Here is a 51,582-nt window from a genome sequence, read left to right on the forward strand (position 1 = left end):
GTTATCGCCGCCACCGACGGCCCGATGGCCCAGACCCGCGAGCACATCCTGCTCGCCCGCCAGGTCGGCGTTCCCTACATCGTTGTCTTCCTCAACAAGTGCGACATGGTTGATGACGAGGAGCTCATCGACCTCGTCGAGATGGAGACCCGCGACCTGCTCACCGAGTACGAGTTCCCCGGAGACGACATCCCCATCATCCGTGGTTCTGCTCTCAAGGCTCTCGAGGGCGACAAGGGTTACCAGGACGCTATCTGGGAGCTCATGGATGCTGTCGACGAGTACATCCCGACTCCTGCTCGCGAGACCGACAAGCCGTTCCTCATGGCTATCGAGGACGTCTTCACCATCACCGGTCGTGGCACCGTCGCCACGGGCCGCGTCGAGCGTGGCGTCTGCCATGTCAATGACGAGGTCGAGATTGTCGGCATCCGCCCGACGCAGAAGACGGTCGTCACCGGCGTCGAGATGTTCCGCAAGCTGCTCGACGAGGCTGAGGCTGGCGATAACGTCGGTCTGCTGCTCCGCGGCATCAAGCGCGAGGAGATCGAGCGTGGCCAGGTTGTCTGCCAGCCCGGTTCCGTTCAGCCGCACACCAAGTTCAAGGGTCAGGTTTACGTTCTGACCAAGGACGAAGGTGGCCGCCACACGCCGTTCTTCACCAACTATCGTCCGCAGTTCTACTTCCGCACCACCGACATCACGGGCACGGTTATCCTCCCGGACGGCGTCGAGATGGTCATGCCGGGCGACAACGTTGAGATCACGGGCGAGCTCATTCACCCGATCGCCATGGAAGAGGGCCTGAAGTTCGCTATCCGCGAGGGTGGTCGTACGGTCGGCTCCGGTCGCGTTACCGAGATCATCGAGTAACACGAGCCCATTAGGTTATGAGCAGACAGGCCCGACGGTTTTGCGACCGTCGGGCCGTGTTCTGCGATTGAGGAGGATGTAATGCGCACGTTGGTCACCTTGGCCTGTACTGATTGCAAGCGCCGCAATTATACGACCAAGAAGAACAAGCAGAACAACCCTGAGCGCATCGAGCTGAAGAAGTACTGCCGTTGGTGCGGTCATCATACGCTGCACCGCGAGACTCGCTAGTTGTACTCGCTAAGTGTTCAGGAGTGGTCTACAATGGCTAGACCAGATGAACAGGCCAGTAGCTCCAATTGGTAGAGCGTCGGTCTCCAAAACCGAATGTTGGGGGTTCGAGTCCCTCCTGGCCTGCCAGATTATTCCGGCCAACTTTTTAGTTGGCCTCTTTTAAGGTATGAACCACCTTATACGAACGGATCAAGATGGCTACGAAGAAACACAAGAAGCGTAAGCGCGACACACGCTCCGAGGAGCAAAAGGCTCAGTCGGCGCGTGATCTCGCGCAGCAAACAACCGCGCAACCGCAGAAGAAAGCTGCGGTGCTCTCGCGTTCCAAGGACAAAGCTCCCGAGAAGGCGAAGAGCACCAAGGCAGTTGCCAAGAACGATTCCAAGTCAGGAAAGAAGCCGAGCATCTGGCGTCGTTTCGTCAACTATTGCAAAGAGGTCAAGGGCGAAATGCAGCGCGTGGTTTGGCCGACGCGCCCCGAGCTCGTCAATGCGAGCCTCATCGTCATTGCGGCCCTCGTGTTCTTCGGCGTCGGTATCGCCATCATCGACAATATCATCATTATCCCGCTTGATGCCATCGCGACCTTGGGAGTGAACGTCAATGGCTAGAAGATGGTACGTTGTTCACACCTATTCGGGCTACGAGAACAAGGTCAAGACGAACATCGAGCATCTCATCGAGACCCAGGGTCTCGAGAACAATATCTTCGAGATTCTCATCCCCACCGAGGAAGTCACCGAGCTCAAGGAGGGCGGCCGTCGCGTCACCACCGAGCGCAAGGTGTTTCCCGGCTATGTGCTGATCAAGATGAACCTCGATGCCCGTACCCAGGTTGCCGTGCGCAACACGCCGGGCGTGACGGGGTTTGTCGGCAGCGAGGGGCAGCCCGTGCCGCTGACGCGCGAGGAGTTCAACAAGATCACCAAGCGCGTGAGCCCCGAGGCCCCCAAGAAGACCTCCACGGATCTGGAAGAGGGTCAGTCCATCAAGGTTGTGAGCGGTCCGCTTGCAGACTTCGACGGCACGGTCTCCGAGGTGAACGCCGAGGCCGGCAAGGTCAAGGTTCTCGTCTCGATCTTCGGCCGCGAGACACCGGTCGAGCTCAGCTTCGATCAGGTGGCAAAGATTTAAGTTTGGCAGAAACGCGCGCGTCGTGCCTCGATGTGGAAGAGGGCTTCTCGCGACAGGCGCTTTCGATAGATAGAGCATAAGCGCCCGTAAGGGCAGGTACTAGTAAGGATAGGCATCATGGCTAAGGACAAGGAAGTAACGGGCTTCATTAAGCTTCAGATTCCTGCTGGTCAGGCTAACCCGGCACCCCCGGTTGGCCCGGCACTCGGCGCCCAGGGCGTCAACATCATGCAGTTCTGCACGGCATTCAATGCCGAGACGCAGGACAAGGGCAATACGATTATCCCCGTCGAGATCACGGTCTATGAGGATAAGTCCTTCGACTTCATCTGCAAGACTCCGCCGGCGGCTGTTCTCATCCGTCAGGCTCTTGGCATCGAGAAGGGCAGCGGTGTTCCGCAGCGCGACAAGGTGGGCACGCTCACGCAGGCTCAGCTTACCGAGATTGCCGAGACCAAGCTTCCCGATCTCAACGCCAACGACATCGAGGCGGCAAAGAAGATCGTGGCGGGTACCGCTCGCTCCATGGGAGTATTAGTCGAAGAGGCCTAGTTCTCATCGGGCGCGAATTGCTCGCCTGTGATTCGCACCCAAAGTTCCAAAATCGCTCAGCTGCTGTGGAACTCGCGCGCACAGACCGCGCGCTCAGACAGTCCTCGCAAGATCGCTTCACGATTTTGAAACTTCTGCTCATCGGGCTTCGCAATTCGCGTCCGGCGAGCACCGTGGATGAATTTCGATTAAAAGCATCCACATGTATCGAGCAGCACGCTGTTTGATAGGTTAGGTATTAAGCACGTGGCATAGGGCTGCGTGCATGTAGTGGGAGGGCCGGCCAGGCTCGTTGACCACGAGGAGGAAAGAACATGGCAAAGCACGGAAAGAAGTACGAGGCCGCACTGGCCAAGGTTGACGAGGACAAGCAGTACACGCCGCTCGAGGCTTGCACGCTTGCCAAGGAGATTGCGCCTGCATCCTTTGACGAGAGCGTCGAGGTTGCATTCCGCCTCAACATCGACACCCGTCAGGCAGACCAGCAGGTTCGCGGTTCCATCTCGCTGCCTAACGGCACGGGCAAGGAAGTCCGCGTTGCCGTCTTCGCCGAGGGCGATAAGGCAAAGGAGGCTCTCGAGGCCGGTGCCGACGTTGTCGGTTCCGACGATCTGGTTGCCGACGTGCAGGCTGGCAACATTAACTTCGACGCCGCCGTCGCAACTCCCGACATGATGAGCAAGGTTGGCCGTCTGGGTAAGGTCCTTGGCCCTCGTGGCATGATGCCGAACCCCAAACTTGGTACCGTTACGCCGGATGTCGCCAAGGCCGTGAGCGAGCTCAAGGGTGGCAAGGTCGAGTACCGTGCCGATCGCTATGGCATCTGCCATGTCAACATTGGCAAGGTTTCCTTCGAGCCCAAGGCTCTTGCCGAGAACTACGGTGCGCTTTATGACGAGATTCTGCGTGTGAAGCCGGCCGCAACCAAGGGCCGCTACGTCAAGTCCGTCGTGCTGTCTTCGACGATGGGCCCTGGCATCAAGGTTGCCGCTGACATCGTCCGCAACTACACCGAGGCGTAACAGAACACGCAATCTAGACGTTCAACGGGGAGCTTACGTACGTTTTGTACGCTACGCTCCCCGTTTCACGTCTATCTCACGCATTCTGTTGCGCTTGCATGCTACGCACCTCGCTTTATTGCAATCTCACGCATTCTATTGCGTTTTCGTTACTGAAAAGCCCGGGTTTTGTACCCGGGTTTTTTAATGAGCTGCGAATACGTGCCGGTAACTATCTGTGCGAGCAAGCTACGCTGTTTATTGCTGATATATGCGCCTTGCCGTTCGGTAGAGCTTCATGACTTGTGCGCCCGGCCGTTTGGGAAAGACCAGCCCGTAGGGCATGCAATGCGGCTCGGTCAAGGAGATGCAAACGAGATTTGGGTGGATATCCTCCCAGATCTCGGTCGTGACGATGGCACGATTGTTCAATTCGCAATCTGCGAACAGCTCCATCGTGTAGAAGGGGACATCCGTGATTCGATTGGCTCCGAGACCAACAAGATAGGAGCGTGCGGCGTCGTAGTCAGCCGATACGCCTGGCCTCATCATGACGAGGTCAAGGTCATGGAGCAGCTCCGCATCCACCACTTCGGGAGTATTCGTTCCTGGTAATTTTGGTACCGCGACGCATAGCTGAGTTCGCGTTAGCTCGAGGAACAGGCACTGATCTCGGTAGAGCTCGGACATGTAGAGCCCCTCCATCACGTCATACGATACGCCGAGTCCACGCAGGTAATTGCCCGGCTCGATTCCCGCGCTTTCAAGCGAGGTGATATCGATGCGGGTGCCTGGCGCGCTTTCGATCATATGCGACCAAATTCCCGGAAGCAGGCGGCACTTCATGAGTAATGAAGTTGCCACGCGTATAGGTCCCTCGCCCTTCTGAATCGTCCGTGCGCGAGCAACTGCCTCATCGCAGTGACGCACGATCTCTATGGCATCCCGATAAAGCGATTCGCCCGCTTCGGTCAGTTTGACGCCGCAGGGTCCACGCTCGAACAAAGTGACGCCAAGACGCTGCTCGAGAAGATCAATCTGCTGAATGAGAGAAGACGGCGCGATATAGAGTGCGCGGGCAGCTTTGCTGAAACTTCCCGCATTCGCCGTTTCGATGAAGGACTCGATGTGGCGCGAGTACACAGTCACTCCTTTGTATCAGGTTTGAACCTTATACAGCTATAGAGAAAAGCGCGATTAAAAGGAGATTATAGCAACTACTATAAGGTCGTGTACGAAAGTGGAGGGGGACATAATGGATGTGAACGCGCTCAAGCGTAAGAGGTACGTGTATCTATTTGCATCGGCAGCTTCGTTTCTGGTGTTAGGCCTGGTCTACGCCTGGTCGCTTTTCGCGACTCCTCTTGCCACTATCTACGGATGGGAGATGAGCGCGGTAAAGGTGACCTTCACCATCTGCATGATGGCGTTTTGCGTGGGTGGCCTCATTGGCGTGCGAGTGCTCAGGCGTCTCGGCGTGCGCGGCGCCATACTGATGGCAGCCACGCTTCTCGTCTGCGGTTTTGCGGGAACGGCGATTCTGGCCCAATACGGCATATGGGCCTTGTACGTATGCTATGGCGTATGCATTGGGTGCGGCACGGGTCTGGGCTACAACGTCACCATCGCCACGGTAACATTGTGGTTTCCCGATAGGACCGGCTTTGCCTCCGGTGTCATGTTCATGGGCTTTGGCCTGGGCTCTCTTACCCTGGGAACGCTTACGCGCGCCATCATCGGGACGGCGGGCATACCCGTCGCGCTCGGCGTCGTCGCGGCCACGGCCTGCATCGTCTTCGTGTTCCTGGCTTGCTTCTTGAAGCGCGCTCCCGAAAACATCAGCGAACTCTTGGGCGTCGGCACGCAAAAGGAAGACCTGGCCAAGGAGGAGCTCTCATCCGATGCCGAATTCGTGACGGATGCCAAGTCCGCCTCAGATGCCGAGGCAGATCAGCGCAGAATCTTCCGTGACCCCGCGTTTTACGGCTACTACCTATGGGCGATCATCATCCTTGGCGCAGGGCTCGTCGTCATCGGCACGTCCATGCAGGGAGCCTTGGAGTTGAACGTGGACGCGACCTTCGCTGCGACGCTTGTGGGCATCATTCCCATCGTGAACGGATTATCAGGTCTTTCCATGGGCGTCGTTTACGACAAGAAGGGCTTGCAGTTTTCCATGATATTGGTCGCAACGATTGCCTTCGCAGCCTGCACGGTTCTCGCCTGCGCCTTCTTCTTCGGCCTGGGATGGCTCTATGTCATCGGCTGCCTGATGATGGTTGTGGGCTATGGTAGCGTAGCGCCCCAGGCCACTGCGTTTGCCCGCGAGCGTTATGGTCAGAAGCGCTTTCCGCACCACCTTGCCATCGTGAATACCGACATCGCCGGTGGCTCGGCCTTTCAACAGGCCGTGATGAGCGCATGCGGCGGTGTGAGCCTGTTCGTCTACACGACCATGGCCGTCTTTGGCGCCGTGGCCTTCGTGACGAGCCTTGCCTTCGCCCGTATCACGAGGCCGAACAAGGGATAGGGAAGGGTGCGACAGCGCCCTCGCATCCAGAGCACGACCCTATTTTCGAAAGCGCTCTTCGCAAAAGATGCATGACAATTCCTTGCGTCCTTCCGCCCATTGCTCTATCATTCCATCTCGCATTTGTAGTTTTACCCGCTACCAAAGACAGCCGGTGTCCCATCCGGGACTTAAGGGAAGGCAAGCCTTCCGCCCGCCGAGGTGGTCGAACATGAATGATGCTTCAGGCATGCACTCTCGTCGGCCTCCGCTGTCACGCAGCGGGGGTCGATTTGTATGAAGGGAGGTGCGCATGCCTACACAGCAAAAAGTCGAGCAAGTTGAGAAGCTTACCGAGCTTTTCAAGAACAGCGAGGGTTGCTGGTTCGTCGATGCTCGTGGTCTTACCGTCAAGGAGTCCCAGGAGCTTCGTCGCAACATTCGCGAGGGTGCCGGACAGATGCACGTCTTCAAGAACAACCTCGCCGCCATCGCACTCAAGAACCTCGACCTTCCCGAAATCCCCGAGATTTTGGCTGGCCCCACGGCCTTCGTGTTCTGCGATGGTGACGTGGCCGCTCCGGCCAAGGCTCTCAAGGACTTCGCCAAGGATCATGAGGCTCTGGAGATCAAGGGTGGCATTGTCGACGGCAAGGTCTACTCCGTCGAGGAGGCACTCAAGGTCGCCGATCTGCCCAGCAAGGAGCAGCTCGTTGCCATGCTTCTGTCCACCATGCTCGCACCGGTCACGGGTCTCGCCCGTGTCTGCGCGGCGCCGGCGGAAGGCTTGGCTCGCACGATTCAGGCTATCGCAGACCAGAAGGCTGCATAGCGCCACGTTTGTTATGTATATGCAAGGTGGCGTGATTGCCGCCGCAACTGAAAGGTTTTAGTTATGACTAAGGAAGAAATTCTCGAAGGTATCAAGGGCCTGACCGCTCTCGAGCTCTCTGAGCTCGTCCATGATCTGGAGGAGGCCTTTGGTGTCTCCGCCGCCGCTCCCGTTGCTGTTGCCGCTGTTGGTGGCGCTGCTGCCGGTGGTGACGCTGGTGCTGCTGAGGAGAAGAGCGACTTCGACGTCGTGCTCGAGTCCTTCGGCGACAACAAGATCGCTGTCATCAAGGTTGTCCGCGAGGTCACCGATCAGGGTCTCAAGGAGGCCAAGGCTCTCGTCGAGAGCGCTCCTGCCACCATCAAGGAGGGCGTGAAGAAGGACGAGGCCGAGGAGATGAAGGAGAAGTTTGAGGCTGCTGGCGCTGTCGTCACGCTGAAATAGCCCATCTCGCGCAATCTTAATGCTCAGCGGGGAGCTCGCGTACCAATCGTACGCGTCGCTCCCCGCTTTACATTAATCTCACGCAAGCTGAACTATTTCAGCAGTTACGAGAATGTGCAGGGTAGAAAGCTTAGAAACCCGGGTTCCGAATGGAATCCGGGTTTTTTCTTGTGGCTGCGCTGTGACGGGGGTAACCTATATAAAGTTGTGGCCAAAACGGAGGGGGAGAACATGCTCGAGAAGGCCGATCTCAAGAAACGCATCGACAAGGAAGAGTACGAGCAGCGCAAAAACGAGCTCACCGAGAAGCTCGTGCGTTTGCAGCAGCAGTGCATCCGCGAGAAGTTTCCCGTTGTCGTATGCGTGGATGGCTGGAGCGCATCGGGCAAGGGCACGAGCATCTCCAAGCTGGTAAAGGACCTCGACGCTCGTGCGTTCACCGTGTATTCGATGAACGACCCCACGGAAGACGAGTGCCGCTATCCGCTCATGAAGCGCTTCTGGGAGCGCATCGGCCAGTACGGCACCATGACCTTCTTCGATAAGAGCTGGTATTCCGAGATCATCAAGAACCTCTCGGGCATGATCAGCGGTGACAAGGGCTCCGCCCATCTGCCGCAGCCCAAGATTCGCGACCATGTCGATTACATCGTAAAGTCGCGCAATGGCCAGACGGGCCTGTTTGCCGAGTCCACCCAGATTCTCGAGGGGCAGCTTGTCGCCGATGGCTACCTCATTATCAAGCTGTTCTTCCATATCAGCAAAAAGGAGCAGACCAAGCGCATCGAGGCACTCGAGGCGGATAAGAACACTGCCTGGCGCGTCAACGACGAGGATCTCTACCAGAACAAGAACTACGACAAGATCTATCCCATCATCGACAAACTGCTCGAGCTCACCGATTCTGCCGATGCCCCGTGGCACATCATCGCCGCCGAGAATCGTCGCGTGCGTCGCATCGAGTTTCTCGAGACGCTTGTCACCGAGATTGAGGAGGGCCTCGCGCGTCACGTCAAGATGAAGGAAAACCCCGTCATCATTCCCGATGACTTTCCGCTTCCGCGCACGCGCCATGACCTCGTGAAGGTGCAGTCAGTCGAGGAGATTCGTCATGATCTCACGATTGATCCCGAGGAGTACCGTAGCGAGCTCAAGAAGGAACAGGAGCGTCTTGCCACCTTGCAGCTCGAGATGTACCGCAGGCAAATCCCTATGATGCTCGTGTTCGAGGGTTGGGACGCGGCCGGCAAAGGTGGTGCCATCAAGCGCATCGCCTCCGCCCTTGATGCCCGCGATTATCGCGTCGTTCCCTCCGGCGCGCCCACCAAGCCCGAAAAGGAGCATCCCTTCCTGTGGCGTTACTGGATCAACTTGCCCAAGAGCGGGCATACCGCAATCTACGACCGCTCCTGGTATGGCCGTGTCATGGTCGAGCGTGTGGAGGGCTTCTGCACCGATTCCGATTGGCGTCGTGCCTTCGAGGAAATCAACGATTTCGAATGGGAGATGTTCCGCACGGGCACGCTGCTTATGAAGTTCTGGGTTGACGTGAGCCAAGACGAGCAGCTCGCGCGCTTCGAGGCGCGCAAGAACGACCCGGACAAAGCCTGGAAGCTCACCGACGAGGACTGGCGCAATCGCGAGAAGTATCCGCAGTACTGCGTGGCCATCAACGACATGCTGCGCATGACCTCGACGTACTTCGCCCCTTGGAACATCATCGAGTCCGATGACAAGAAGTACGCGCGCATCAAGACGATCAAGGCCATCAACGCCGCAATTGAGGAGCGCCTGAAGCAGGACAAGAAGGACTAGGCAATGTCTCTGGTGGGAATCATCTCGGATACGCATGGGCGCATAAGCAATGAGGCGCTCGAAGCGCTCGCCGGGGTTGATTTCATCATCCATGCAGGCGATATCGGCTCTTTGGATGTCCTCATGGAACTCGAGGCGATAGCGCCTACCATCGCCGTGTTGGGTAACAACGACTATAACGTCGACTATGGTCCTGGCGTACACGAAAGCGCGACGCAGGTTATCGATGGTGTGAGGCTGTTCGTATCGCATTACCCTAGGGATGCCGAACGTGCAGCCGAGAGCGGGGAGTATGACCTGGCGATTCACGGCCATACGCACGTGCCGCGTGATGAGGTTCGTGGCAGCTGCCGCATCATCAATCCAGGCGGCGCCTTCCGACCGCGCTGTGGCTCCAAACGCAGTCTCGCACTCGTTGAGCTCGAGGACGGCAGGGTCGGCTCTGTGCAGAGTGTGACGGTGTAGCGCCTGCCGCGAAACGAGCTCCTGTGGTCGCAAGCTCGCCCAAGAAGCCACAATACATCATGTGTCAGAGGGTCTGACCCCTTGGCACATTCCTATTGCCAAGAAAGATGAAATGCGCATTGGGCCTGACTGACGTCTAAATAAACTCAGTTTTAAATAATAAATCACCTAAAACATACCGTTTACCGATAAATCGAGCGCGTTTGCGATTGTATTTGTCTTTAAACGACCACTCATCCAAAAACTTCTTGACCCCTTATACGCGCGCGCATATCCTCTCGCTCGTGTATCACCCGTTTTATAGCCTTATCGGACAACTATAAGGAGGATATAGTGCCGACTACCGTAACGTCCCAGGCCAACGTGTATCGCGATCGCCTCAGCTTCGCGAAGCTCCCGGAGGTCATGGACATCCCCAACCTGATCTCCATTCAGGTCGATTCGTTCAACAATCTGATGACCGAGGGCCTCGACGAGACCTTTGCGAGCATGTCTCCCATCGAGAACAGCGCGAAGACCCTCTGCGTCGAGTTCGGCGCTCACGAGTTTGGCGACCCCAAGCATTCTGTCGAGGAGTGCAAGAAGCGCGATATCTCGTATCAGGCCCCGCTCTTCGTCGACATCCGCTTCATCAACAAGGAGACCGGCGAGATGCAGGAGTCCAACGTCTTCATGGGTGATTTTCCGCTCATGACGAACCGCGGCACCTTCATCATCAACGGCACCGAGCGCGTCGTCGTCTCCCAGCTCGTCCGTTCCCCCGGCGTGTACTTCTCCGCCGAGCGTGACAAGACGAGCGACCGCACTATATACAATGCGAAGGTCATCCCCACGCGCGGCGCATGGCTCGAGTTCGAGACGGACAAGCGCGATGTGCTTTCCATCCGCATCGATCGCAAGCGCAAGCAACCCGCCACGCTTCTTCTGCGCGCACTCGGCATTGCCGAGACCCGCGACGAGATCATCGACCTGCTTGGCGATAGCGAGATGGTCGAGCGTACGCTCGAGAAGGACCCGTCATCCTCGCGCGAGGAAGCTCTCATCGAGCTCTACCGTCGCCTGCGTCCGGGCGAGCCGCCCACGGTCGACTCCGCACGCAGCCTGCTCGAGGGTCTGTTCTTCAACCCGCAGCGCTATGACCTCGCCAAGGTCGGCCGCTACAAGATCGACAAGAAACTCGGCATCGAGAGCGACTCCTCCACGCTCACGGTCGAGGACATTGTCACCGCGATGCGCTATATCATCAACCTCGCTCAGGGTAAGCCCGGCTACCAGATCGATGACATCGACCACTTCGGCAACCGTCGTATCCGCACGGTCGGCGAGCTCATCAAGAACCAGTTCCGCATCGGCATCAGCCGTATGGAGCGCGTCGTGCGCGAGCGCATGTCCACCTTCGACCCCGAGGACATCTCGCCGCAGTCGCTCATCAACATCCGTCCGATCGTCGCCGCGATCAAGGAGTTCTTCGGCTCCTCGCAGCTCTCGCAGTTCTTCGACCAGACCAACCCCGCCGCGGGCATCACGCACAAGCGTCGTCTGTCCGCACTCGGCCCGGGCGGTCTGTCCCGTGAGCGCGCCGGTTTCGAGGTTCGCGACGTCCACACCTCTCACTACGGTCGCATGTGCCCCATCGAGACGCCTGAAGGCCCGAACATCGGCCTCATCGGCTCGCTGGCAACCTATGCCCGCGTCAACGACTTCGGCTTCATCGAGACGCCGTACCGTCGCGTTGTTGATGGCAAGATCACCGATGACGTCGACTACCTGACCGCCGACGAGGAGGAGAACTACTCCATCGCCCAGGCAAACGAGCCCTTCGACCCCAAGACGCGCGTGTTCGGTTCCGTCGACGAGAAGACCGGCAAGTTCGTTGCCGCCAAGCGCGTCGTTTGCCGTACCAAGAACGCCGACGGCGTCTTCGGCGACCCCGAGGAAGTGCCCGTCGAGGACGTGCAGTACATGGACGTCTCCCCGCGCCAGATGAACTCGGTCGCAACCGCGCTCATTCCCTTCCTCGAGCACGATGACGCAAACCGCGCCCTCATGGGCTCGAACATGCAGCGTCAGGCCGTGCCGCTGCTTCGTCCGCAGGCTCCGCTCGTCGGCACCGGTATGGAGCACCGCATCGCCTCTGACTCCGGCGAGTTGCCCCTGGCCAAGCACGCCGGCACGGTCACCTACGTTGATGGCGCGCGCGTCGAGGTCACCAACGAGGACGGCGATGTCGACACCTATACGCTGCCCAAGTTCCAGCGCTCCAACCAGAGTGGCTGCATCAACTACAAGCCGCTCGTGAAGTACGGTGACGAGGTTCACGTGGGCGATGCCCTGGCCGATGGTCCCTCCACCGACCACGCCGAGCTCGCCCTGGGTCAGAACCTCATGATCGCCTACATGCCGTGGGAAGGCTACAACTACGAGGACGCCATCATCGTCTCCGAGCGCGTTGTCGCCGAGGACCTGCTCACGTCCATCCACATCTCCGAGCACGAGATCGACGCACGCGACACCAAGCTCGGTCCCGAGGAGATCACTCGCGAAATCCCGAACCTCTCCGAGGACATGCTCGGTAACCTGGATGCCGACGGTGTCATTCGCATCGGCGCCGAGGTGCATCCGGGCGACGTGCTCGTCGGCAAGGTCACGCCCAAGGGCGAGACCGAGCTTACCGCCGAGGAGCGCCTGCTGCGCGCCATCTTCGGCGAGAAGGCCCGCGAGGTTCGCGACACGTCCCTGAAGATGCCGCACGGTGCTTCCGGTCGTGTCATTGGCATCTCGCAGTTCTCGCGCGCTGCCGGTGACGAGCTTCCCCCGGGAATCAACGAGCTCGTGCGTGTCTACGTCGCGCAGAAGCGCAAGGTCCAGCAGGGCGACAAGCTCTCCGGCCGCCATGGTAACAAGGGCGTTATCTCCCTCGTTCTGCCGGTCGAGGATATGCCCTACATGGCAGACGGCACGCCCGTCGATGTCATCCTCAATCCTCTGGGTGTTCCCTCCCGTATGAACGTCGGTCAGCTGCTCGAGAACCACCTTGGCTGGGCCGCGCTCAACGGCTGGAGCGATGACCCCAAGAGCGACGAGCCGGTTGACGGTCCCTTCTTTGTGTCCACCCCGATTTTCGATGGTGCGACCGAGGAAGAGATCTCGGATGCCATCATCAAGAGCAACAAGAACCGCGTGAACAAGGCAAAAGCCCGCTACGGCGACATGTTCTACGAGCCGTTCGTCGCGCAGCTTTCCGCCACGGGCAAGGCCGACCTCTACGACGGCCGCACGGGCGAGAAGTTCCGCGAGCAGATCACCGTGGGCCAGACCTACATGCTCAAACTCTCGCATATGGTCGACGATAAGATCCACGCCCGCTCGACCGGTCCCTACAGCCTCATCACGCAGCAGCCGCTCGGCGGCAAGGCCCAGTTCGGTGGCCAGCGCTTCGGCGAGATGGAGGTTTGGGCCCTGTACGCATATGGTGCGGGCAACGTCCTGCAGGAGATCCTCACGGTCAAGTCCGACGACACGGCCGGTCGTGTCAAGGCATACGAGTCCATCGTCAAGGGCGAGAACATCCCCGCTCCCGAGCTGCCCGAGTCCTTCAAGGTGCTCGTCAAGGAGATGAAGTCCCTCGCACTCGACGTCGAGCTCATCGGTCGCGATGGCAAGGACGAGACCGCTGCTCTCACCGAAACCGTCGAGATTCTCGATGCAAGCAACGAGGTCGCCGAGGCTGGCGATTCCGGCATCGATCTGGATCTCGATGCGCTCGACATGCTCACCGACGGCATCGCCCAGATGAACGCGGGCGCCGATGACCTGCTCGGCATTCCCGAAGGCGGTGAGGAGCTTCTCGGTTCCTCCGTCTCCAACGGTGGCGACGAGGTCATGATTGGCGCTGCCACGCCCGTTGACGACGACGCTTCGGTCGATGTTGACGAGGGTCTGATCGGCGGCATCATCACCGAGGACAATCCGCTTCATGACGAAATCGAGGAGGCCCTCGAGGAGAAGATGGGCGAGACCGCGCTCGAGGAGGATCAAGACGAGTATATCGACGAAGCCGAGGAGCTCCTCGGCGATGCGTCGGCTGATCCCGGCATCGCGATTGACGTGAACGTGGATGAACAACCCGAGATGGACGACGACCCTGAAGGAGAGGAGTAGGCCATGACAATATTTGACGTCAATAACTTTGATGAGTTCCACATTGGCCTGGCAAGCGCCGAGAAGATCCGCTCCTGGTCGCATGGTGAGGTCAAGAAGCCCGAGACCATTAACTACCGTACCCTCAAGCCCGAGAAGGACGGTCTGTTCTGCGAGAAGATCTTTGGCCCGACCAAGGACTGGGAGTGCGCCTGCGGCAAGTACAAGCGCATCCGCTTCAAGGGCATCGTCTGCGAGCGTTGCGGCGTCGAGGTGACGCGCGCGAAGGTTCGCCGCGAGCGCATGGGCCATATCGAGCTCGCCGCGCCCGTGAGCCACATCTGGTATTTCAAGGGCAGCCCGAGCCGTCTCGGCTATCTGCTCGACATCTCGCCGAAGGACCTCGAGAAGGTTCTGTACTTCGCGAGCAACATCATCACCTGGGTCGACAAGGAGGCTCTGGCCGAGGACGCCGCCGAGCTCGAGGAAGAGCTCGCAGCCGGTCTCGAGGAGCTCGATTCCGAGCGTGACCGCCTCATCCAGATGACGCGTCACCAGTCGACCGAGTACTTTGACGAGAACGGCGAGCGCGAGTACGACGAGGAAGACCTCATGACCCCGGAAGAGGTCGAGGAGGAAATCGCCGACCTGCGCGAGGAGTTCGAGGAGCGCAAGGACCTGCGCACCGAGGCCTACGAGACCCTCATGCGCATCGAGCCCAAGATGCTCATCTCCGACGAGACGCTCTATCGCGAGCTGCGCCTCAACTATCGTGACTACTTCCGCGGTGGCATGGGTGCCGAGGCCGTACGCGACCTGCTCGGCGATGTCGATCTCGAGGCCACGGCCGAGGAGCTGCGCGAGATCATCGCGACCGGCAAGGGCCAGAAGCGCGCTAAGGCCGTCAAGCGCCTCAAGGTCGTCGAGGCCTTTATCCGCAGCAACAACGATCCGACGGATATGATTCTCGATGTCATTCCGGTCATCCCGCCCGACCTGCGCCCGATGGTGCAGCTCGACGGTGGCCGCTTTGCCACGAGCGACCTCAACGACCTGTATCGTCGCGTCATCAACCGCAACAACCGTCTCAAGAAGCTGCTCGACCTCTCGGCTCCCGACATCATCGTGAACAACGAGAAGCGCATGCTCCAGGAGGCCGTCGACGCCCTCTTCGACAACGGCCGTCGTGGCCGTCCCGTCGTGGGTCCGGGCAACCGTCCGCTCAAGTCGCTTGCCGACATGCTCAAGGGCAAGCAGGGCCGCTTCCGCCAGAACCTTCTGGGCAAGCGCGTCGACTACTCCGGTCGTTCGGTCATCGTCGTCGGCCCGCAGCTCAAGATTCACCAGTGCGGCCTTCCCAAGCAGATGGCTCTCGAGCTGTTCAAGCCCTTCGTCATGAAGCGCCTGGTCGAGCTCGAGCAAGCTGCCAACATCAAGGCCGCCAAGCGCATGGTCGATCGCGGCGCGTCACTCGTCTGGGACGTCCTCGAAGAGGTCATCACCGATCATCCCGTGCTGCTCAACCGCGCACCAACCCTGCACCGCCTCGGCATCCAGGCCTTCGAGCCCGTGCTCGTCGAAGGTAAGGCCATCCGTCTGCATCCGCTTGTCTGCACCGCGTTCAACGCAGACTTCGACGGTGACCAGATGGCCGTGCATGTGCCGCTGTCGAGCGAGGCGCAGGCCGAGGCCCGCGTGCTCATGCTGAGCTCCAACAACATCAAGTCGCCGGCACACGGCAAGCCGCTCACCATCCCGACGCAGGACATGATCATCGGTATCTACTACCTCACCGCCGCACGTGACGGCTTCGAGGGCGAGGGTCGCTGCTTCATGGACTTCAAGGACGCGCAGAACGCCTACGACGCCCGTGCCGATGTCGATCTGCAGGCCAAGATCTTCGTGCGCCTCAAGTACGACACCAAGGTCGAGACTTCCTATGGCGTCTACGAGGAGAAGAAGGCCGGCGAGCGCATCGAGACGACGATCGGCCGCATCATCTTCAACAGCGTGCTTTCCAAGGAGCATGCCTTCATCAACCATGGCATGGACAAGAAGGAAGTTGGTCGCCTCATCGAGGATTGCGCCAACACCTACAAGACGCCCGAGATGATGCAGATCCTCGATGGCCTCAAGGCCCTTGGCTTCCACTACGCGACGCGCGCTGGCGTTACCGTGTCCGTCTACGACGCGACGATTCCGCCGAACAAGGCAGACATCCTCGCCGAGGCCGACAAGAAGGTCGCCGCAGTCGAGGAAGACTACGAGATGGGCTTCATGAGCGCCGACGAGCGCCATCGTCAGATCGTCGAGATCTGGACCGTTGCCAACGAGGACGTCGGCAACGCCATGGCCGACAACTTCGACCACTTCAACCCGATCTACATGATGGCCTTCTCCGGTGCTCGCGGTAACATCAAGCAGATTCGCCAGCTCGCCGGTATGCGTGGCCTCATGGCTGACCCGAAGGGCGAGATCATCGACCGCCCGATCAAGGCGAACTTCCGTGAGGGCCTGACCGTTCTCGAATACTTCGTCTCGACGCACGGTTCTCGAAAGGGCATGGCCGACACCGCGCTTCGTACCGCCGACTCGGGTTACCTGACCCGTCGTCTGGTTGATGTCGCGCAGGACGTCATCATCCACGAGGAGGACTGCGGCACGAGCGATGGCATCGAGCAGTCCGTCATCAACCGCAAGGACGAGCCCGATACCAATCTCATCGGCCGCTGTCTGGCTGCCGATGCCGTCGATCCCGCCACGGGCGAGGTGCTGATTGGCGCAGGCGATTACATCGAGACCGCCGAGGAGCTCGATAAGCTCGCCAATGCCGGTGTCAAGACCGTGAAGATTCGCAGCCTCATGACCTGCCATGCGCATTCGGGCGTGTGCCAGAAGTGCTACGGCTTCGATCTGGCCGCCGGCCGTCCGGTCAACCTGGGCACCGCTGCCGGCATCATCGCCGCACAGTCCATCGGCGAGCCGGGCACCCAGCTCACGATGCGCACCTTCCACTCCGGCGGTGTCGCGGGCGAGGACATCACGCAGGGTCTTCCGCGTGTTACCGAGCTTTTCGAGGCACGCAAGCCCAAGGGTCTCGCCATCCTGGCCGAGATTTCCGGCACGCTGCAGATCTCCGCGACCAAGGACAGCCGTACGCTCACCATCCACAACGAGGATGGCGAGGTGCGCGAATACCAGACGGGCGCACGCGCACAGCTCATGCCGGGCGTCTCCGACATGTGCACCGTCGAGGTCGGCCAGCAGCTCACCAAGGGTTCCATCGATCCGCACGAGCTTCTGCGTCTCACCGATGTCAATACGACGCTGCGCTACATCGTTGACCAGGTCCAGGACGTGTACACGTCTCAGGGCGTCGACATCAACGACAAGCACGTTGAGGTCATTGCGCGCCAGATGCTGCGCAAGGTGACGGTCACCGACCCGGGCAGCTCCAAGTTCTTGCCGGGTGCCCAGGTCAACCGTTACGAGTTCGAGGAGGAGGTCGACCGCATCATGCTCGAGGGCGGCGATGTGCCCACCGCACGTCCGCTCATCCTCGGTATCACGAAGGCCTCGCTGGCCACGGATTCGTTCCTGTCGGCTGCTTCGTTCCAGGAGACCACCAAGGTGCTGACCGATGCCGCGATCGAGGGCAAGGTCGACAAGCTCCAGGGCCTCAAGGAGAACGTCATCATCGGCAAGCCCATTCCCGCGGGCACCGGCCTCAAGCGCTATCGCGACTTGCAGCTCACCTACAAGGGCGAGCGCATCGACCGCAGTGGTTCGAGTGCCGATCGTCTGCCCGACTGGGCCCCCGAAGAGCTCCGCGAGACCGAGAGCCTGCTGCCGCAGCCGCAGGAGTGGGCCATCAACGGCGAGGAGTACCTGGGCGGCGCTCCGGGCGATATGTCGATGTTCCTCAATGGCGGCTACCTCGGCGGCCGTGGACCGCAGCTTGCACCCGAGCTTGCCAAGCTGTATCTCTTCGACGACCTGGGTGTCAGCCAGCGCTGGGCCAACAAGTTCAGCGAGGCCGGCATCGAGATGGTCGGCGACCTTGTCGGCAAGACCGAGGACGAGCTGTTCCGCATCGAGGGCATTGGCGTCAAGGCGATCGAGGAGCTCAGGGCTGGTCTCGAGGCACGCGACTTGCTCTACATCCTCGACGATCCCAAGAAGAACGACGAGCCGGACGCCTCGCAGCTGCTCGAGATGCTGTTCTCGCCGGAAGACGCGATGTACATGGGCGCCGATGTGCCCCAGTCTTACAGCGCCGATCCCGACGACTTCATCGGCACGACCTCGCAGCGCCACTCGTCTTCCGATGAGGATGTGCTCAACGAGCTGCTTGGTGCCATGAGCGATTCCGGCTTCGGCATCACCGACGAGGAGACCGAGAGGCTCGAGAACACGCAAGACGATGACGGTCTGATTGGCTAGAATTGTCAAGCGTTTTCGGCTGTGATATCTAGACGGGAATCCCCTGGTCATTGTGACCAGGGGATTCGTGCGTGATAGAGTATGAAAAAGTTTGGATACACCCGGGTGCGTGGCGTTTGACAGCCTTGGATTAGACGGGTAGTCTACCGCCTTGCGCTTTTGAAACCTGCAAAAGCACCACAACGGTAAACCGGTAGCAAAACGAAAGGAACTACATTGCCTACCATTAATCAGTTGGTCCGCAAGGGCCGCGCGAAGGCAGTCGACAAATCCAAGTCGCCCGCCCTCAAGGGCAATCCCCAGAAGCGTGGGGTTTGCACGCGCGTCTACACCGCAACCCCCAAGAAGCCGAACTCGGCTCTTCGCAAGGTTGCCCGTGTCCGTCTTGTCAACGGCATGGAAGTCACCGCTTACATCCCCGGCATTGGTCACAACCTGCAGGAGCACTCGATGGTGCTCATCCGCGGCGGCCGTGTTAAGGACCTTCCCGGTGTCCGCTACAAGATCATCCGCGGTACGCTCGATACCGCTTCCGTGTCCGACCGTGCTCAGGCCCGTAGCCGCTACGGCGCCAAGAAGCCCAAGAACTAAAGAAAGGGGAGATTGAGAAATGCCACGTCGTTCAGCTGCAGTACGCCGCGAGATTACTCCGGATGCCGTATACAACAACCGCCTTGTCACGCAGCTCATCAACAAGATCCTGCTCGACGGCAAGCGTTCGACCGCCGAGAGCATCGTCTACGGCGCCTTTGACATCGTCGAGGCAAAGACCGGCGAAGATCCCCTGAGCGTCTTCAAGAAGGCCATGGACAACGTCCGTCCCACGGTTGAGGTCAAGCCTCGCCGCGTCGGTGGCGCCACGTACCAGGTCCCGACCGAGGTCAACTCCCGTCGTGCCACGACGCTCGCCATCCGCTGGATCGTCGGCTACTCGCGCGACCGCAAGGAGTGCAGCATGGCCGAGCGCCTCGCGAACGAGATCATGGACGCTTCCAATGGTCTGGGCGCATCCGTCAAGAAGCGCGAGGACGTCTACAAGATGGCCGAGTCCAATCGCGCCTTCTCTCACTATCGCTGGTAGGAGGTATACACAATGGCAACGAAGAAAACTCCGCTTGAGGATACCCGCAATATCGGCATCATGGCTCACATTGATGCCGGCAAGACCACCACGACCGAGCGCATCCTCTACTACACGGGCAAGACCCACAAGATCGGCGAGGTCCACGACGGCGCTGCGACCATGGACTGGATGGTCCAGGAGCAGGAGCGTGGCGTAACCATCACCTCTGCTGCCACCACGTGCTTCTGGGAGAAGGACGGCACGCCCTATCGCATCCAGATCATCGACACCCCGGGCCACGTCGACTTCACCTCCGAGGTCGAGCGTTCCCTGCGCGTCCTCGATGGCGCTGTCGCCGTGTTCGACGCCGTCGCCGGTGTTCAGCCGCAGTCCGAGACGGTCTGGCGTCAGGCTTCGCGCTACGAGGTCCCTCGCATCGCCTTCATCAACAAGTACGACCGCATCGGTGCCAACTACTTCCACGCGATCGACACCATGAGGGATCGCCTGGGTGCGCATGCCATCGCCGCTCAGGTTCCCATGGGCGAGGAAGACCACTTCTGGGGCGTCATCGACCTCGTCACCATGACTGCATGGGACTTCAAAGCCGATGACAAGGGCATGACCTACCCTGAGCCCATGGACGCCATCCCCGACGAGTTCGTTGACATCGTCGAGGAGCGTCGCGCCGAGCTGCTCGAGGCTGCCGCCGATTACGACGACGAGCTTATGGAGCTCGTCCTCATGGACGAGGAGATTCCCGTCGACCTACTCAAGAAGGCCCTGCGCGCTGGCGTTCTCGCCAACGACCTCAACCTCGTGTTCGTGGGCTCCGCCTACAAGAACAAGGGCGTCCAGGAGCTGCTCGACGCAGTCGTCGACTACCTGCCCAGCCCGCTCGACGTGCCGCCTGTCGTCGGCATCAATCCCGACACGGACCAGGAGGAGGAGCGCAAGCCTTCCAACAAGGAGCCGTTCTCGTCTCTGGCGTTCAAGATCATGACCGACCCCTATGTCGGCAAGCTCACCTACCTGCGCGTCTATTCGGGCCGTCTAGATTCCGGCTCCTACGTCATCAATGCCAACAACGGCAAGAAGGAGCGCATCGGTCGTATCCTCGAGATGCATTCCAACGAGCAGCATGACGTCGATTACTGCTCCACGGGTGACATCGTCGCAGCTGTCGGCCTCAAGAACACGACGACCGGCGAGTCCCTGTGCGATGAGGACCATCCCATCATCCTCGAGTCCATGGATTTCCCCGATCCCGTTATCGACATCGCCGTCGAGCCCAAGACCAAGGCCGAGCAGGACAAGCTCGCCGTGGGTCTGCAGAAGCTCGCCGAGGAGGACCCGACCTTCCAGGTCCACACCGACGAGGAGACCGGCCAGACCATCATCGCCGGCATGGGCGAGCTGCACCTTGAAATCATTATCGACCGTCTGACCCGCGAGTTCAAGGTCGAGGCAAACGTCGGCAAGCCGCGTGTTGCCTATCGTGAGAAGCCGGGTCACGAGGTCCTCAACGTTCAGGGCAAGTTCGTCCGCCAGTCCGGTGGTCGCGGCCAGTACGGCGACGCCATCATCAACATGCGTCCGGGCGAGCCGGGTTCTGGCTTCACCTTCGAGAACAAGATCGTCGGCGGTGCGATTCCCAAGGAATACATCCCGTCCGTCGAGAAGGGCATCGAGGAGGCTCTGCAGAGCGGTGTCATCGCCGGTTATCCCGTCCTCGACGTCGCTGTCGAGCTTGTCGACGGTTCCTACCACGATGTCGACTCCTCCGAGGCCGCATTCAAGGTCGCTGGCTCCATGGCCATCAAGGAGGCCCTGCGCAAGTCCGATCCGATCCTGCTCGAGCCTGTCGAGAGCGTCGAGGTCGAGACGCCCAAGGAGTACATGGGCGACGTCATGGGCAACCTGAACTCCCGTCGTGGTCAGATTCAGGGTCAGGAGGAGCGCGGCAACGCGACTGCCATCATCGCGCTCGTTCCGCTGTCCGAGATGTTTGGTTACGCGACCGACCTGCGTTCTGCCACGCAGGGCCGTGCGTCCTACAACATGCAGTTCGACTCCTATCGCCCTGTTCCCAAGAGCGTGTCCGAGGAGATCATCAAGAAGGCTGGCGGCAGCGCCGAGTAGCGCGAATCCGCTTGATATATGGAGGTTTGAGTTAAGTGGCCAACAAGAAGCAAAAGATTCGCATCAGGCTCAAGGGCTACGATCACGAGATCGTCGACAAGTCGACCAAGCTCATCGTCGAGACCGCAGCCAAGACCGGTGCGCGCATCAGCGGTCCCATCCCGCTGCCGACCGAGCGTAACCTGTACACCGTCATCCGCTCGCCGCACGTCAACAAGGATTCGCGCGAGCAGTTCGAGATGCGCACGCACAAGCGCCTCATCGACATCCTCGATCCGACGCCCAACACCGTCGACTCGCTCATGCGTCTCGACCTGCCGGCTGGCGTCGACATCGAAATCAAGCTCTAGGGTATAGAGCAAGCGCCGCTACGCATTAACGCGACGGCTATCGAGGGGAGCGTCCGCAGGGAAACCTGCGGCGCTCTCTTTGTGTTGGGGGAGCTATCTAGCAGCTTTTAATCAATTCTTTTTTCTCGCAGCTGGGAAGAATCGCTCTGCTTGACCGTCTAAAGCCGTCAAGCGGCGCATTTTTCCCAACCACATGCTCTTGCCATAAAGAAAGGAGCCCCGAGAGGCTCCTTTTTGAAGATCGCGTTTCCACGTGCGCTTTTCCTTGGCGCGATTGTACTTCGTGTCGCCGTGCACGCCATGTCCGCACGCGAAGGCGTTGTAGTACGGCTTGCGCGCGAGCGTTGCCTCTTCGGCGCTTTGCCGCCAGACGACGTCGCCCTTCGGCACGCGATTGCGCCTGTTGCCTGCGCGCTTGCCATGCTTCTTCGACATCAGCCTCACCTCCTCTGTTTGCCATTTGGGATGATGCCTTTGCATTATATCGCCGTATGCCTTATTGCGAGCCAAACGCCCCTGACACCTCGGCATAGTCGATGCCCCTTGTCTCGGCTATCTGTTCGAAGAGCTCGTCGCAGTCGAGAACCTTGATTGACGAGTGCGCGAAGCCGTCCTTGTCGCGCGTGATGATGGCATCAGCCTTGACCTTGAGCGCCGTCTGGAACACGAAGGCGTCCTCAAGATCTTCGAAGGCGCAGCGCGCAACGCAATCGTAGTCGTCGTCATCCGTCGCGTAGATGTGCAGCATCTTCCTGAGCGCGAGCATGGTCTCCTGAACGTAGCCTGTCAGCGCGGGCTTGCCCCCGTCGCTCATGACGTAGATGAGGTCGCTGATTTGCGAGGTGCCGATCCACAGCTCGAACTCGTTGACATACCCCAGTGCCATGAGGAGCTCCGCCCTGGCGTTGAAGGGTTCCCGCTTGGCGAGGTAATCGATGAGGATGTTCGTGTCGACAACGAAGCGGGTACCAGCAAGCATCTATTTCTCGCTTCCATCGCTTGGAACGAAGCCACGCGCCGCGAGTTTGCTGCGCTTTATCTCCGTGTCGCTCATGTGGGTGAAGTTGTTTTGCCGGGGGATGCTCTGGACGAAGGCGAGCGCCTCGTGTAGCTGCGCGTTGTTTGCCGGCTTGGCCGAAGCTCTCTCGAAGGGGGTCGCGTTCTGTGCGATGAGGTAGTCATAGAGCTGATTGATGGCCTGCGATGCGCTCATGCCCAGTGAATTGAGCACGCTGTTGCCCGCTCGCTTCTTCGCCTGTGACATCCTTCCCGTGACCATTGCGTCTGCCATGACGACTCCAATCGTTGTATGTACAACATTCAGTATAGCACGCTGCGCAAGCAAAATACGTCAGATACCTGGCATCCGCCGACATATGTGCGCGCAGGCAGGCTGTCGAGCGGAGGTACAAGGGAGCGCGCCGTAAAGACCGCGAAGCGGGCTGTCGGGAAGCGACCGTCGGAGCGAGGCGTCCTGCCTGCGCGCACTCTCCGGCAGGACGCAAGTTTCTTCCGTGTCCGGCTGTCGCTGCGATGCCCGCATCCTCCCAAAATACTTCTGGCTTTCGTCCTGCAGGTGGGGTAATATATCGAACGCTGTGCATTTTGACGCAGTGTGTCTATCTCCTGGCGCAAATCTCACGTGCAAAGGGAGGAGGCTCGAAGCCGCGATCCGCTGAGAGAAAGCCAGATGCTTTCCGCCTCAAGATCGCCTGACAGTAAGGTTGGTAATGGTCAACACGATTCTCGGCCGCAAGCTGGGTATGACGCAAGTCTGGGGCGAAGACGACACCATCGTCCCCGTGACTGTCATCCAGGCTGGCCCCTGCGTTATCTCGCAGGTCAAGACCACCGAGACCGATGGCTACGAGGCCGTCCAGATCGGTTTTGGTGACATCAAGGAAAAGAAGGTCAACAAGCCCATGCAGGGCCACTTCGCCAAGGCGGGCGTAGCTCCCATGCGCTACCTGCGCGAGGTCCGCGTTGAGGATGCCTCCGAGCATGCAGTCGGTGACACGCTCACCGTCGAGGCATTCAACGATGTCGACAAGGTCGATGTTACGGGCGTAAGCAAGGGCAAGGGCTTCGCCGGCGTCATCAAGCGCTACGGTTTTGCTGGCGGTCCCGGTGGCCACGGTCACCACTTCCACCGCGCTCCCGGTTCGGTGGGCATGTGCGCGTACCCCGCGCGCGTTCTCAAGGGTCTGCGTCTTCCCGGCCACATGGGCTGCGACCGCGTTACGGTTCGCAACCTCAAGCTGGTGCGCGTGGACGAGGAGAACAATCTTCTGTTGGTCAAGGGTGCCGTTCCCGGTGGCAAGGGCGCTCTCGTTCAGATCCGCATGGCTTAGAGGAGGGCAGATCAATGGCACAAATCAAGATCACTGACTCCGCTGGCAAGTCTGCGGGCACGATCGAGGTCTCCGATGGCATCTTCGCCATCGAGCCCAACGGCGCATGCATCCATCAGGTTGTTCGCAGCCAGATGGCAGCTCGTCGCCAGGGTACGCACGACACCAAGACGCGTGGTCAGGTTTCCGGCGGTGGCCGCAAGCCGTTCCGCCAGAAGGGCACCGGCCGTGCTCGCCAGGGCACGACGCGCGCCGCTCAGTTCCGTCATGGTGGCGTTGTCTTCGGTCCGCATCCCCGTTCCTATGCCTTCCGTGTGAACAACAAGGTCGTCAAGCTCGCCATGGCCTCCGTGCTTTCCGGCAAGCTCGCGGCAGACGAGCTCTTTGTCGTCGACGGCTTCAACTTCGACAAGCCCTCGACCAAGGCTGCTGCCAAGGCCCTCGAGGCCCTCGGTTGCAAGGGTCGCGTCACCGTCGTCGTCAACGATGAGGATGTCAACTCGTTCCTTTCCTTCCGTAACCTCGAGAAGGTTCGCGTCATCGGCGCTTCCGAGTCCAACACCTACGACCTGCTCGACAACGGGTCTCTGGTTATGACCAAGGACGCCGTCGAGTATGTTCAGGAGGTGCTGAGCTAATGGAGGCACGTCAGATCATCATCCGCCCGATCATCACCGAGCGTTCGTTTGATATGCAGGACTTCAACCGCTACACGTTCGAGGTCGCCAAGACTGCTAGCAAGATCGAGATTGCCAAGGCAATCGAGGAGATCTTCAACGTGCACGTCACCAAGGTGAACACCGCCAACGTGAAGTCCAAGCCCAAGCGTCAGCGCTATGTGCAGGGTCGCACGCGTACCTGGAAGAAGGCCATCGTCACGCTCGCCGAGGGTGACAAGATCGAGCTGTTCGCAAGCCAGGATTAATCGGTTACTGAGTTTCCCCTTGGTGCGGGGAGGCTTTAAGGGTGTCGAGCGCTCGATGTGGAGCCACCCGGCACCGTGGTAAGTCCGGAGTCGACAACCGTATGGAGATGCACCATCTCCGTTCCCATAGCGGTTGAGCGGCCATCGGAGCAAAGGAGTTAGTTCATGGGAGTAAGGAAGTACAAGCCGTCTTCCCCGGGACGTCGTTTCCAGACGGTCTCTGATTTCGCAGAGATCACGACGACGACCCCCGAGAAGTCGCTGCTGGAGCCGTTGCCCAAGAAGGCCGGCCGCAATAACTATGGTCGCATCACGACCCGTCATCAGGGTGGCGGTCACAAGCGCAAGTATCGCAAGATCGACTTCAAGCGTCGCAAGGATGGCATCCCGGCCAAGGTCGCGTCCATCGAGTACGACCCGAATCGTTCCGCGCGCATCGCGCTGCTCAACTATGCAGATGGTGCCAAGGCGTACATTCTGCAGCCCAAGGGCTTGAAGGTCGGCGATACCGTCGAGTCCGGTCCCGAGGCCGACATCAAGCCGGGCAATGCCCTGCCGCTGGCCAATATCCCCGTCGGTACGCTCGTGCATGCCGTCGAGTTCCAGCCGGGCAAGGGTGCCGCCATGGCTCGCAGCGCTGGCACGAGCATTCAGCTCATGGGCAAGGAGGGCGGCTACGCCATCCTGCGCATGCCGAGCTCCGAGATGCGTCGCGTGCTGCTCGACTGCCGCGCCACCGTCGGCGAGGTCGGCAACGCCGAGCACTCCAACATCCGCATCGGCAAGGCCGGTCGCAAGCGTTGGATGGGCGTGCGTCCTACCGTCCGCGGTACCGTCATGAACCCCGTCGACCATCCGCATGGTGGTGGCGAGGGCAAGAACAAGTCCGCTGGTCGCCATCCGGTTACCCCGTGGGGTGTTCCCACCAAGGGTCATCGTACGCGTAACCCCAAGAAGGCGTCGGGTAGGCTCATCATCCGCCGTCGCAAGAAGTAATCGAAGGAGATAACCGTGAGTAGAAGTCTCAAAAAGGGCCCCTATGTGGAGCCGCGCCTCCTCGAGCGCATCATTGCGATGAACGAGGCTGGCGAGAAAAACGTCATCAAGACCTGGAGCCGTTCTTCGACGATCTTCCCCGAGATGGTGGGTCACACCATCGCCGTGCACGATGGTCGTCGCCACGTCCCCGTCTATGTCACCGAGTCGATGGTCGGACACAAGCTGGGCGAGTTCTCCCCGTCCCGCACGTTCCGCGCCCATAAGAAAGATTAGGAGGAGCGCAAATGCAAGCTAAGGCTGTTGCAAAGTACGTGCGCGTTTCTCCGCGCAAGGCTCGCATCGTCGTCGACAAGATTCGCGGCAAGGAGGTTGTCGACGCGCTCGACATCCTGCGCTTCAACGAGCGCGCCATTTCCGAGGTCGTCTCCAAGGTCGTATCGTCTGCGGCTGCCAACGCCGAGAACAAGTACGGCGTGCGCCCGGAGAACCTGGTAGTCAAGGCTGCCTACGTTGACGAGGGTCCGACCATAAAGCGTTATCGCCCGCGCGCCAAGGGTTCCGCAAGCCCCATCATGAAGCGCACGAGCCACATCACCATCATCGTAGCTACGCGAGAGGAGGCGTAAGGGTCATGGGTCAGAAAGTTAAGCCGACAGGCTTCCGCCTCGGCATCACCGAGGATTGGCGCAGCCGCTGGTATGCGGGTAACGACTACGCCGCCACGCTCGAGAACGATCTCAAGCTGCGCAAGTACGTCGAGAAGAAGCTCAGCAATGCCGCCCTTTCTCGCGTGGAGATCGAGCGAGCTGGCGACAAGATCAAGGTCATCATCACGACCGCCCGTCCTGGCATCGTTATCGGCAAGAAGGGCGCCGAGGTTGACGTGCTTCGCAAGGAGCTCGAGAAGATCTCCGGCGGCCATGTGAGCGTTGAGGTCATCGAGGTCAAGCGCCCCGAGCTCGACGCGAATCTCATCGCGCAGTCCATCGCCGAGCAGCTCGAGGGACGCGTTGCGTTCCGTCGTGCCATGCGCAAGGCCGTGCAGTCCGCGCGCAAGTCGGGTGCTCAGGGCATCCGTATCCAGTGCTCCGGTCGCCTCGGTGGCGCCGAGATGAGCCGTCGCGAGTGGTACCGCGAGGGTCGCGTGCCCCTGCACACTCTGCGCGCAATGATCGATTACGGCTTTGCCACCGCCCATACCACGATGGGTTCCTGCGGTATCAAGGTCTGGGTCTACTACGGCGAGGTCCTTCCCGGCCAGGACAAGAAGAATCCTGCGCTCGAGGGCACGTCCGCCCAGCGTCGCGGCCGTGGCCGTCGTGGCGAGAGGAGGGATCGCTAATGTTAATGCCCAAGCGCATCAAGCACCGCAAGGTCCAGCGCGGCTCCATGAAGGGTAAGTCCAAGGGAGGCAACAACCTCAACTTTGGCTCCTACGGTATCCAGGCGCTCGAGTCGCATTGGATTACCAACCGCCAGATCGAGGCCGCTCGTATCGCCATGACTCGCTACATGAAGCGTGGCGGTCGCGTGTGGATCACGATCTTCCCGGACAAGCCCATCACCAAGAAGCCGGCAGAGACCCGCATGGGTTCCGGCAAGGGCAATCCCGAAGAGTGGGTGGCCGTCGTCAAGCCCGGTCGCATCATGTTCGAGATCGATGGCGTCCAGCCCGACGATGCCCGCGAGGCCATGCGTCTTGCCATCAACAAGCTGCCCATCAAGTGCAAGATGGTGATTCGCGAGGATGCCGCCGAGCGCGCTGCGGAGTACGCCAAGGCCCATGCCAAGGATTCCGCTCGTGGCCGCTCCAAGGCTGCCAAGGAGAGCACCGCTGCAGCTGCCCCCGCTGCCGCCACCACTGAGGAAGAAGGAGGCGACGAGTAAATGAAGCCTGCAGAGATTCGCGAGCTCACTACCGACGACCTCAACGACAAGCTGACCGAGGCGCGCACCGAGCTCTTTAACCTGCGCTTCCAGATGGCCACGAGCCAGCTGGACAACACCGCGCGCGTGAAGGTCGTCAAGAAGGACATTGCCCGTATTTGCACCGAGCTGCGTGCACGCGAGATTCGCGCTGCAGCCGAAGCGACCGCTTAAGGAAAGGAGCGAAGCTTAAATGAACGAAGAGCGTAATCGTCGTAAGGTTCGCCAGGGCGTCGTCGTCTCGGCTACAAACGACAAGACCATCGTCGTGCAGATTGAGGAGCGCAAGCCGCACCGCGTCTACGGCAAGATGATCACCACCACCAAGAAGTTCCACGCGCATGACGAGGGCAACGAGGCCGGTGTGGGCGATACCGTCCGCATCATGGAGACTCGTCCGCTCTCCAAGCAGAAGCGCTGGCGCCTGCTCGACATCGTCGAGAAGGCCAAGTAGTCAGCTAGAGTAGCAGGAAGGTATTCCCATGATTCAGATGCAATCAATGCTGACTGTTGCTGACAACAGCGGTGCACAGAAGGTTCAGTGCATCAAGGTCCTCGGCGGCTCCAAGCGCCGCTACGCTGGCCTGGGCGACATCATCGTCTGCAGCGTCAAGGAGGCAGCCCCCAACAGTCAGGTCAAGAAGGGCGACGTCGTTCGTTGCGTCATCGTCCGTCTCAAGAAGGAGGTCCGTCGCAAGGACGGCTCCTACATCAAGTTCGATGAGAACGCCGCCGTCGTGGTTGACGATTCCGGCGCTCCCCGCGGCACGCGCGTTTTCGGGCCCGTCGCCCGCGAGCTGCGTGACCGCAAGTTCATGAAGATCGTCTCCCTCGCACCCGAGACGCTTTAGGGGAAGGTGAGAAGAAGATGACGAAGATGAACATCAAGACAGGCGATACCGTCAAGGTCATCGCTGGCAAGGACAAGGGCGCACAGGGCGAGGTTCTCTTTGCCTTTCCCGAGAAGGGCCGCGTGACCGTCCAGGGCGTTAACCTGGTGCACAAGGCGCTTCGCCCGACCCAAGCCAACCCCAATGGCGGCATCGACACCCGCGAGGCGGCTATCGACGTCTCCAACGTCATGCTGGTCTGCCCGTCGTGTGGTCTGCCGACTCGCATCGGCTTCAAGGTCGACGAGGACGGTAAGCAACGCGTCTGCAAGAAATGCGGAAAGGCTATCGACTAACGCAACGCACCGTCTTGGCGTTCACTGAGGAGCTCACGTGCCGCATGCACGCTTCGCTCCTCAGTTCTCGCCAATCCAGCACGCTGCGTTAGCCGCTAGCGACAACGGATTTAGTGCGAGGTTTTCCGCCTCTGCACCAGACTCGTTGAAATTCATGCTAGATCACAGGTTAAACAGGCCCTTCATCTGAAGGGGGCGAGGTCGGAAACCCCGCCTTAAATCTCGAAGGAGTTAGAAACATGGCACCACGTCTCAAAGAGAAGTACTACAAGGAGCTCGCTCCGAAGCTCAAGGAAGAGCTCGGCATCGCTAACGTCAACGACATCCCCAAGCTCGAGAAGATCGTCGTCAACATGGGTGTGGGCGAGGCTGCGACCGACAGCAAGCTCATCGATGCAGCTGTCGAGGATCTGCGCGTCATCACCGGCCAGCAGCCGATGATCTGCCGTGCCAAGAAGTCCATCGCAACCTTCAAGCTGCGTGCCGGCATGCCAATTGGCGCCAAGGTCACGTTGCGCGGCGACCGCATGTACGAGTTCTTCGATCGCCTCATCGCGGCCGCGATTCCCCGCATCCGCGACTTCCGCGGTCTTCCCGCGAACAGCTTCGATGGCCATGGCAACTATTCCATGGGCGTTACCGAGCAGATCATCTTCCCGGAGATCGACTACGACAAGGTCGACCGCACCCGCGGCATGGATATCACGTTCGTGACGACTGCCAAGACCGACGAAGAGGGCAAGGCGCTTCTCACCGCTTTCGGATTCCCGTTTGCGGCTTAGTAGGAGAATAAGGTAGAATATTCGATTGCTGTGCGTTTTTACGTGCAGCAATCGGAGTTTAGCGGGAGATATGGTTTTCCCGCGAACAGGAAAGGATGAGCATTGGCAAAGAAATCGATGATCGCCAAGGCAAAGCGTAAGCCGAAGTTCAGCACGCGCGCGTATACGCGTTGCAACCGCTGCGGCAGGCCGCATTCGGTCTATCGCAAGTTCGGTCTGTGCCGAATCTGCTTGCGTGAACTTGCCCTTAAAGGCGAACTCCCCGGTGTCCGCAAGGCGAGCTGGTAAGGCAAGCCACGTAGACGCTGGGCTGCCTTGAGATAGGCGCGGCCATCACGGGTGGACGCGAACCGCTTGAGAGCAGTCATCAACGAACCATAGGAGGAATCAATGAGCACGACCGATTCGATCGCAGACATGCTCACGCGTATTAGAAACGCGAACACTGCGAACAAGGAGACGGTTTCCATGCCGTCTTCGCGAAAGCTCGTCGAGATAGCTCGCATCATGAAGCAAGAGGGCTATATCACGGAGTACGAGATCATCTCGAAGGCTCCCCAGGACGAGCTTTTCATCACGCTGAAGTACGGGGACAAGAAGGAGAAGGTCATTCGTGGCCTGCGCCGCATTTCTAAGCCCGGTCTTCGCATCTATGCTGGCAAGAACGAGCTCCCCCGCGTTCTGGGTGGTCTCGGCACTGCCATCATTTCCACGTCCAAAGGTGTCATGACCGATCGCGATGCCCGCATTGCCGGCGTCGGCGGCGAGGTCCTGGCATACGTCTGGTAAGAACCGAGAAAGGAGCAATCGCATGTCGCGTATTGGCAAGCTGCCCGTTCCGGTTCCCGCCGGAGTCGAGGTAAAGATCGACGGCAACACCGTTACCGTCAAGGGTCCCAAGGGTGAACTCACCCAGACCTTCAACGAGAATATGGCCATCAGCCTGGGCGAGGACGGCTCCATCGTCGTCGAGCGCCCCAACGATGCACGCGAGAATCGCGCGATGCATGGCCTGACCCGTTCTCTCATCAACAACATGGTCATTGGCGTGAGCGAGGGCTATTCCAAGACGCTCGAGCTCGTCGGCGTTGGCTATCGTGCCGCACTCAAGGGTGGCAAGCTCGAGATGACGCTCGGCTTCTCGCATCCTGTCGTCGTCGATGCCATCGACGGCATCACGTTCGAGTGCCCCGAGCCCACGATCATCAACATCAGTGGCATTGACAAGCAGCTGGTTGGCCAGGTCGCCGCGGACATCCGCGCGTACCGCAAGCCCGAGCCGTACAAGGGCAAGGGCATTCGCTACCAGGGCGAGCATATCCGCCGCAAAGAGGGCAAGGCTGCCAAGTAGTAAACGTACGCCGGTCGTTGCGCCGGTTAATTACAAGGAGAACGGTTCAGTATGGATAAGCTCAAGGCAAAGAAGGCGAAACTGCAACGTCGCCAGCGCCGTGTGCGTGGCAAGGTTTCGGGTACGTCCGAGCGCCCGCGCCTACGCGTGACGCGTTCCAATTCCAACATCTACGCTCAGGTCATCGACGATGTCGCTGCTGTCACGCTGGCAAGCGCGTCCTCGCTTGACGAGAAGGTCAAGGCCACCGGCAAGCATGGTGGCAATATCGAAGGTGCTGCCGAGGTGGGCAAGCTCATCGCCCAGCGTGCCCTCAATGCGGGTATCGGCGAGGTCGTGTTCGACCGCGGTGGCAATCTCTACCATGGCCGTGTGAAGGCGCTCGCCGAGGGCGCTCGCGAAGCCGGCCTGAAGTTTTAGGGGGAGGGAAACATGGCACAGAGGCCTAACAACAGGAAGTCAAACAGGCAGGCTGCACAGCAGGCTCCCGAACTCGAAGAGCGCGTCGTCTACATCAACCGCGTTTCCAAGGTCGTCAAGGGTGGTCGTCGCTTTGGTCTGACCGCGCTCGTCGTCGTTGGCGATCACAACGGCAACGTGGGTGTTGGCATGGGCAAGTCCGCTGAGGTGCCCATCGCTATCAGCAAGGGCGTCGAGGACGCGAAGAAGAACATGTTCAAGGTCCCACTGACCGAGGAGGGCACCATCCCGCACGAGGTCATCGGTGAGTTTTCAGCTGGTCGCGTGCTGCTCAAGCCGGCCACGCCCGGTACCGGCGTTATCGCCGGCGGCCCGGTCCGCGCTCTGCTCGAGCTCGCTGGCGTCAAGGACGTGCTGTCCAAGTCGCTCGGCACCGACAACGCGATGAACATCGTCAAGGCGGCCGCCGAGGGTCTCAAGGAGCTCCAGAGCCCGCAGCAGGTTGCGAAGCGCCGCGATATGACCGTTGCTGAAATCTACGGAAAGAAGGCTCAGTAATGGCTAACGCAAAGAAGACGCTGCGCCTGACGCAGGTGAAGAGCTCGATTGGCTACAAGAAGGACCAGGCCGCAACGCTCAAGGCCCTGGGCCTGGGCAAGATCGGCTCCACGGTCGAGCAGGTCGACAACGATGCCATCAGGGGCATGATCTTCAAGGTCAAGCACCTGATCGAGGTCGAGAACATCTAGCACGTATTGATGGGCTGCATCATCGGGTGCAGCCCACGATGAGGAAGTCAGCCGGCGGCGAGCAGCCGGCTTCATCCGCATCAGGCGGATGAATGCGAAAAAGGAGACATCATGGATCTTTCTGAACTCAAACCAGCCGAGGGCTCGACGAAGAAGCGCAAGCGCGTAGGTCGCGGCCATGGTTCCGGTCACGGCGGTACGTCCGGTCGCGGCATGAACGGCCAGGCCTCGCGTGCCGGTGGCACCAAGGGCCCCGGTTTCGAGGGTGGCCAGACGCCGCTCGCGATGCGCCTTCCCAAGCTCCCCGGTTTCCGCAACATCAACCGCAAGGAGTACGTGCCGGTCAACGTCGGTCGTCTCAACGAGAAGTACGCTGCTGGCGAGACCGTCAACGGCGAGACGCTTGTCGAGAAGGGCATCATCAAGCATGCCGATGCACTCGTTAAGGTTCTCGGCGACGGCGAGATTTCCAAGGCACTGACGGTTCAGGTCGACAAGGTTTCCGCTTCTGCTAAGGCCAAGATTGAAGCGGCCGGAGGAAGGGTCGAGTAGCCGTGCTCAACGCACTCATTAACGCAATGAAGGTGAAGGAGCTTCGTCACAAGATCTTCTTCACCCTGGCAATCATAGCGCTGTACCGTGTTGGCTCGTTTATCCCCGTCCCCGGCATCCCGTTTGCCGACCTCGTGTCGAACTTCCGCGACACGAGCACGAACGCCGGCCTGCTCATGCTCAACCTGTTCTCAGGTGGCGCACTCGAGTACTTCTCGGTGTTTTCGCTCGGCATCATGCCCTACATCACCGCGTCCATCATCATGCAGCTCATGCAGGGCATCATTCCCGCCTTGCAGCGCTGGCAGAAGGAGGGCGAGGCTGGACAGCGCAAGGTCACGCGCATCACGCGTTATCTCACGCTCGTGCTTGGCCTGATCAACGCCATCGGCTACCTGGTTCTGTTCCAGAACGCCTTCGGCGTCGACTTCTCCACGACGGGCATGCCCACATGGCTCATCAGCACGATCATCATCGTCACGCTCGTGGCGGGCACGGCGCTCATCATGTGGATGGGCGAGCTCATCACGCAGCGCGGCATCGGCAACGGCATGTCGCTCATCATCTTCGCGAACATCATCGCGCGACTCCCAAGCGCGCTGCTTGATTCGATTCAGAATGCCACCGATCAGATGCAGGGCATTCTCATGACGGTGCTCATCATCGCCGTGATTCTCATTACGATTCCGGGCATCGTCTTCATCGAGCGTGGTCAGCGCCGCATTCCGGTGCAGTACTCCAAGCGCGTCGTGGGTCGCAAGGTCATGGGTGGCCAGTCCACGTACCTGCCGTTCAAGGTTAACGGTTCGGGCGTCATTCCCATCATCTTCGCGTCTGCTCTGCTGTACCTGCCTGCCCAGATCGCCGCGTTCTTCAGCGACGCGGGTTGGCTGCAGGCTGTCGCCAACTTCTGCTCGGCCGGTTGGGGTAACTGGATCCTGACCTTTGGTCTGATCGTCTTCTTCGCGTACTTCTACACGTCGATGATCTATCACCCGCAGGAGACGGCGGATAACCTGAAGAACAACGGCGGCTTCATCCCGGGCGTGCGTCCGGGTGGTGCGACCGTGCAGTACATCAAGAACGTGATCAACCGCATCACGCTTCCGGGTGCGATGTTCCTTGCGGCCATCGCGATCATCCCGTCCATCCTGTACTCGTTCACGGGTAACACCCTGATCCAGCTGTTCGGTGGCACCTCCGTGCTCATCATGGTCGGCGTTGCGCTTGACACGATGACCAAGCTGGAGAGCCAGTTGAAGATGCACAACTACGACGGCTTCTTCAAATAGACTGAGGAGATTGTTATGAATATCGTACTCCTGGGCGCTCCGGGCGCTGGGAAGGGAACTCAATCCGCACGTCTCGTCGATGAGTTCGGCTTCACGCACCTTTCCACGGGAGATCTGCTTCGCGCCGCCGTCAAGGAGGGCACTGAGCTCGGCCTCAAGGCGAAGTCCTACATGGACGCCGGAGAGCTTGTGCCCGACGAGGTTGTCATCGGTTTGGTCGAGGAAAGGCTCAAGGCTGACCCCGAGGCATCCTTCCTGCTTGACGGCTTTCCGCGCACGCCGGCCCAGGCAGTTGCGCTCGATAGCGTGCTTGCCAACCTGGGCCAGAAGCTCGATTACGCCATTGCCCTCGAGGTCGATCCCGAGGCGCTCATCGCGCGCATGTCGCAACGTCGCGTCTGCCGCGATTGCGGTTACCCCGGAACGGTCGAGACGGGCGCTGTCTGCCCCAAGTGCGGCGGCGAGATGTACCAGCGCGCCGACGACAACGAGGAGACGGTCCGCAATCGTCTTGCCGTCTACGAGAAGTCGACGAGCCCGCTCATCGACTACTATCGTGGCAACGGCATCCTCATCGAGCTCGATGGTGGACAGTCTCCCGATATGGTCTTCGAGGATCTCAAGACGGCGATTGGCAAATAGCCGTCATGAAGCGCTTTCGCCGCGACGGCGTCAAGATTAAATCGCCTGCCCAAATTGATGCAATGAAGGCAGCCGGCCACCTGAGTGCGCAAGCGCTCGAGGTGGTCGGTTCGCTTATGAGGCCAGGTGTGAGTACGGCCGAGCTCGATGCGGCTGCCGAGAAGTGCATCGTCGAAGCAGGTGGAACCCCGGCGTTCAAGGGATACGGCGGCTTTCCCGCCACTATCTGCGCCTCGGTGAACGACATGGTAGTGCACGGCATTCCGAGTCCCGATGTCATTCTCGAAGATGGCGATGTTGTCTCGATCGATACGGGCGCGATTGTCGATGGCTGGGTTGGCGATAATGCCGAGACCTTCATTGTCGGCACGCATGACAAACAGCATCAGGATCTCCTCTCTACGACGCTTGCGGCTATGTGGGCGGGTATTGACCAGGCGTTTCCCGGAAACCATCTGGGTGATATCGGACATGCGATACAGAAGGCCATCGAAGATGCGGGCTTCAGCGTGATTCGCGAGTATTCGGGCCATGGCATCGGGCGCAGAATGCACGAGCCTCCCAACGTCCTCAACTATGGCGTTCCCGGCCAGGGCGTGAAGCTCGAGGAAGGTATGGTCATCGCAATTGAGCCGATGGCAGTGAGCGGGTCTCCGCGCGTGCGTACCATCTCGGATGGGTGGGGAGTCGTCACGTGCGATGGAAAGCCCGCAGCGCACTTCGAGCGAACCATAGCCATCACCAAAGATGGCCCGCTCGTCCTGACCAAATAAACGTTTGCAAAAAAATCTGGAATTGCCGCTTCGTTTGAAGTAGTATGTTTCATTACGTTTGCCGTAATTCAAATGGGAGAGTTGTATTCGTGAGCAAAGAGGGTGCCATTGAACTAGAGGGAAAGGTCATCGAGCCGCTCCCCAACGCGATGTTCAAAGTCGAGCTTGAGAATGGCCATCAGGTTCTGGCCCATATCTCAGGCAAGATGCGCATGCATTACATCAAGATCCTTCCGGGTGACAAGGTGACGGTGGAGCTTTCGCCGTACGACCTCGACCGTGGCAGGATCACCTATCGCTATAAGTAAGGATTGCGGCATGCCGCAATGCGTGGGGTGCCTGGGCACCCCTGTCGTCTGAGCAAGAAAATTACCGCCTGCGGCTGGGCGTAACGATAAAAACGAAGTGTAAACACTTTCGGAAAGGTAAGGACATCATGAAAGTACGTCCTTCAGTAAAGAAGATGTGCGATAAGTGCAAGATCATCAGGCGTCATGGCAAGGTGTTCGTGATTTGCGAGAATCCGCGCCATAAGCAGCGTCAAGGCTAAGAGGGGGAGCGACATTGGCTCGTATACTCGGTGTCGACCTTCCGCGCGATAAGCGCGTGGAGATTGGTCTGACTTACATTTATGGTATCGGTCTGACCCGCGCAAAGAAGATTTGCGAGGAGACCGGCGTTAATCCTGACACGCGCGTGCGCGACCTCACCGAAGAAGAGGTCGTCAAGCTTCGTGACAATATCGATGCGAACTACACGGTCGAGGGTGACCTGCGTCGCGAGACGTCGCAGAACATCAAGCGACTGATGGAGATCGGCTGCTATCGTGGCCTGCGCCATCGTCGTGGCCTGCCTGTTCGTGGTCAGCGTACTCACACCAACGCTCGTACCCGCAAGGGTCCGCGTCGCCAGATCGGCGCTAAGAAGAGGGGCTAGGTGAGAGGACAACATGGCTAAGAAGCAACAGAACACGACCCGCGTTCGTCGCGCAGACCGCAAGAACATCACGGTTGGTCAGGCTCACATCAAGAGCACGTTCAATAACACGATCGTTTCCATTACCGATACCCGCGGCAACGTCATTTCCTGGCAGTCCGCTGGCACGGTTGGATTCAAGGGTTCCCGCAAGTCCACGCCGTTCGCGGCGCAGATGGCTGCCGAGAAGGCCGCCAAGATGGCCATGGAGCACGGCCTCAAGAAGGTTTCCGTGTTCGTGAAGGGTCCCGGTTCCGGCCGCGAGACCGCCATCCGCTCGCTCCAGGCAGCTGGTCTGGAAGTTGCGAGCATCCAGGACTGCACGCCCATTCCGCACAACGGTTGCCGTCAGGTCAAGCGTCGTCGCGTCTAGCTTAGAAAGGTAATACGTCATGGCAATTAACAGGACCCCGGTTCTGAAGCGCTGCCGCCAGCTTGGCATCGATCCCATCGTTTTAGGCTATACCAAGGAATCCAAGAAGCAGCCCAAGCAGCGCCGTCGTCAGGAGAGCGAGTACGGCCGCCAGCTTCGTGAGAAGCAGAAGGCCAAGTTCATCTATGGTGTACTCGAGAAGCAATTCCGCGGCTACTTCCACAAGGCTCGCCGCATGCAGGGCGTTACGGGCGAGAACCTCATGAGGATTCTCGAGTCCCGTCTCGACAACGTCGTGTTCCGCCTGGGTTTTGCGCGTACGCGCAAGGAGGCCCGTCAGACGGTCACACACGGTCACATCACGGTTAACGGCAAGCACGTCGACATCCCGTCGTATCGCGTGAGCCCCGGCGATCTCGTGGCAATCGCCCCGGCAGCCAAGGAGCTTCTCGTGATCAAGAGCGCCCTCATCTCCAACGAGCGCGTTCAGGTTCCCGCCTGGCTCGAGGTTGACATCGAGAAGCTGCAGGGCAACGTCATCTCGCTGCCGACACGAGACCAAATCGACTTGGATATCCAGGAGCAGCTCATCGTCGAGCTCTACTCGAAGTAATTCTTACCCTGTCCTATCCGATTAAAGTCTCGAGGAGGCTACTTAATGACTGAGTTCATGAAGCCCAATATCACCGTCGAGCAAGTCGATGACAACATTGCGCGGTTCGTCATGGAGCCGCTCGAGCGCGGCTACGGCCAGACGCTCGGCAATGGTATGCGTCGTGTCCTGCTGTCCTCCCTGGACGGCGCTGCGGCAACCGCCATCAAGATCGAGGGCGTGCAGCACGAGTTCACGTCCGCTCCCGGCGTTGTCGAGGATGTCACCGACATTGTTTTGAATATCAAAGGCCTGGTCTTCGCTCCCTTCGCTGGTGGCGAAGAGGCTACCGCCACGCTTTCCGCGCAGGGCCCCTGCGTGGTCACGGGCGCCGATCTGGAAGTTCCCACCGAGTTCCAGCTAATCAATCCGGATCACGTCATCGCGACGCTCTCTGAGGGCGCGCAGCTTGAGATGTCGGTCCGCATCGGCGTTGGCCGCGGCTACGTCCCCGCCGAGCGCAACAAGCGCCCGGAGGATCCCATCGGCATCATCCATGTCGACTCGCTGTTCTCGCCGATTCGTCGTTGCACCATGGACGTCACGGATACCCGTGTCGCACAGCGCACCGACTACGACAAGCTCATTCTCGAGGTCGAGACCAACGGCGCCATCAGCCCCGTCGATGCCGTCTGCCAGTCCGCCAACATCATCAACCAGCACATGATGGCCTTCCTCTCGCTCGACGAGAGCAACGAGGAGGTCGAGGTGACGAGCATCTTCGCCCCCGAGGGCCCGAGCAAGAACACCGAGCTCGAGAAGCAGATCGAGGATCTCGATCTGTCGGTTCGCTCGTACAACTGCCTGAAGCGCGCCGGCATCCATTCGGTGCGTCAGCTGGTCGAGTATTCCGAGAACGACCTGCTCAACATCCGCAACTTCGGCGCCAAGTCCATCGAAGAGGTTAAGGACAAGCTTCAGTCGATGGACCTCAGCTTGAAGCTTTAGTACGTAGGAGATTCAATGAGGCATTACAAGAAGGGCCGCAAGCTGGGCACCGACGCCAGCCATACCAAGGCCATGAAGAAGAACCTTGCGGTTGCGTTGTTCACCAACGACCGCATCAAGACCACGGTCACGCGTGCCAAGGAAGTCCGCGGCACTATCGATCGCATCATCACCTGGGCCAAGAAGGGCGACCTGCACTCTCGTCGTCTGGCCATCGCCGCCCTGGGCGACAAGGAGCTCGTCCGCGAGGTCTTCGAGAAGGCCGAGCAGGGCATGTGGGCCGACCGCAACGGTGGCTATACGCGCATCCTGAAGCTTGGTCCGCGCAAGGGCGACAATGCCCCCATGGCGATTCTCGAGCTCGTCGAAGAGGCCGTCACCCCGAAGGCCAAGGCCGATGACAAGCCTGCCAAGAGCAGCAAGAAGAAGCCTGCCGCCAAGAAGGCCGCTAAGACCGAGGACAAGAAGGACGACATCGAGGAGTTCGCCGAGGGCGAGGCCGATCGCATCGACGCCGATGCCGAGACCGATGTCCGCGAGGACGCCGTCGAGGCCGAGAAGGCCGAGGATGAGGCTTCCATCGAAGAGGCCGTTCTCGAGGAGCAGGAGGCAGAGGTCGCAAAGGCCGAGGCCGAGAACATCGAGAAGATCAAGGAAGAGGTCGCTGAGGAGGAGAAGGAGCTTATCGACGACGTCAATCCCGTTGCCGGTGACGAGGCTGCCTTTGAGGAGACCGTCGAGGAGTCGGAGAAGCACGAGGCTGAGTAACGGCCAGAGTGCGTATCGGGGGTAAAGATGGCGCAGGCGCTTGCCTTTGGCACCTATATTCCCGGCACGAGTCCCGTCCACGCTTTGAATGCGCAGGTCAAGATTATCTTGGCCTGCGTTTTTTCTATTGCAGTCTTCTTCGTCGAGAGCTGGCTGGGACTGCTTATCGTCACGGCGTTCGTGGCGATGCTCTATATGATGGCGCATATCCCCGTCACTAAAGCGGCGCGTGGCCTCATCCCCATCATCTTCATTCTGGTGTTCACCATCGTCGTGCATGCATTCAGTATCAGTTTGGGTTCGGCGGCGGCGCCGGGCTTGAGTCAGGCGGGCTCCTTGGGGCTTACGCAGCAGTGGGTGCTCTTTGGCAGCTTCGGCATCACGCTTGATGGCCTGGCACGTGGCCTTTTCTTCGCCCTGCGCATCGTGCTGCTCGTGCTCATCTGCTCGCTGCTCACCTTCACGTCATCGATGATGGAGCTCACCGATGCGATGCTGCGCATCTTTGGGCCCTTAAGGCGTTTTGGCGTGCCGGTCGATGACATTGCGATGATGATATCGATTGCCCTGCGTTTTATCCCCACGACGGCGCGGGAGGCGCAGATGATTCAGCTTGCCCAGAAGGCGCGTTGCGCCAACTTCGATGATGGCAATCTCTTCGTGCGTCTCAAGGCATGGATCCCCGTCTTCATTCCGCTCTTTGTGCGCCTCTTCAGACGTGCCGATGATCTGGCGGATGCCATGGACGCGCGCTGCTATGCGGGCGGACGCCGCACGCGCATGAATGCGACAACGCTTTCCGGGGCAGACGTCGCGACGCTCATCATCGGCATTGTTGCAATCGTCGCACTCTGCGTGTTCTTGTGAGGGAGGCGGAGATGTCACAGCAATCGCTCGTGCTCACCATCGCCTATGACGGCACGGCATATGCAGGGTTTGCTAAGCAGAAGGACGAGCATGTCGTCACGATTCAAGGCGAGCTCGAACGGGCGCTTGCAACCTACTTTCGGCATCCCGTCGAAACGGTGTGCGCGGGCCGCACGGATGCGGGTGTGCATGCGCTCGGACAGGTCGTGTCATGCGTGCTTGATGAAGCCGAATTCGAGGGTATCACGCCATCGCGCCTCGTCATATCGCTCAACGCGCTCACGCCCGACGACATTGCCATCAAGAACGTACGATTTGATGTGCCCACGTTTTCCGCTCGCTTTGATGCCAGGAGTCGCGAGTATCGGTATCGCATCGTGACGGGCTCGGTGCCGCCGCTGTTCTTGCGTCGCTACGCCTGGTGGCGCAAGGGCTTGCTTGATATCGAGGCCATGCGCCAGGGCGCCACCCATCTCATCGGCGAGCATGACTTCAAGTCCTTTTGCAAGGCGGCAAGTGCCGAGGGCAAGACAACCATGCGTTGCGTGAACGAGGTGTCCATCGAGCTTGAAGAGCAGATGGGGGAGGAATGCCTCGTGATAAAGGTCATCGGTAACGCCTTCTTGCATTCGATGGTGCGCACCATCGTTGGCACGCTTGTTCAGGTGGGCGCTGGGCATCGCGATCCCGATTGGGTCGCCGAGGTTCTGGCGGCGTGCGATCGCAGCGCTGCGGGCGAAACCGCCCCCGCCTGTGGCCTCACCTTCTGGCACGTGAACTATGGATGAGACACATTGGACAGGTACATCTGTCTCATTGCAACGCAAATGAGACAGATGTACCTGTCCAATGTGTCTCATCCCCCCGTTGCCAGAGACGTGACGTTTCGTTATGCTGCCCATGACGAAAGGAGAACCATGGCTACCATTGACACCATCAGGAAGATTCTCGAGGACAACCTCTCCATTGAGCCGGAGCAGGTCGAGGAAGACACCACGCTTGATTCCATCGACATCGACTCTCTCGATCTCGTCGAGCTCATCTGCGATATCGAAGATGCCGAGGGCATCGATTTCGGCGAGCCCGAGGGTCTCGAGACCATCGGCGATATCGTCGAGCATATCGATTCGCTCAAGTAGTTTATGAACAGAATCAGCGCATGGCTCTATAAGTTCATGCAGGGGCGCTATGGCTTTGACCAACTTGGTCAGGCCCTGAGCGTTGGCGTGGTCGTCATGTGGATCTTCTCGATCCTCTGTGGCGTCCTCGCCAACATGCTGCGTCTTGTTTGGATCGCATGGCTGTCGACCATTCTCAATTGGGTCGGGCTCATCTTGCTCGTCCTCATGCTCTTTCGCATGCTGTCGCGTAATGCGGATGCGCGCCGGCGCGAGAACGAGGCTTTCCTGCGGCGTCGCACGCGCCGTGCAGAGCGCAAGCGTGCCTCGTCCAAGGACATCTCGTCAAAAGGCAAGGGCAAGACCAAGAACAAGACAAATGCCGATGCCGGGTACAAATACCTGAGCTGCTCATTTTGCGGGCAGCAGATGCGCGTCCCGGCTGGCAAGGGCAAAATTGCCGTGAAGTGCCCGTCATGCGGCGAGAAGACCATCGTGCAAAGTTAGGCAAGACGTATGGAGAATTACAGCGACTATCGCGAGACCCCACGGACGGGCAGGACGCCCGGTCATTCGGGTCATGAACATGAACCGCAGCCCGTCGATCCGTCGGTCCTCACCGACGATCGCGACAACCCCGACCTTCTCACCTTCGAGAAGACCTGGGGACATCGCGTGTTGGCGGGTCTCGGTGTCGCGATGCTCGTTATTGCGATCATTCTCATCGCGTTTTGCATCGTGCAGCTCATTCGCGTCGCCGATGTGGCAGCGCTCATGCCCGATATCGGGCTTTTGGGTGCGTACTTGTATGGCACGGCTCTTGCGTGCGGCATCGCGCTCATCCCGCCTGCCGTCATTGCGATTTACGTCGCCAAGCATCCGAGCAAGGTCATGATTGCCGTTGTCATGGCAATCATCGCGCTCGCGCTCGTTGTCGCGTTCTTGGGATATGCCCTTGCAATGACGCCGCAGTACGTGGTCACGGCACTGCTCTATGCGCTAGCGCTTGCCATTCTGCCCGTTATCTACCTCGTCGCCGCCCTTAAGATTAAGCGCTCGCTCTAGACGCGCGACAGGTAACCCAACTACGTTGTCATAATCGCCCTCGATATGGTCGACGAAGGCGCCGGCCGCACCTTGTATGCCGTAGGCTCCGGCTTTATCGAGCGGCTCTCCTGTGGCGATATACGTCGTGATTTCCGCGTCGGAAAGCTCTCTGAAGCAAACGTCGGTGACCTCCGCGAAGGTTTCGCAGTTACCCTCATGCGCAAGGGCAACGCCTGTGATGACCTGGTGCGTTTTACCCGACAGCTCGCGAAGCATGCGATGGGCATCGCGTTCGTCGAGCGGTTTGCCGAAGATGCGCCCATCGAGCACGACGATGGTATCGGCACCGATGACGGTTGCGCAGGCAAGCTGCCCGGAAGCGACGGCGAGTGCCTTGGCACGCGCGTTGTGCATGGCAACGTCAATGGGTGCCATGTCCTTCGGGGCAATCTCGTCAGCATTGCTTACGACGACGCGAAACGTGCGACCCGTCCGTGCAAGCAGTTCCTTGCGCCGGGGCGATCCTGATGCCAGTATGAGTCCGGTCTCGTCGTTCATGAGCTGCAGTGTAGCGCGATTTACTCATGCCCGCGACGCATGATGAAAAAATGTCACAGCCCTGCGGTAGAATCTTTGGCACCTAAAGAAAGGATGCGTTGTGGATACAGTACTTTTCGATATGGACGGCACCTTGCTCGACACACTCGATGATCTGCACGTGAGCGTCAACTACGCGCTCGAGCAATCGGGTCTTCCTCTCGTCACGTTTGACGAGACGCGCGAGGCAGCCGGGTACGGCTCCATCGTGCTCATCGAGCTTCTCACCAAGCACGCTTTCGTAACGGGCTCGCCCGAGTTTCAGCGCGTCTTCGATGATTTCAACACGCACTACAAGGCGCACTGCAATGATGCGACGCATCCGTATCCGGGCATCATGGAGCTGCTCGTCGGTCTCAAGGATCGCGGTATCAAGATGGCCATCGTGAGCAACAAGATCCAACCCGAGACCGAGGCCCTGCGCAAGCTCTGGTTTGCAGATTACATTCCCGTTGCGGTTGGCCGCGTCGAGGGCATCGCCCCCAAGCCAGATCCTGCCATGGCTCTCAAGGCGCTCGAGCAGCTCGGCGCACAGCCGCAGGATGCATGGTTCGTAGGCGACTCCCAGCCCGACGTGCGCACGGGCAAAAACGCCAGATGCACGAGCGTTGCCTGCACCTGGGGCTTTAGGGATTTCGCTACGCTTGAGGAAGAGTATCCCGATTTCATCATCGATAGCCCGCTCGAGCTTCTCGACATCGTCGACGCAAGTCACTAGAAGGTCAGCGCGATGGGGGTAGTGACGGTCAGCACGCTTGATGCGCTACTTGAGGCGAGCAACGCTGCTTTGCTGCGCGCACAAGGCGCGGGTGTCGCCGCCAAGCTCATCGTGCCCTCGCATGCATGGGGGCAGCAGCGCAAGCTGCAGCTTCGCACGCTTGTTGGCACTGGTGTCGATGTCGTGACGCATGCGCAGTTCGTGAGTCAGCTCTGGGATGTCTACGGCGACGGCTCCACCATCGTGGCACCTGCCGAGCGCAAGGTTTTACTGCGTCCGCTTATCACGCAGGTCGCCCTCTTCGACGCCTCGCCCTCTCCTGGTTTCGTCACGCAGCTTGCCGCGTTTGTCGAGGAAGCCATCTATCCGGGCCTGTGTCCGAGCACCGCGTTGTCGGGCTCGGAGTCAAAGCTCATGGAGCTCGTATCGCTCTACGAGGCAAAGCTCGAGCACGAGGGCCTTGTCGAGCTCGCCCAGGCCGAGCACGCGCTCATGCAAGAGGGTGTCTGTCGGGGCATGCACCTGGTCTTCGAAGCCCCCGACTTGCATAGCGCACATCTGCGCCGCTTCATCGCCGGGATCGAGCCAGGTGCGTCGGTTTCCGTCATTCAGCAGCATCTCGACATCAACGCGGGGGCCTTGCCAGAAGATGACGAGCTCCTCGCCTTGCGACAGCGCCTTTTCACGGGCAAGGGTGGCGTTCGGGCGCAAGGACGCGTGCATGTGGGCGAGGCTCACGGGACGCATGTCGCAAGCGATGTGGTCACGGGTCTTGCGCGCAGCATGCACGAGGAAGACGGCATCGAGTATGCGGACATGCTCGTTTGCTGCGCCAGCGCCGCCGATGCACACCCGCGCCTGCATGATGCGTTTGCACGCGCGGACATTCCCTTTGCCACGCAGTTTGCCGTGCCCTGTGCGCGTACGGGCCTAGGGACTGCGTTCTTTGCGCTCGAGACAATCGTACAGGCGGGCGATGATGCGCCCTTCGAGCCCTTCGTCGATGTGCTGTGTAGCCCCTATGCGGGGGTACCTGCCCAAGATGCCCGCGCCTTGCAAATGCGCTGGCGCGAACAAGCCGGCTCCGTACCATACAAGAGGATGCGCGACGTGCGCGAGGGCTTCGCTCAGGGTAATGCGAGCGCCGCCATCACGCGCGAGCGCCTCGAGCCTCTCGTGCAGCTCATCGACGCTTCGCGTGCCGAGCGCGTCAGGCTTCTCTTCGAGCACGCGCGCTCAGCGCAGCTCGATGTCGACATGCTTGTCGATGACTGTGCAGCAGCCGAGACATTGCTGGACTATCTCGAGCTCTGCGAGCACTTCATCTGCGAGCCCGATGCCGACGAGATGGCGAATCTCCCCGTCATGCTCAATCGATCATATGGCAAGCAGAGCGAGGCCCTTCGCATCGTCGATCCGGGTGCGCTCGGCCCCATTCGCGCGGGTGCCATCATCCTGTGCGATCTGGATGCATGCCATTATCCCATGGCATCCCAGGATGGTCCGTTCGACACGCTCATGCGCAAGCTTGGCATTGAGCGCGCAGACACGCTCGCCCGTGACCAGCGCATCATGCTGCTCAACGCCATCGAATCGTGCGAGAGCTGCTTTGCCTTTACGCGTACGACACACGATGCAGGTGGTGACGAAAGCTGCCCGAGCGCGCTGTTCGAGGAGCTCGTCGCTGCGTACCGCAGTCCCGAAGAAGACGAGGCGGGGCTTTCCGTCCAGGCTGTCCCGCAAGCTCTCAGGCCATGGCTGCTTGCGCTGAACGAGGCCGACGTCTTCTTCGCGAGCGAGGGGTCACATGACGACGTCTCGGTTACGCGCGGTTCGCTTGCATTGGCTGCGATGAAGAAGGACTTGACGCATGATCTCAAGGACAAGCCCCTGACGTTTTCACCCACGGCCCTCGAGGATTATTATCGCTGCCCGTACCGTTGGTTTGCCTGCAGGCGCGTGGGCTATAACGGCATGGATGTCGCGTTCGACGCGGCTGCCCAGGGCAATCTCGTCCATGCGGTCATGGAGCGTTTCTATCGCAGTCTCAAGCAGGCCGGGCATGATCGCGTGACAGAGCAGAACGTCGACGAGGCACTCGCAATTGCCGACAAGGCCTTCGACCAGCAGGTCGAAGATGACCAGTCGCGTGAGCGTCGGGGCCTCTACTTGCACACCGAGTACGACTCGTGCGCATGCGAAGAGCTGCGTCAACAGGTCTTCGACCTCGTGCGTCGTGATGCCACGTTTTTGCCGGGTTTCATTCCCACCTACTTCGAGCTTGAGCTTGGCCGCTCCTCAGAGCAGCTTCTCGAATACGCCGGCGTGCCCGTACGCGGCAAGGTTGATCGCGTCGATGTCGATGCAGAGGGAAACGCCGTCATCATCGATTACAAGCTCAGTGGCCTTTCTGCCGGCTACGGCTTCGGCCGTGACGACGAGCTGCCGCAGCGTATCCAGACCGACATATACGCCACGCTTGTCGAGCGGCACTTCGCGGCACTCGGCACGCCGCTTCATGTCGTTGGCTCGGTCTATCGTTCATACGCCAAGAACGCGCTGCGCGGCGTTTATGCGCGCGGCATATCGTGGGGCGACACCGAGCAGCTGCGCGAGGACTTCGACGCATTGCCTCGTGCCGGTAGCGGCGAGGAGTACGATGCGTATCTCACGCGTGTCGAGGATGTGCTCGCATCATGCGTCGAGCGTCTCCGCGCAGGTGACATTGCGCCGGCCCCGCTTTCGAGCGACGTCTGCGAGTACTGCAAGGCGGCCTCGTTTTGTCCCAAGGGAGGTGCCTGATGCCTCTTACCCCTAGTCAACGCGCTGCGGTCGAAAGTGCCCACGAACCGCTATTCATCCAGGCTGGCGCCGGCACGGGCAAGACCTTTACGCTCACCAAGCGCATTGCATATGGTCTCTCGCAAGAGTCGGGGCCACTCATCGGCGATGTCGATCGACTGCTCACCATCACGTTTACCAACAAGGCTGCAGGCGAGCTTATCGGTCGCGTGCGCGCCGAGTTGCGTGCGCAGGGGCTTGACGAGGAGTCCCTCAAGATCGACGCCGCCTGGATATCGACCATTCACTCGATGTGCCGCCGCATACTGCTTTCGCATGCCTTCGATGTCGGTGTCGACCCAGGCGCAAACTTGCTCACCGAGGACGAGACGCAGGCGCTTTCCGCCCTCGCGCTCGATGCGTTGCTGCAGGACAATGCGAAGGACGCGCGTCTCAACTTGCTTTTCGACAGTCTTGGCGTCGAGAGCGCGACGAAGCTCGTCAACAATCTATCAGAGTTGCTCATGCTTGCGCCGGGCGGCAGGAACGATTTCGACTTGGGGCCAGCCCCTGCGCCGGCTCGCGTCATCGCCAGTCGCGTGCAAGGGCTCCTCGCCACGTATCAGGGGGCACTTGCCGAGCTCGACGAGCTCGGACTTCCCGAGGGCAAGATAACGTATGTCCAGAATCGCGATAAGGTCGCCGCGGTGGTGGCGGCTCTCGAGGCGCTGTCCACCAGCCAAATGCGCCCTCTCTCCTGGAGTGCGCTCGCCAACGCCATCGAGGAGTGCAAGCCGCCGGGTGGAGGCAATCTCTCCGCACCTTATAACGGTATCTTCGCCAAATGCAGAGATGCCCTGCTCGAGGCCGCGGCCGAGGCACAGTCTGCGAGCGCGTACGAGCTTCTGCGGGCAGCATTCGACCTTGCGGCAGAGCATCTCGAGCGCCATCGCGCGCTCAAGCAGGCACAAGGCGCATTCGACACGAATGACTTGCTCATCGCAACGTACAAGCTGCTCGACGAAGACGACGGGCTGGCGCGGGCGTATCGCGAAAGCTTCGATTCCGTCATGGTCGACGAGTTCCAGGACACGGATAACTTGCAGGTTGGTATCGTAAGCAAGATATGCGACGAGGGGCTTACGACGCTGGCCACGGTGGGTGATGCGCAGCAATCGATATACGGTTTTCGTGGGGCCGATCTCGAGGTATACCAACGTACGCGCGCCATGATGCGCGAGCGTGGCTCCAACGAGGTCGAGCTCACCGTTAACTATCGTTCACAACCTGACATCCTGCGCTTCGTCGAGGACATCTTCTCCAAGCCGGAGTTCTTCGGTGGGGAGTTCCTCAAGGTGAGCTCGGGTCGCGAGGAAGGGTTCAACCCGTCATGGCTCATGCCAGACGAGCCGCGCGTGAAGATACTTCTCTCGGCCGGCCACAAAGCCGAAAAGGGGCAGGGAAGGACTTCGGTTGACGCGTTGCGCCAGGCCGATGCCGTGGCGCTTGCCGATGAATTCGAGCGCCTGCACGCACAGGGCGCCCCGTATGGCGATATGGCGATTTTGCTCCAGTCGACGAAGGGTGCCAAGGCAGGTCCCTATCTGCGCGAGCTGCGCAAACGCGGCATACCGGTCATCGTCTCGGGTGGCTCGGACTTCTTCTTGCAGCCTGAGGTTTCGACCGTTGTCATGTTGCTGCGTGTTTTGGCAGACCGTGATGATGACGAGGCGCTCTTCGATTTGCTCGGCTCAGATTTCTTCAATGCAAGTGATGACGCGCTGCTCGCCCTATCGGTCATCAATCGCCAGCGCCTCAGGCTCCTGCCTGGTGAGTCACGCGCCAAGCCCTCGCTCTATGACGCGCTATGTCTATACATCGAGGAGGCACAAGACGATGCCGATGAGGCGCTCGCATGTGCATTCGACACGCTCGAGCACGTGCTTGCCGCCTCGCCGAGCATCCCTCTCGCGCAACTCGTGCGAGAGGCCATCGCGCTTTCCGGCTGGCAGGCTACGCTGTCTGCGCGCGGTATCGAGGGCGGTGCGGTTTTTGCGAATATCGAGCGCGCGTGCGATCTCATCGAAGACTACGAGAAGCTTCACGGACATGCGCCCTTTGCCACAAGCGCCTATTTCCGCAGTCTTGTTGACCTTGCTTGCGAGGGCAAGGGCGCTCGTGCCAAGCTTGGAACGCTCGTGAGCTCAGGCCAGGATGCCGTCTGCATCATGACGATTCATAGCTCCAAGGGTCTGGAGTTTCCCATCGTTGCCGTCGCGGAGTTCGAAAAGAGCACACGTCATACCGGTGCATCGCTTATTTCGCTTTCCGAAGAGGGCAGACGCTATCTCGCGCTTGGCATCGCGGGGTCGAGCGCCGCCGCACGCTACCTTGCCGACGAAGACCAGGACCCTGGCTCCTTCGCCCTTGCCAGCGAGGTCGCCGAGCATCGGGCTCATGCCCATCAGCTCAAGAAGCTACGCGATGCACAAGAACAGCAGCGTTTGCTCTACGTTGCGCTCACGCGCGCACGAGACAAACTCATCCTCGTGGCACACGATGGCGCCTTCGCATCCAAGGGCGACTTATCTGCGGGCCTCACGAGTAGCTGCCTGCATGCGGTGTTTGGCGAGGAGATCCCCACGCAGCATGCAAAGGTCATGACAGGTGCCGGGGCGCTTGTGGAGCTCGCCGTCACCGAAGTCCCCTATGGGGCGCAAGAGGAGCAGACGGACGACGAAGAGGGCTCGCTCGCCGTCATGCATCGTTATCCGGTTTTTGAATTGCCGCCGCGTATTTCGGCGCAGCCGCTTGATCACAGGCAAATCTACTCGTATTCCTCGATTGCACATCGTGATGCGCAGCATCGTGAGCTTATCGCCCCCGCAGTCACCTTGCATGATCGCTCCCAGGATGTCGAGACGGTCAGCCCCGTCGGTTCGTCATTTCACCTTGTCGCGCAATGGCTTGCGTCAGTTCCGCGTGCCGATGAACGCGGCATTGAGCGTCGCATGCTCGCTGCTGCGCGTCGCTATGGGCTCGATGAGGAGCAACGCGTGCGGCTCGCCAACGCGGTCGCCGCCTGGGTCTCATCAGAGCGCTACGCCATGGTGCAGGAGTACGAGCGTCGCCATGCGGAGTACGCGTTCTGCGTCGATGTCGAGGGTGTCCCGCTCGAAGGCTACATTGACCTTATATGCTTTGATGACGAAGGGGGAGCCCTGGTCATCGACTACAAGACGGGCACGAGCGGGCAGGGTGAGGACCTGCACGAGCGCTACGCCCTGCAGGCGCAGTGCTATGCCTATGCGCTGCTGTCTTCGGGCGCCTGCGAGCATGTCGACATGGCGTTCGTACGTCCCGAGGCAGGCATGCAAGAGGTTGCGTTCAGCTTCGATGCGGGCGATGTTCCCGCGCTGGCACAGCACATCTTGGGAGCCTAATTACAGCTCGCCGTCGTTCATGCCGCGGGTGCCGGTGTCCTTGGCTTTGAGCTTGAGCTCGCGGCCAAATTTGAGCGCCCCATCGCCAAACCTGTCGCGCACCTTGTCCGCTGCGGCAATGGCCTCGGCGTTGCCCTGTTCGGTCTCGGCGTTCGCAAACAGGTCGAGCTGCTCGTCTTGCGTGTCGAATCCCGATACGCCCACGCCGACGAGGCGTACGGCGTCACCCTCTTGCCAGATTTCGCCGATGAGTCTCTTGGCGATGGGAATGAAGACGCCCTCGTCGTCGACGTTGGCGCCCAGACCCTGCTGGGCGCTGCGTATGGACAGGTCGGCATAGCGTAGCTTGAGCGTGACGGTGTGACCCGCGAGCTGCTTGCGACGCAGGCGCCGTCCGACCATAGACCCGAGGAAGTCAACGGCATCCTCGATTTCCGCGCGGGTGGTGAGGTCGCTTGCGAAGGTACGCTCGTGGCTCACGGATTTAAGCGTGCGTTCGGTTACGATGGGGCGCTCGTCTATTCCCGCGGCTCGGTCCCGCATGACTGGTGCATTTACGCCAAAGATGGGACGAAGGGTCTCCACATCCGCAGTAGCCAGCTCTCCGAGAGTGCGGATACCCACCGCTTCGAGGCGCTTTACGCTTTGCTTGCCGATGCCGGACATGACGCGAATCTTCATGGGCGCAAGAAATGTCGCCTCGCTTCCTGGGTACACCACGGTGAGACCCCGGGGCTTGTCGAGGTCGGAGGCGATTTTGGCAACCGTCTTGCCGCTTGCCACGCCGATTGAGCACGTGACACCCAGCTCAGCGACATGTTCCTGGATACGCATGGCGATAGCCACGGGATCATCTCCCGTGAAGCGTCCAGGAGTGACGTCGAGAAAGGCCTCGTCAATGGAGACCTGCTCGAGCAACGGCGATTCGGCATAGAGGATATCCATGACGGCACGGGACATCTCGTGATAGCGCTCGAAGTGGGGCGTCGTCCAGATAGCGTCTGGGCACAGACGCTCGGCGACAGCCGAGGCCATGGCGGAGTGCACCCCATATGTGCGGGCTTCGTAAGAGCAGGTGGAGACGACACCGCGACGATCGGCGCGACCGCCGACGATGACCGGCTTGCCACGCCATTCGGGATGATCGAGTTGCTCGACGGAGGCAAAGAACGCATCAAGGTCGACGAGCAGAATCGCCTTGCCCGACCATGTGCGTTGTAATATGTCTGCGTGCATAGAAGTCATGCCGACATTGTACTCGGACGTGACAGGGGGACGGGGACGTGACAGGGGGACGGGGACGTGACAGTGGGGACGGGGGTTCTGTCACGCCCATGGGCGTGACAGAAC

Annotated in this window: 60 protein-coding genes, 1 tRNA gene and 1 pseudogene; 56 read left to right on the plus strand and 6 right to left on the minus strand. The window is 60.0% G+C overall.

Annotated elements, in window-relative coordinates:
- The 7 genes from tuf to DBY20_00035 all read left to right on the plus strand — a co-directional run.
- Window positions 1-873: elongation factor Tu (tuf, locus tag DBY20_00005; protein ID PWL80269.1), on the plus strand; the 873-nt coding region annotated here is incomplete at its 5' end.
- 81 nt (window positions 874-954) lie between these two features.
- A complete protein-coding gene (gene rpmG / locus DBY20_00010) occupies window positions 955-1,104 on the plus strand; it encodes a 50S ribosomal protein L33 (protein ID PWL80270.1) in 150 nt (49 codons plus the stop codon).
- 52 nt (window positions 1,105-1,156) lie between these two features.
- Window positions 1,157-1,233, plus strand: a tRNA-Trp gene (locus DBY20_00015).
- 68 nt (window positions 1,234-1,301) lie between these two features.
- Complete coding sequence (gene secE, locus DBY20_00020) at window positions 1,302-1,718, plus strand: preprotein translocase subunit SecE (protein PWL80271.1); 417 nt, start codon at window positions 1,302-1,304, stop codon at window positions 1,716-1,718.
- Window positions 1,711-2,241 (plus strand): transcription termination/antitermination protein NusG, encoded by a 531-nt coding sequence (locus DBY20_00025; GenBank protein ID PWL80272.1) that lies wholly within the window; start codon window positions 1,711-1,713, stop codon window positions 2,239-2,241. The genes secE and DBY20_00025 overlap by 8 nt, the downstream gene beginning before the upstream one ends.
- A gap of 117 nt (window positions 2,242-2,358) precedes the next feature.
- Window positions 2,359-2,793 (plus strand): 50S ribosomal protein L11, encoded by a 435-nt coding sequence (gene rplK, locus DBY20_00030; GenBank protein PWL80273.1) that lies wholly within the window; start codon window positions 2,359-2,361, stop codon window positions 2,791-2,793.
- Between the two features lie 314 nt (window positions 2,794-3,107).
- Window positions 3,108-3,815 (plus strand): 50S ribosomal protein L1, encoded by a 708-nt coding sequence (locus DBY20_00035; protein PWL80274.1) that lies wholly within the window; start codon window positions 3,108-3,110, stop codon window positions 3,813-3,815.
- A 237-nt stretch (window positions 3,816-4,052) separates the two neighbouring features.
- Here the strand turns inward: DBY20_00035 and DBY20_00040 are convergent, their stop codons facing one another.
- The gene (locus tag DBY20_00040; protein ID PWL80275.1) at window positions 4,053-4,943 is read right to left on the minus strand and encodes a hypothetical protein; all 891 of its coding nucleotides are present in this window, start codon (window positions 4,941-4,943) and stop codon (window positions 4,053-4,055) included.
- 106 nt (window positions 4,944-5,049) lie between these two features.
- Here DBY20_00040 and DBY20_00045 point away from each other — a divergent pair, with 106 nt between their 5' ends.
- From DBY20_00045 to DBY20_00095, 11 genes and pseudogenes are all read left to right on the plus strand, one after another.
- Window positions 5,050-6,324 (plus strand): hypothetical protein, encoded by a 1,275-nt coding sequence (locus tag DBY20_00045; GenBank protein PWL80276.1) that lies wholly within the window; start codon window positions 5,050-5,052, stop codon window positions 6,322-6,324.
- 292 nt (window positions 6,325-6,616) lie between these two features.
- A complete protein-coding gene (locus DBY20_00050) occupies window positions 6,617-7,135 on the plus strand; it encodes a 50S ribosomal protein L10 (GenBank protein ID PWL80277.1) in 519 nt (172 codons plus the stop codon).
- Between the two features lie 63 nt (window positions 7,136-7,198).
- Window positions 7,199-7,579: a 50S ribosomal protein L7/L12 gene (locus DBY20_00055; GenBank protein ID PWL80278.1), complete on the plus strand. Its 381-nt coding sequence runs from the start codon at window positions 7,199-7,201 to the stop codon at window positions 7,577-7,579.
- A 231-nt stretch (window positions 7,580-7,810) separates the two neighbouring features.
- Entirely contained in the window at window positions 7,811-9,394 is a 1,584-nt protein-coding gene (pap, locus tag DBY20_00060; GenBank protein ID PWL80279.1) for a polyphosphate:AMP phosphotransferase, read from the plus strand.
- Between the two features lie 3 nt (window positions 9,395-9,397).
- Entirely contained in the window at window positions 9,398-9,859 is a 462-nt protein-coding gene (locus DBY20_00065) for a metallophosphoesterase (GenBank protein PWL80280.1), read from the plus strand.
- A gap of 333 nt (window positions 9,860-10,192) precedes the next feature.
- Window positions 10,193-13,528: pseudogene (locus DBY20_00070) on the plus strand (DNA-directed RNA polymerase subunit beta).
- Between the two features lie 495 nt (window positions 13,529-14,023).
- Window positions 14,024-18,442: a DNA-directed RNA polymerase subunit beta' gene (locus DBY20_00075; GenBank protein ID PWL80281.1), complete on the plus strand. Its 4,419-nt coding sequence runs from the start codon at window positions 14,024-14,026 to the stop codon at window positions 18,440-18,442.
- Between the two features lie 216 nt (window positions 18,443-18,658).
- Entirely contained in the window at window positions 18,659-19,033 is a 375-nt protein-coding gene (locus DBY20_00080) for a 30S ribosomal protein S12 (GenBank protein PWL80282.1), read from the plus strand.
- Between the two features lie 19 nt (window positions 19,034-19,052).
- Window positions 19,053-19,523 carry a 30S ribosomal protein S7 gene (locus tag DBY20_00085; GenBank protein ID PWL80283.1) on the plus strand — a complete coding sequence of 157 codons (471 nt, stop codon included), beginning with the start codon at window positions 19,053-19,055 and terminating at the stop codon, window positions 19,521-19,523.
- Between the two features lie 12 nt (window positions 19,524-19,535).
- Complete coding sequence (gene fusA / locus DBY20_00090) at window positions 19,536-21,647, plus strand: elongation factor G (GenBank protein PWL80284.1); 2,112 nt, start codon at window positions 19,536-19,538, stop codon at window positions 21,645-21,647.
- Between the two features lie 35 nt (window positions 21,648-21,682).
- Window positions 21,683-21,997, plus strand: coding sequence for a 30S ribosomal protein S10 (locus DBY20_00095; GenBank protein ID PWL80285.1), 315 nt, complete (start codon window positions 21,683-21,685; stop codon window positions 21,995-21,997).
- A 111-nt stretch (window positions 21,998-22,108) separates the two neighbouring features.
- Here the strand turns inward: DBY20_00095 and DBY20_00100 are convergent, their stop codons facing one another.
- The 3 genes from DBY20_00100 to DBY20_00110 form a co-directional block, all read right to left on the minus strand.
- The gene (locus DBY20_00100) at window positions 22,109-22,432 is read right to left on the minus strand and encodes a hypothetical protein (protein ID PWL80286.1); all 324 of its coding nucleotides are present in this window, start codon (window positions 22,430-22,432) and stop codon (window positions 22,109-22,111) included.
- 61 nt (window positions 22,433-22,493) lie between these two features.
- Window positions 22,494-22,976 (minus strand): PIN domain nuclease, encoded by a 483-nt coding sequence (locus DBY20_00105; protein PWL80287.1) that lies wholly within the window; start codon window positions 22,974-22,976, stop codon window positions 22,494-22,496.
- Complete coding sequence (locus tag DBY20_00110; GenBank protein ID PWL80288.1) at window positions 22,977-23,288, minus strand: RelB/DinJ family addiction module antitoxin; 312 nt, start codon at window positions 23,286-23,288, stop codon at window positions 22,977-22,979.
- Between the two features lie 439 nt (window positions 23,289-23,727).
- On the opposite strand from DBY20_00110, the gene DBY20_00115 reads away from it, so the two are divergent.
- The 35 genes from DBY20_00115 (at window position 23,728) to DBY20_00285 (ending at window position 42,711) form a co-directional block, all read left to right on the plus strand.
- Window positions 23,728-24,348, plus strand: coding sequence for a 50S ribosomal protein L3 (locus DBY20_00115; GenBank protein ID PWL80289.1), 621 nt, complete (start codon window positions 23,728-23,730; stop codon window positions 24,346-24,348).
- Between the two features lie 14 nt (window positions 24,349-24,362).
- The gene (locus DBY20_00120) at window positions 24,363-24,986 is read left to right on the plus strand and encodes a 50S ribosomal protein L4 (GenBank protein ID PWL80290.1); all 624 of its coding nucleotides are present in this window, start codon (window positions 24,363-24,365) and stop codon (window positions 24,984-24,986) included.
- Window positions 24,986-25,273, plus strand: coding sequence for a 50S ribosomal protein L23 (locus DBY20_00125; GenBank protein ID PWL80291.1), 288 nt, complete (start codon window positions 24,986-24,988; stop codon window positions 25,271-25,273). The genes DBY20_00120 and DBY20_00125 overlap by 1 nt, the downstream gene beginning before the upstream one ends.
- A gap of 165 nt (window positions 25,274-25,438) precedes the next feature.
- Entirely contained in the window at window positions 25,439-26,269 is an 831-nt protein-coding gene (locus tag DBY20_00130; GenBank protein ID PWL80292.1) for a 50S ribosomal protein L2, read from the plus strand.
- Between the two features lie 15 nt (window positions 26,270-26,284).
- Window positions 26,285-26,545: a 30S ribosomal protein S19 gene (locus DBY20_00135; protein ID PWL80293.1), complete on the plus strand. Its 261-nt coding sequence runs from the start codon at window positions 26,285-26,287 to the stop codon at window positions 26,543-26,545.
- An 11-nt stretch (window positions 26,546-26,556) separates the two neighbouring features.
- Window positions 26,557-26,898 carry a 50S ribosomal protein L22 gene (locus DBY20_00140; GenBank protein PWL80294.1) on the plus strand — a complete coding sequence of 114 codons (342 nt, stop codon included), beginning with the start codon at window positions 26,557-26,559 and terminating at the stop codon, window positions 26,896-26,898.
- Between the two features lie 5 nt (window positions 26,899-26,903).
- Window positions 26,904-27,614: a 30S ribosomal protein S3 gene (locus tag DBY20_00145; protein ID PWL80295.1), complete on the plus strand. Its 711-nt coding sequence runs from the start codon at window positions 26,904-26,906 to the stop codon at window positions 27,612-27,614.
- A complete protein-coding gene (locus DBY20_00150) occupies window positions 27,614-28,159 on the plus strand; it encodes a 50S ribosomal protein L16 (GenBank protein PWL80296.1) in 546 nt (181 codons plus the stop codon). Before DBY20_00145 ends, DBY20_00150 begins: the two co-directional genes overlap by 1 nt.
- Window positions 28,160-28,372, plus strand: a complete 213-nt coding sequence (locus tag DBY20_00155) for a 50S ribosomal protein L29 (GenBank protein PWL80297.1) — start codon at window positions 28,160-28,162, stop codon at window positions 28,370-28,372. It begins immediately after the preceding gene.
- A 19-nt stretch (window positions 28,373-28,391) separates the two neighbouring features.
- The gene (locus DBY20_00160; protein PWL80298.1) at window positions 28,392-28,652 is read left to right on the plus strand and encodes a 30S ribosomal protein S17; all 261 of its coding nucleotides are present in this window, start codon (window positions 28,392-28,394) and stop codon (window positions 28,650-28,652) included.
- A 28-nt stretch (window positions 28,653-28,680) separates the two neighbouring features.
- Complete coding sequence (locus tag DBY20_00165; protein ID PWL80299.1) at window positions 28,681-29,049, plus strand: 50S ribosomal protein L14; 369 nt, start codon at window positions 28,681-28,683, stop codon at window positions 29,047-29,049.
- A gap of 17 nt (window positions 29,050-29,066) precedes the next feature.
- Window positions 29,067-29,384 carry a 50S ribosomal protein L24 gene (locus tag DBY20_00170; GenBank protein ID PWL80300.1) on the plus strand — a complete coding sequence of 106 codons (318 nt, stop codon included), beginning with the start codon at window positions 29,067-29,069 and terminating at the stop codon, window positions 29,382-29,384.
- 239 nt (window positions 29,385-29,623) lie between these two features.
- Window positions 29,624-30,166, plus strand: a complete 543-nt coding sequence (locus DBY20_00175) for a 50S ribosomal protein L5 (GenBank protein PWL80301.1) — start codon at window positions 29,624-29,626, stop codon at window positions 30,164-30,166.
- 102 nt (window positions 30,167-30,268) lie between these two features.
- Window positions 30,269-30,454 carry a type Z 30S ribosomal protein S14 gene (locus DBY20_00180; GenBank protein PWL80302.1) on the plus strand — a complete coding sequence of 62 codons (186 nt, stop codon included), beginning with the start codon at window positions 30,269-30,271 and terminating at the stop codon, window positions 30,452-30,454.
- 102 nt (window positions 30,455-30,556) lie between these two features.
- Window positions 30,557-30,955: a 30S ribosomal protein S8 gene (locus DBY20_00185; GenBank protein ID PWL80303.1), complete on the plus strand. Its 399-nt coding sequence runs from the start codon at window positions 30,557-30,559 to the stop codon at window positions 30,953-30,955.
- 22 nt (window positions 30,956-30,977) lie between these two features.
- Window positions 30,978-31,517 carry a 50S ribosomal protein L6 gene (locus DBY20_00190; GenBank protein PWL80304.1) on the plus strand — a complete coding sequence of 180 codons (540 nt, stop codon included), beginning with the start codon at window positions 30,978-30,980 and terminating at the stop codon, window positions 31,515-31,517.
- A 51-nt stretch (window positions 31,518-31,568) separates the two neighbouring features.
- A complete protein-coding gene (locus DBY20_00195) occupies window positions 31,569-31,937 on the plus strand; it encodes a 50S ribosomal protein L18 (protein ID PWL80305.1) in 369 nt (122 codons plus the stop codon).
- A gap of 12 nt (window positions 31,938-31,949) precedes the next feature.
- On the plus strand, window positions 31,950-32,495 hold the full coding sequence (locus tag DBY20_00200) for a 30S ribosomal protein S5 (protein PWL80306.1): 546 nt from the start codon (window positions 31,950-31,952) through the stop codon (window positions 32,493-32,495).
- Window positions 32,495-32,686: a 50S ribosomal protein L30 gene (locus tag DBY20_00205; protein ID PWL80307.1), complete on the plus strand. Its 192-nt coding sequence runs from the start codon at window positions 32,495-32,497 to the stop codon at window positions 32,684-32,686. Before DBY20_00200 ends, DBY20_00205 begins: the two co-directional genes overlap by 1 nt.
- 111 nt (window positions 32,687-32,797) lie before the next feature.
- Complete coding sequence (locus tag DBY20_00210) at window positions 32,798-33,238, plus strand: 50S ribosomal protein L15 (protein PWL80308.1); 441 nt, start codon at window positions 32,798-32,800, stop codon at window positions 33,236-33,238.
- A gap of 2 nt (window positions 33,239-33,240) precedes the next feature.
- Window positions 33,241-34,530, plus strand: a complete 1,290-nt coding sequence (locus tag DBY20_00215) for a preprotein translocase subunit SecY (protein PWL80309.1) — start codon at window positions 33,241-33,243, stop codon at window positions 34,528-34,530.
- A 15-nt stretch (window positions 34,531-34,545) separates the two neighbouring features.
- Entirely contained in the window at window positions 34,546-35,172 is a 627-nt protein-coding gene (locus DBY20_00220; GenBank protein PWL80310.1) for an adenylate kinase, read from the plus strand.
- Between the two features lie 5 nt (window positions 35,173-35,177).
- Complete coding sequence (gene map, locus DBY20_00225) at window positions 35,178-35,945, plus strand: type I methionyl aminopeptidase (GenBank protein PWL80311.1); 768 nt, start codon at window positions 35,178-35,180, stop codon at window positions 35,943-35,945.
- A gap of 89 nt (window positions 35,946-36,034) precedes the next feature.
- Complete coding sequence (locus DBY20_00230) at window positions 36,035-36,253, plus strand: translation initiation factor IF-1 (protein ID PWL80312.1); 219 nt, start codon at window positions 36,035-36,037, stop codon at window positions 36,251-36,253.
- Window positions 36,254-36,381: 128 nt separating this feature from the next.
- Entirely contained in the window at window positions 36,382-36,495 is a 114-nt protein-coding gene (locus tag DBY20_00235) for a 50S ribosomal protein L36 (GenBank protein PWL80313.1), read from the plus strand.
- Window positions 36,496-36,509: 14 nt separating this feature from the next.
- Entirely contained in the window at window positions 36,510-36,881 is a 372-nt protein-coding gene (locus tag DBY20_00240) for a 30S ribosomal protein S13 (GenBank protein ID PWL80314.1), read from the plus strand.
- A 13-nt stretch (window positions 36,882-36,894) separates the two neighbouring features.
- Entirely contained in the window at window positions 36,895-37,293 is a 399-nt protein-coding gene (locus DBY20_00245; GenBank protein PWL80315.1) for a 30S ribosomal protein S11, read from the plus strand.
- 19 nt (window positions 37,294-37,312) lie between these two features.
- Complete coding sequence (locus tag DBY20_00250; protein PWL80316.1) at window positions 37,313-37,906, plus strand: 30S ribosomal protein S4; 594 nt, start codon at window positions 37,313-37,315, stop codon at window positions 37,904-37,906.
- Between the two features lie 45 nt (window positions 37,907-37,951).
- Window positions 37,952-38,893 (plus strand): DNA-directed RNA polymerase subunit alpha, encoded by a 942-nt coding sequence (locus DBY20_00255; GenBank protein PWL80317.1) that lies wholly within the window; start codon window positions 37,952-37,954, stop codon window positions 38,891-38,893.
- 15 nt (window positions 38,894-38,908) lie between these two features.
- Window positions 38,909-39,661 (plus strand): 50S ribosomal protein L17, encoded by a 753-nt coding sequence (locus tag DBY20_00260; protein ID PWL80318.1) that lies wholly within the window; start codon window positions 38,909-38,911, stop codon window positions 39,659-39,661.
- A gap of 27 nt (window positions 39,662-39,688) precedes the next feature.
- Window positions 39,689-40,528 (plus strand): energy-coupling factor transporter transmembrane protein EcfT, encoded by an 840-nt coding sequence (locus DBY20_00265; protein PWL80319.1) that lies wholly within the window; start codon window positions 39,689-39,691, stop codon window positions 40,526-40,528.
- An 11-nt stretch (window positions 40,529-40,539) separates the two neighbouring features.
- Complete coding sequence (locus DBY20_00270) at window positions 40,540-41,316, plus strand: tRNA pseudouridine(38-40) synthase TruA (GenBank protein ID PWL80320.1); 777 nt, start codon at window positions 40,540-40,542, stop codon at window positions 41,314-41,316.
- 129 nt (window positions 41,317-41,445) lie between these two features.
- Complete coding sequence (locus DBY20_00275) at window positions 41,446-41,667, plus strand: phosphopantetheine-binding protein (protein ID PWL80321.1); 222 nt, start codon at window positions 41,446-41,448, stop codon at window positions 41,665-41,667.
- A 3-nt stretch (window positions 41,668-41,670) separates the two neighbouring features.
- Entirely contained in the window at window positions 41,671-42,153 is a 483-nt protein-coding gene (locus DBY20_00280; GenBank protein ID PWL80322.1) for a hypothetical protein, read from the plus strand.
- 9 nt (window positions 42,154-42,162) lie between these two features.
- Window positions 42,163-42,711, plus strand: a complete 549-nt coding sequence (locus tag DBY20_00285; protein PWL80323.1) for a hypothetical protein — start codon at window positions 42,163-42,165, stop codon at window positions 42,709-42,711.
- On the opposite strand, the gene DBY20_00290 is transcribed toward DBY20_00285, so the two are convergent.
- A complete protein-coding gene (locus DBY20_00290; GenBank protein PWL80324.1) occupies window positions 42,646-43,251 on the minus strand; it encodes a septum formation inhibitor Maf in 606 nt (201 codons plus the stop codon). The two genes, DBY20_00285 and DBY20_00290, sit on opposite strands and share 66 nt — an antisense overlap.
- A gap of 121 nt (window positions 43,252-43,372) precedes the next feature.
- Here DBY20_00290 and DBY20_00295 point away from each other — a divergent pair, with 121 nt between their 5' ends.
- The 3 genes from DBY20_00295 to DBY20_00305 are packed head-to-tail and all read left to right on the plus strand — an operon-like array spanning window position 43,373 to window position 50,232.
- Window positions 43,373-44,008, plus strand: coding sequence for an HAD family hydrolase (locus DBY20_00295; protein PWL80325.1), 636 nt, complete (start codon window positions 43,373-43,375; stop codon window positions 44,006-44,008).
- A gap of 12 nt (window positions 44,009-44,020) precedes the next feature.
- Entirely contained in the window at window positions 44,021-46,810 is a 2,790-nt protein-coding gene (locus DBY20_00300; GenBank protein ID PWL80326.1) for a hypothetical protein, read from the plus strand.
- The gene (locus tag DBY20_00305; GenBank protein ID PWL80327.1) at window positions 46,810-50,232 is read left to right on the plus strand and encodes a hypothetical protein; all 3,423 of its coding nucleotides are present in this window, start codon (window positions 46,810-46,812) and stop codon (window positions 50,230-50,232) included. The genes DBY20_00300 and DBY20_00305 overlap by 1 nt, the downstream gene beginning before the upstream one ends.
- Here the strand turns inward: DBY20_00305 and DBY20_00310 are convergent, their stop codons facing one another.
- Entirely contained in the window at window positions 50,233-51,477 is a 1,245-nt protein-coding gene (locus tag DBY20_00310; protein PWL80328.1) for a DNA polymerase IV, read from the minus strand.
- Between the last annotated feature and the right edge of the window lie 105 nt (window positions 51,478-51,582).

The sequence above is a fragment of the Coriobacteriia bacterium genome (genome assembly GCA_003149935.1).
Classification (GTDB): Bacteria; Actinomycetota; Coriobacteriia; order Coriobacteriales; family QAMH01; genus QAMH01.

Coding starts and splice junctions, on each gene's coding strand:
- fusA (PWL80284.1), top strand. CDS start 19,536: ATGGCAACGAAGAAAACTCCGCTTGAGGATACCCGCAATATCGGCATC.
- DBY20_00300 (PWL80326.1), top strand. CDS start 44,021: ATGGGGGTAGTGACGGTCAGCACGCTTGATGCGCTACTTGAGGCGAGC.
- DBY20_00105 (PWL80287.1), bottom strand. CDS start 22,976: ATGCTTGCTGGTACCCGCTTCGTTGTCGACACGAACATCCTCATCGAT.
- DBY20_00110 (PWL80288.1), bottom strand. CDS start 23,288: ATGGCAGACGCAATGGTCACGGGAAGGATGTCACAGGCGAAGAAGCGA.
- DBY20_00165 (PWL80299.1), top strand. CDS start 28,681: ATGATTCAGATGCAATCAATGCTGACTGTTGCTGACAACAGCGGTGCA.
- DBY20_00200 (PWL80306.1), top strand. CDS start 31,950: ATGGCACAGAGGCCTAACAACAGGAAGTCAAACAGGCAGGCTGCACAG.
- DBY20_00265 (PWL80319.1), top strand. CDS start 39,689: ATGGCGCAGGCGCTTGCCTTTGGCACCTATATTCCCGGCACGAGTCCC.
- DBY20_00050 (PWL80277.1), top strand. CDS start 6,617: ATGCCTACACAGCAAAAAGTCGAGCAAGTTGAGAAGCTTACCGAGCTT.
- DBY20_00220 (PWL80310.1), top strand. CDS start 34,546: ATGAATATCGTACTCCTGGGCGCTCCGGGCGCTGGGAAGGGAACTCAA.
- DBY20_00100 (PWL80286.1), bottom strand. CDS start 22,432: ATGTCGAAGAAGCATGGCAAGCGCGCAGGCAACAGGCGCAATCGCGTG.
- DBY20_00085 (PWL80283.1), top strand. CDS start 19,053: ATGCCACGTCGTTCAGCTGCAGTACGCCGCGAGATTACTCCGGATGCC.
- DBY20_00125 (PWL80291.1), top strand. CDS start 24,986: ATGGAGGCACGTCAGATCATCATCCGCCCGATCATCACCGAGCGTTCG.
- DBY20_00045 (PWL80276.1), top strand. CDS start 5,050: ATGGATGTGAACGCGCTCAAGCGTAAGAGGTACGTGTATCTATTTGCA.
- DBY20_00205 (PWL80307.1), top strand. CDS start 32,495: ATGGCTAACGCAAAGAAGACGCTGCGCCTGACGCAGGTGAAGAGCTCG.
- DBY20_00195 (PWL80305.1), top strand. CDS start 31,569: ATGGATAAGCTCAAGGCAAAGAAGGCGAAACTGCAACGTCGCCAGCGC.
- DBY20_00160 (PWL80298.1), top strand. CDS start 28,392: ATGAACGAAGAGCGTAATCGTCGTAAGGTTCGCCAGGGCGTCGTCGTC.
- DBY20_00285 (PWL80323.1), top strand. CDS start 42,163: ATGGAGAATTACAGCGACTATCGCGAGACCCCACGGACGGGCAGGACG.
- DBY20_00025 (PWL80272.1), top strand. CDS start 1,711: ATGGCTAGAAGATGGTACGTTGTTCACACCTATTCGGGCTACGAGAAC.
- DBY20_00210 (PWL80308.1), top strand. CDS start 32,798: ATGGATCTTTCTGAACTCAAACCAGCCGAGGGCTCGACGAAGAAGCGC.
- DBY20_00280 (PWL80322.1), top strand. CDS start 41,671: ATGAACAGAATCAGCGCATGGCTCTATAAGTTCATGCAGGGGCGCTAT.
- DBY20_00065 (PWL80280.1), top strand. CDS start 9,398: ATGTCTCTGGTGGGAATCATCTCGGATACGCATGGGCGCATAAGCAAT.
- DBY20_00235 (PWL80313.1), top strand. CDS start 36,382: ATGAAAGTACGTCCTTCAGTAAAGAAGATGTGCGATAAGTGCAAGATC.
- DBY20_00185 (PWL80303.1), top strand. CDS start 30,557: ATGAGCACGACCGATTCGATCGCAGACATGCTCACGCGTATTAGAAAC.
- DBY20_00250 (PWL80316.1), top strand. CDS start 37,313: ATGGCAATTAACAGGACCCCGGTTCTGAAGCGCTGCCGCCAGCTTGGC.
- DBY20_00305 (PWL80327.1), top strand. CDS start 46,810: ATGCCTCTTACCCCTAGTCAACGCGCTGCGGTCGAAAGTGCCCACGAA.
- DBY20_00190 (PWL80304.1), top strand. CDS start 30,978: ATGTCGCGTATTGGCAAGCTGCCCGTTCCGGTTCCCGCCGGAGTCGAG.
- DBY20_00120 (PWL80290.1), top strand. CDS start 24,363: ATGGCACAAATCAAGATCACTGACTCCGCTGGCAAGTCTGCGGGCACG.
- DBY20_00130 (PWL80292.1), top strand. CDS start 25,439: ATGGGAGTAAGGAAGTACAAGCCGTCTTCCCCGGGACGTCGTTTCCAG.
- rpmG (PWL80270.1), top strand. CDS start 955: ATGCGCACGTTGGTCACCTTGGCCTGTACTGATTGCAAGCGCCGCAAT.
- pap (PWL80279.1), top strand. CDS start 7,811: ATGCTCGAGAAGGCCGATCTCAAGAAACGCATCGACAAGGAAGAGTAC.
- DBY20_00295 (PWL80325.1), top strand. CDS start 43,373: ATGGACGGCACCTTGCTCGACACACTCGATGATCTGCACGTGAGCGTC.
- rplK (PWL80273.1), top strand. CDS start 2,359: ATGGCTAAGGACAAGGAAGTAACGGGCTTCATTAAGCTTCAGATTCCT.
- secE (PWL80271.1), top strand. CDS start 1,302: ATGGCTACGAAGAAACACAAGAAGCGTAAGCGCGACACACGCTCCGAG.
- DBY20_00055 (PWL80278.1), top strand. CDS start 7,199: ATGACTAAGGAAGAAATTCTCGAAGGTATCAAGGGCCTGACCGCTCTC.
- DBY20_00115 (PWL80289.1), top strand. CDS start 23,728: ATGGTCAACACGATTCTCGGCCGCAAGCTGGGTATGACGCAAGTCTGG.
- DBY20_00275 (PWL80321.1), top strand. CDS start 41,446: ATGGCTACCATTGACACCATCAGGAAGATTCTCGAGGACAACCTCTCC.
- DBY20_00310 (PWL80328.1), bottom strand. CDS start 51,477: ATGACTTCTATGCACGCAGACATATTACAACGCACATGGTCGGGCAAG.
- map (PWL80311.1), top strand. CDS start 35,178: ATGAAGCGCTTTCGCCGCGACGGCGTCAAGATTAAATCGCCTGCCCAA.
- DBY20_00170 (PWL80300.1), top strand. CDS start 29,067: ATGACGAAGATGAACATCAAGACAGGCGATACCGTCAAGGTCATCGCT.
- DBY20_00140 (PWL80294.1), top strand. CDS start 26,557: ATGCAAGCTAAGGCTGTTGCAAAGTACGTGCGCGTTTCTCCGCGCAAG.
- DBY20_00260 (PWL80318.1), top strand. CDS start 38,909: ATGAGGCATTACAAGAAGGGCCGCAAGCTGGGCACCGACGCCAGCCAT.
- DBY20_00155 (PWL80297.1), top strand. CDS start 28,160: ATGAAGCCTGCAGAGATTCGCGAGCTCACTACCGACGACCTCAACGAC.
- DBY20_00245 (PWL80315.1), top strand. CDS start 36,895: ATGGCTAAGAAGCAACAGAACACGACCCGCGTTCGTCGCGCAGACCGC.
- DBY20_00175 (PWL80301.1), top strand. CDS start 29,624: ATGGCACCACGTCTCAAAGAGAAGTACTACAAGGAGCTCGCTCCGAAG.
- DBY20_00150 (PWL80296.1), top strand. CDS start 27,614: ATGTTAATGCCCAAGCGCATCAAGCACCGCAAGGTCCAGCGCGGCTCC.
- DBY20_00035 (PWL80274.1), top strand. CDS start 3,108: ATGGCAAAGCACGGAAAGAAGTACGAGGCCGCACTGGCCAAGGTTGAC.
- DBY20_00270 (PWL80320.1), top strand. CDS start 40,540: ATGTCACAGCAATCGCTCGTGCTCACCATCGCCTATGACGGCACGGCA.
- DBY20_00075 (PWL80281.1), top strand. CDS start 14,024: ATGACAATATTTGACGTCAATAACTTTGATGAGTTCCACATTGGCCTG.
- DBY20_00290 (PWL80324.1), bottom strand. CDS start 43,251: ATGAACGACGAGACCGGACTCATACTGGCATCAGGATCGCCCCGGCGC.
- DBY20_00145 (PWL80295.1), top strand. CDS start 26,904: ATGGGTCAGAAAGTTAAGCCGACAGGCTTCCGCCTCGGCATCACCGAG.
- DBY20_00255 (PWL80317.1), top strand. CDS start 37,952: ATGACTGAGTTCATGAAGCCCAATATCACCGTCGAGCAAGTCGATGAC.